At 70.1% G+C, this 57,671-nt stretch carries 44 protein-coding genes (1 of these 44 running past the window's edge); 26 read left to right on the forward strand and 18 right to left on the reverse strand.

The window, feature by feature from the left end; translation table 11 throughout:
* Positions 1-153: 153 nt before the first annotated feature.
* The 4 genes from HII36_RS11490 (at position 154) to HII36_RS11505 (ending at position 3,199) form a co-directional block, all read left to right on the forward strand.
* Positions 154-810 (forward strand): hypothetical protein, encoded by a 657-nt coding sequence (locus HII36_RS11490; protein WP_173523106.1) that lies wholly within the window; start codon positions 154-156, stop codon positions 808-810.
* On the forward strand, positions 762-974 hold the full coding sequence (locus HII36_RS11495; protein WP_173523107.1) for a hypothetical protein: 213 nt from the start codon (positions 762-764) through the stop codon (positions 972-974). Before HII36_RS11490 ends, HII36_RS11495 begins: the two co-directional genes overlap by 49 nt.
* Positions 975-1,428: 454 nt before the next feature.
* A complete protein-coding gene (locus HII36_RS11500; RefSeq protein ID WP_173523108.1) occupies positions 1,429-2,295 on the forward strand; it encodes a hypothetical protein in 867 nt (288 codons plus the stop codon).
* Between the two features lie 10 nt (positions 2,296-2,305).
* Positions 2,306-3,199 (forward strand): hypothetical protein, encoded by an 894-nt coding sequence (locus HII36_RS11505; RefSeq protein ID WP_173523109.1) that lies wholly within the window; start codon positions 2,306-2,308, stop codon positions 3,197-3,199.
* Positions 3,200-3,311: 112 nt separating this feature from the next.
* Here HII36_RS11505 and HII36_RS11510 read toward each other — a convergent pair whose 3' ends face one another.
* Positions 3,312-4,403 carry a helix-turn-helix transcriptional regulator gene (locus tag HII36_RS11510; RefSeq protein ID WP_173523110.1) on the reverse strand — a complete coding sequence of 364 codons (1,092 nt, stop codon included), beginning with the start codon at positions 4,401-4,403 and terminating at the stop codon, positions 3,312-3,314.
* A gap of 107 nt (positions 4,404-4,510) precedes the next feature.
* On the opposite strand from HII36_RS11510, the gene HII36_RS11515 reads away from it, so the two are divergent.
* The 6 genes from HII36_RS11515 (at position 4,511) to pafA (ending at position 11,266) form a co-directional block, all read left to right on the forward strand.
* Positions 4,511-4,948 (forward strand): VOC family protein, encoded by a 438-nt coding sequence (locus HII36_RS11515; RefSeq protein WP_173523111.1) that lies wholly within the window; start codon positions 4,511-4,513, stop codon positions 4,946-4,948.
* Positions 4,941-5,531, forward strand: a complete 591-nt coding sequence (locus tag HII36_RS11520; RefSeq protein ID WP_173523112.1) for a dihydrofolate reductase family protein — start codon at positions 4,941-4,943, stop codon at positions 5,529-5,531. The genes HII36_RS11515 and HII36_RS11520 overlap by 8 nt, the downstream gene beginning before the upstream one ends.
* 156 nt (positions 5,532-5,687) lie before the next feature.
* Entirely contained in the window at positions 5,688-6,146 is a 459-nt protein-coding gene (locus HII36_RS11525; RefSeq protein ID WP_173523113.1) for a hypothetical protein, read from the forward strand.
* Positions 6,147-6,356: 210 nt separating this feature from the next.
* On the forward strand, positions 6,357-7,574 hold the full coding sequence (locus HII36_RS11530) for a helix-turn-helix domain-containing protein (protein ID WP_217369403.1): 1,218 nt from the start codon (positions 6,357-6,359) through the stop codon (positions 7,572-7,574).
* Between the two features lie 285 nt (positions 7,575-7,859).
* Positions 7,860-9,734: a S8 family peptidase gene (locus HII36_RS11535; RefSeq protein WP_173523115.1), complete on the forward strand. Its 1,875-nt coding sequence runs from the start codon at positions 7,860-7,862 to the stop codon at positions 9,732-9,734.
* 173 nt (positions 9,735-9,907) lie between these two features.
* The gene (pafA, locus tag HII36_RS11540) at positions 9,908-11,266 is read left to right on the forward strand and encodes a Pup--protein ligase (RefSeq protein WP_173523116.1); all 1,359 of its coding nucleotides are present in this window, start codon (positions 9,908-9,910) and stop codon (positions 11,264-11,266) included.
* 22 nt (positions 11,267-11,288) lie between these two features.
* Here the strand turns inward: pafA and HII36_RS11545 are convergent, their stop codons facing one another.
* The 4 genes from HII36_RS11545 to HII36_RS11560 form a co-directional block, all read right to left on the reverse strand.
* Positions 11,289-11,702, reverse strand: coding sequence for a DUF6463 family protein (locus HII36_RS11545; protein ID WP_173523117.1), 414 nt, complete (start codon positions 11,700-11,702; stop codon positions 11,289-11,291).
* A gap of 50 nt (positions 11,703-11,752) precedes the next feature.
* Positions 11,753-13,684: a fumarylacetoacetate hydrolase family protein gene (locus HII36_RS11550; protein ID WP_173523118.1), complete on the reverse strand. Its 1,932-nt coding sequence runs from the start codon at positions 13,682-13,684 to the stop codon at positions 11,753-11,755.
* Positions 13,685-13,773: 89 nt separating this feature from the next.
* Positions 13,774-16,860, reverse strand: coding sequence for a non-ribosomal peptide synthetase (locus HII36_RS11555; RefSeq protein ID WP_173523119.1), 3,087 nt, complete (start codon positions 16,858-16,860; stop codon positions 13,774-13,776).
* Positions 16,857-23,387, reverse strand: a complete 6,531-nt coding sequence (locus HII36_RS11560; protein WP_173523120.1) for a non-ribosomal peptide synthetase — start codon at positions 23,385-23,387, stop codon at positions 16,857-16,859. The genes HII36_RS11555 and HII36_RS11560 overlap by 4 nt, the downstream gene beginning before the upstream one ends.
* 983 nt (positions 23,388-24,370) lie before the next feature.
* On the opposite strand from HII36_RS11560, the gene HII36_RS59180 reads away from it, so the two are divergent.
* Entirely contained in the window at positions 24,371-24,634 is a 264-nt protein-coding gene (locus HII36_RS59180; RefSeq protein WP_173523121.1) for a protein kinase domain-containing protein, read from the forward strand.
* 331 nt (positions 24,635-24,965) lie between these two features.
* Here the strand turns inward: HII36_RS59180 and HII36_RS11570 are convergent, their stop codons facing one another.
* A complete protein-coding gene (locus HII36_RS11570; RefSeq protein WP_173523122.1) occupies positions 24,966-25,292 on the reverse strand; it encodes a hypothetical protein in 327 nt (108 codons plus the stop codon).
* 1 nt (position 25,293) lies between these two features.
* On the opposite strand from HII36_RS11570, the gene HII36_RS11575 reads away from it, so the two are divergent.
* Positions 25,294-25,500: a hypothetical protein gene (locus HII36_RS11575; RefSeq protein WP_173523123.1), complete on the forward strand. Its 207-nt coding sequence runs from the start codon at positions 25,294-25,296 to the stop codon at positions 25,498-25,500.
* Here the strand turns inward: HII36_RS11575 and HII36_RS11580 are convergent.
* From HII36_RS11580 to HII36_RS11590, 3 genes are all read right to left on the reverse strand, one after another.
* Positions 25,497-26,375, reverse strand: coding sequence for a MerR family transcriptional regulator (locus HII36_RS11580; protein ID WP_173523124.1), 879 nt, complete (start codon positions 26,373-26,375; stop codon positions 25,497-25,499). The genes HII36_RS11575 and HII36_RS11580 overlap by 4 nt on opposite strands.
* Before the next feature lie 66 nt (positions 26,376-26,441).
* Positions 26,442-26,846, reverse strand: a complete 405-nt coding sequence (locus HII36_RS11585; protein ID WP_173523125.1) for a hypothetical protein — start codon at positions 26,844-26,846, stop codon at positions 26,442-26,444.
* A gap of 62 nt (positions 26,847-26,908) precedes the next feature.
* Positions 26,909-27,397 carry a DoxX family protein gene (locus HII36_RS11590; protein ID WP_173523126.1) on the reverse strand — a complete coding sequence of 163 codons (489 nt, stop codon included), beginning with the start codon at positions 27,395-27,397 and terminating at the stop codon, positions 26,909-26,911.
* Between the two features lie 93 nt (positions 27,398-27,490).
* On the opposite strand from HII36_RS11590, the gene HII36_RS11595 reads away from it, so the two are divergent.
* Positions 27,491-28,048, forward strand: coding sequence for a TetR/AcrR family transcriptional regulator (locus HII36_RS11595; RefSeq protein WP_173523127.1), 558 nt, complete (start codon positions 27,491-27,493; stop codon positions 28,046-28,048).
* 181 nt (positions 28,049-28,229) lie between these two features.
* On the opposite strand, the gene HII36_RS11600 is transcribed toward HII36_RS11595, so the two are convergent.
* Positions 28,230-28,622, reverse strand: coding sequence for a hypothetical protein (locus tag HII36_RS11600; RefSeq protein WP_173523128.1), 393 nt, complete (start codon positions 28,620-28,622; stop codon positions 28,230-28,232).
* 372 nt (positions 28,623-28,994) lie between these two features.
* Positions 28,995-29,393, reverse strand: coding sequence for a hypothetical protein (locus HII36_RS11605; protein ID WP_173523129.1), 399 nt, complete (start codon positions 29,391-29,393; stop codon positions 28,995-28,997).
* A gap of 420 nt (positions 29,394-29,813) precedes the next feature.
* Between HII36_RS11605 and HII36_RS11610 the strand changes: the two genes are divergently transcribed.
* From HII36_RS11610 to HII36_RS11625, 4 genes are all read left to right on the forward strand, one after another.
* The gene (locus tag HII36_RS11610; protein ID WP_173523130.1) at positions 29,814-30,737 is read left to right on the forward strand and encodes a hypothetical protein; all 924 of its coding nucleotides are present in this window, start codon (positions 29,814-29,816) and stop codon (positions 30,735-30,737) included.
* Positions 30,734-32,938 (forward strand): serine/threonine-protein kinase, encoded by a 2,205-nt coding sequence (locus HII36_RS55635; RefSeq protein ID WP_236003401.1) that lies wholly within the window; start codon positions 30,734-30,736, stop codon positions 32,936-32,938. Before HII36_RS11610 ends, HII36_RS55635 begins: the two co-directional genes overlap by 4 nt.
* An 816-nt stretch (positions 32,939-33,754) precedes the next feature.
* Positions 33,755-34,051, forward strand: a complete 297-nt coding sequence (locus HII36_RS11620) for a hypothetical protein (RefSeq protein WP_173523131.1) — start codon at positions 33,755-33,757, stop codon at positions 34,049-34,051.
* A 488-nt stretch (positions 34,052-34,539) separates the two neighbouring features.
* Entirely contained in the window at positions 34,540-35,106 is a 567-nt protein-coding gene (locus tag HII36_RS11625) for an SMI1/KNR4 family protein (protein WP_173523132.1), read from the forward strand.
* A gap of 676 nt (positions 35,107-35,782) precedes the next feature.
* On the opposite strand, the gene HII36_RS11630 is transcribed toward HII36_RS11625, so the two are convergent.
* The 4 genes from HII36_RS11630 to HII36_RS11645 form a co-directional block, all read right to left on the reverse strand.
* A complete protein-coding gene (locus HII36_RS11630; RefSeq protein ID WP_173523133.1) occupies positions 35,783-36,292 on the reverse strand; it encodes a hypothetical protein in 510 nt (169 codons plus the stop codon).
* A gap of 963 nt (positions 36,293-37,255) precedes the next feature.
* Positions 37,256-37,930, reverse strand: a complete 675-nt coding sequence (locus HII36_RS11635; RefSeq protein ID WP_173523134.1) for a DUF6461 domain-containing protein — start codon at positions 37,928-37,930, stop codon at positions 37,256-37,258.
* A 33-nt stretch (positions 37,931-37,963) separates the two neighbouring features.
* The gene (locus tag HII36_RS11640; RefSeq protein WP_173523135.1) at positions 37,964-39,631 is read right to left on the reverse strand and encodes an LLM class flavin-dependent oxidoreductase; all 1,668 of its coding nucleotides are present in this window, start codon (positions 39,629-39,631) and stop codon (positions 37,964-37,966) included.
* 661 nt (positions 39,632-40,292) lie between these two features.
* Positions 40,293-41,018, reverse strand: a complete 726-nt coding sequence (locus tag HII36_RS11645) for a hypothetical protein (RefSeq protein ID WP_173523136.1) — start codon at positions 41,016-41,018, stop codon at positions 40,293-40,295.
* Positions 41,019-41,161: 143 nt separating this feature from the next.
* Between HII36_RS11645 and HII36_RS11650 the strand changes: the two genes are divergently transcribed.
* Positions 41,162-44,020, forward strand: a complete 2,859-nt coding sequence (locus HII36_RS11650; RefSeq protein WP_328807681.1) for an AfsR/SARP family transcriptional regulator — start codon at positions 41,162-41,164, stop codon at positions 44,018-44,020.
* A gap of 34 nt (positions 44,021-44,054) precedes the next feature.
* Here the strand turns inward: HII36_RS11650 and HII36_RS11655 are convergent, their stop codons facing one another.
* A complete protein-coding gene (locus tag HII36_RS11655) occupies positions 44,055-44,537 on the reverse strand; it encodes a hypothetical protein (RefSeq protein ID WP_173523138.1) in 483 nt (160 codons plus the stop codon).
* A gap of 78 nt (positions 44,538-44,615) precedes the next feature.
* On the opposite strand from HII36_RS11655, the gene HII36_RS11660 reads away from it, so the two are divergent.
* The 5 genes from HII36_RS11660 (at position 44,616) to HII36_RS55645 (ending at position 52,387) form a co-directional block, all read left to right on the forward strand.
* A complete protein-coding gene (locus HII36_RS11660; RefSeq protein ID WP_173523139.1) occupies positions 44,616-45,107 on the forward strand; it encodes a pyridoxamine 5'-phosphate oxidase family protein in 492 nt (163 codons plus the stop codon).
* An 86-nt stretch (positions 45,108-45,193) separates the two neighbouring features.
* Positions 45,194-47,032, forward strand: coding sequence for an HSP90 family protein (locus tag HII36_RS11665; protein WP_173523140.1), 1,839 nt, complete (start codon positions 45,194-45,196; stop codon positions 47,030-47,032).
* Positions 47,029-49,656, forward strand: a complete 2,628-nt coding sequence (locus HII36_RS11670; protein WP_173523141.1) for a tetratricopeptide repeat protein — start codon at positions 47,029-47,031, stop codon at positions 49,654-49,656. Before HII36_RS11665 ends, HII36_RS11670 begins: the two co-directional genes overlap by 4 nt.
* A gap of 122 nt (positions 49,657-49,778) precedes the next feature.
* On the forward strand, positions 49,779-50,933 hold the full coding sequence (locus tag HII36_RS55640) for an AAA family ATPase (RefSeq protein ID WP_217369404.1): 1,155 nt from the start codon (positions 49,779-49,781) through the stop codon (positions 50,931-50,933).
* Positions 50,873-52,387 (forward strand): helix-turn-helix transcriptional regulator, encoded by a 1,515-nt coding sequence (locus tag HII36_RS55645; RefSeq protein WP_217369405.1) that lies wholly within the window; start codon positions 50,873-50,875, stop codon positions 52,385-52,387. Before HII36_RS55640 ends, HII36_RS55645 begins: the two co-directional genes overlap by 61 nt.
* 6 nt (positions 52,388-52,393) lie before the next feature.
* Here HII36_RS55645 and HII36_RS11680 read toward each other — a convergent pair whose 3' ends face one another.
* Complete coding sequence (locus HII36_RS11680; RefSeq protein WP_173523142.1) at positions 52,394-52,825, reverse strand: nuclear transport factor 2 family protein; 432 nt, start codon at positions 52,823-52,825, stop codon at positions 52,394-52,396.
* 374 nt (positions 52,826-53,199) lie between these two features.
* Between HII36_RS11680 and HII36_RS11685 the strand changes: the two genes are divergently transcribed.
* The 3 genes from HII36_RS11685 (at position 53,200) to HII36_RS11695 (ending at position 57,235) form a co-directional block, all read left to right on the forward strand.
* Complete coding sequence (locus HII36_RS11685; RefSeq protein WP_173523143.1) at positions 53,200-54,000, forward strand: hypothetical protein; 801 nt, start codon at positions 53,200-53,202, stop codon at positions 53,998-54,000.
* A gap of 1 nt (position 54,001) precedes the next feature.
* Positions 54,002-54,949, forward strand: coding sequence for a P-loop NTPase family protein (locus HII36_RS11690; protein WP_173523144.1), 948 nt, complete (start codon positions 54,002-54,004; stop codon positions 54,947-54,949).
* 72 nt (positions 54,950-55,021) lie between these two features.
* Positions 55,022-57,235 (forward strand): hypothetical protein, encoded by a 2,214-nt coding sequence (locus HII36_RS11695; protein WP_173523145.1) that lies wholly within the window; start codon positions 55,022-55,024, stop codon positions 57,233-57,235.
* Positions 57,236-57,254: 19 nt separating this feature from the next.
* Here the strand turns inward: HII36_RS11695 and HII36_RS11700 are convergent, their stop codons facing one another.
* Positions 57,255-57,671, reverse strand: partial view of a cation:proton antiporter gene (locus HII36_RS11700; RefSeq protein WP_173523146.1) — the end only. Its footprint extends 762 nt past the window's final position; the window shows 417 of its 1,179 coding nt (coding positions 763-1,179); its start codon lies off the right edge, out of view; its stop codon occupies positions 57,255-57,257.

A 57,671-nucleotide genomic window follows, 5' to 3' on the forward strand; every position in this document is an offset into this window, starting at 1 on the left:
ACTTGACCCGATCAGCACCTGGCTGCGGAGGGTGTAGGCACACGACCCTCTACGGCCCTGCATGCGTTCCTCCAGGTCAACCCTCGATTTCGGGCTCACGTGTGACTACCAACTGCGGAACCCGGGTGCCAGCGCCTCCTGACCATGCTGATCGTGGCCGGCCCCTACCCCGCGTGGAACAGCCGCTCGCGCCCATCGCCGCGCGGACTCCAGTTCTTGCGATCCCTGGACGAGTTGTCGTTCGGCCGAAGCGACCGGCGCACGCAGCCGCTCTTCGTGGACGAGTTCGAGCTGCGCCCGCGCAACGACGACGAGCAGGGCGGGGCGCCCGACTACGCCGTCCTGTGGGACGACCGTCTCTGGCTGATCGAACTGAAGACGGAGACGTCGAGCCATCGGCGGGGTCAGCTCGCCACGTACTACACGCTGGCCGGCCATCACCATCCCGGGCTGAGCCTGGACCTCACCTACCTGACCCCGCCGTTCACGTTCAAGCCGCCGTCCGACCGGGACGGCGTCAGGTTCGCGCACGTCGACTGGACCCAGGTCGTGCCACTGCTGCGCGAGGTCTGGGCGAGGGCACGAACGCGGAACAGCGGGCCGTCGCCACGCTCGTCCAAGCGCTGGAGAGCATCGGTTCGAACTGGTCCGCGTGGCGCGCCCAGCGAGCTGAAACCGTACGTGACGAGCCGCCGGCCATCGAGGACCTGGACGCCATGGCACTGGCCGAGGCGACGGCCCGCGACGGTCGGCAGCGAGCCGTGGACCATCCGGCGGCCGACCTGGAGCGGCTCCAGCGTCTTCGCCTGACCCTGCGCCAGGCCCTCCGCGCCACGCCGGAACGATCTCCGCTGCGGTACGTGCAGCCGTGGCTCTGGAACGCCGCGACCAGCGGCGGAACCGCCCTCACGGCCTCCGGCCGAGACACCGGCTACGAGCTACGCCTCTCCCGCTACCGCAAGCCCGTGCACTGAGCAGCCGAAGACGTGAGTCGCCATGACGGAAACGCCGCAGGATACGCGGGATTCTCACCCTCGGTGAGCCCCGAGCGCGGCGATCCTCCCCGATCCTGGCGGAACCGGCTCATGCCCGCTCGCACGCGCGCGACCGCAACGATCGGCCGGCCCCGCGATGGCCGACCAGCGAGAACCGCGCCACGCACGAAGCCGACCAGCGAGAACCGTGCCACGCACGAAGCCGACCAGCCGCAGCGGACACGCAGCCCGCGCCGGACGGTGCCGCCGCCGTCTCGTGCGCACGACAAAGATCTCGTGCGCACGACGAAGATCTGGTGTGCACGACGAAGATCTCGTGCGCTCGACAAAGAATCGCCATCGTTTGGCGATCGGTCCGTTTCGCGGGAGTAGGCCCTGACTCCGCGCGGTAGGACCTGGTCTTGATACCGGCGAGCTCTCGAAGGGAACGGCAATGAGGACCTTGCCGGCCACGATGACGGTGCTCGCGGCCGCCGCGGTCCTGACGGGCGGCTGCGGCGGCGAGCAGAACGGGTCCGAACCGGGCGGGGCGGGACAGGCCGGGCCAAGCGCTCCCGGCCAGGTGAAACCGGTCATTCTCCCGGAGGAGGCCCTCGTCTCGAGCGAGGACAGCGGCGACCTCCCCGAGGCCACGACTCAGGTGGCGCTGGACTGCCAGAAGATGTCGCAGACCCGCGATTTCGCGGGCACGGCGCGGGCGATGGAGGCGGTGGCGTCGTCCGCGGACAGTCCGCCCAGCGCGAAGGCGCTCGCGAAGGTCTGCCAGTCGGCGGCGAACGCCAATCAGAGCAAGTGGCAGGAGGCGTTCGAGGACGCCCAGGAGGCGGAGCAGCTGACCAAGCAGGGGGGATTCGCCAACGTCGTTTCTCCATCGACGCAGCGCAAGACCTTGCGGATGCTCAACCGTTCGAAAATGCACAGCGCCCTGGCCATCGGCGACGCGGAGGGCGCCCGGCAAGCGTACGCCGAGCTGGAACGGCTCGGCGGCGTTTCACAGCAGGACCTCTGGAGCTCGTGCTCGGTGGCGAGCGATCCGTCCGTGCTCCCGGAGTGCGCGACCGTCAAGCCCCCGGCCCCGGGGACGGCGACGCCGTCGGACGAGCAGCCCCCGCCGGACGACGAATCGTCACCGGACGAGCCGGGCGAGCCGACCGACCGGCCCGAGGAACCCACCGAGTCAGGCCCCGGCACGACCGACGGCCCGACCGACGACCAGACGGACCCCGGCGACCCCGCCGAGCCGACCGACGAGGGCGACTCCCCACCCGGCGACGACGGTCCGGCCCCGGCCGAGTCGTGAAGCCTCGTCCATGAGCACGTCCGCGGATGACGGCGGCGAGCCGGGCCAGGATTTCGCCCGCGTATGGGCCATCCTCGCCCACATCGTGACGCCGACCACCTTCGTCGCGGCGATCATGATGTACTTCGGCGCCGTCCGGGCCAACACCATGTACGGCCGGCTCGGCGTGGACCCGAGCCTGCTCGGCCTGACCCTGCAGGACTACGTGCTGCGCAGCGTCACCCTGACGATCGAACCGCTGATCCTGATCCTGGCGCTGGCGCTGCTCGCACCGCCGTTGCACGTGCGGCTGGTCCGAGCCGCGAGCAGGCACCGTACCGCCATGAAACGGGTGGTCACGGCGATGGCCGTGCTGGGGGTCGCCTGCGCGGCGGTCGGCATCGCGAGCTTGGCGGGCTGGCTGCGGCTGCCGGTCTACGTCATGCCCTTCTGCCTGGGGCTCGGCGTATTCGTGCTGGTCTACTGCGCCTCCCTGTACCAGAGGCTCAATCCCGGACGCACGATCTCCCCCACCTACCGGGTGGCCCAGCGTACGGGCTGCGTGGCGCTCCTGCTGATCCTGCTGCTGTGGGCGGTCACCCAGACCGCGCAGCGGCGCGGGATCGATGCGGCCAACCGGTACCGGCTGAACCCGGGCATGATGCCCAGCACCGTGGTCTACGCGGCGCGGCGCCTCTACCTTGAGGGACCGGGAATCACCGAGACCACGCTGCCCGACCCCGACGCGATGTTCCGCTACCGCTATGCCGGGCTGCGGCTGCTGATCCATTCCAACCAGCGCTACTTCCTCCTCCCCGCCTGCTGGGCGACCAACCCGTGGGCCCGCGCGATCGCCCTTCCCGCCGGCGAGGCGCTGCGGCTGGAGTTCTCCGTGCTCAGGCTGCCGCCGGAGTGCCCGGCCTGATTCGCCGAGTGCCCTTCTTGACGGGCACGTCGCAGCGGTAGCCGGGGATCGTCCCCCGGCGCTGTGGGTTCCGGCATCGGCACCGAGACGGAGGGACGGCCGATCAGCGCGCTCAATCGACCGCCGCCTCCGATGGGTTGGTCAGGGAGGTGGTGCGCTGGTCGAAGAACAGGCGGGCGACCAGGTCGCCCCTGGACCCGGTGCCGGACTTGGCGAAGATCGACTTCAGATGGTCCTGAACGGTGTACGTCGCCAGCTCCAGCCGGTTGGCGATCTGCCTGGTCGACAGCCCTTGCGCGACGAGTTCCGTGACCCGTCTCTCCCGCTGGGTGAGCCCGTACATGTCGGCCAGCAGCGGCGCCATCTCCGCCGGACGGGCCGCTTCGAGCAGCACCGCGACCGGCGCCGACGGCCCCTCGCCCAGCAGTGACCCGCGGACGATCAGCCAACGGCCCGTCCGGGTTCGCACCCGCGCCCGGGCCGGCCCGACCTCGGCGACCCGTTTCCCGGCGGCGATGGCACGCGCCTGGCCGGCGACGGAGCGGATCACCAGCGGCAGCCTGGTGCCGGCTCGGCCGCCGATACCGAGCTCGTCGATCCACTGCTCGGCCTCCCGGTTGGCGAGGTCGACGCCGTCGTCGGGGTCCAGGACGAGCATTCCGGTGTCGGGACGGCCGGCGCGGGCGTCGTCCAGCAGCAGGGCCCGGCGCAATCCGTCCGAGAGCAGTGCGGTCAGCGACGAGAGCAGCCGCACCTCCGACGACGAGAAGTACGGGCGGTCCGTCTCGCGGAACACGGTGAGCGCGCCCCACGTGCCGGTGCCGCTGGACAGGACGACCCGCAGCTCGTCGGCGTAGCCCCCGGGACGCCGTACCTCTCGCTGACGGCGGCTGAGGTCGAGGTCGCCGGCGGTCACGTGGCTCAGGCTCGCCGCCGCCGTGCCCGCGCGGGCCAGGTCGACCCACTTGGCGTAGTCAGGTTCGCGCAACTCGATCTCGACGAGCCGGCTGATCGAATCCGCGGGCAGCCCGTTCTCGACGTACTCGGCGGTCGGCAGCATGGTGGCCGGGTCCATGGTCATCAAGCAGGAGCCCTCGGACGGCACCACGGCGTTCAGGGCATCGCTCACCGCGCGCCAGTAGGCCTCAACCGGCATCCCGCGGTGAACCAGCCGCCCGATGTCGGCGCGGACCCTTTCACGCATCGCCTGGTCGTGGACCATGGTTCAGCGTAGCCGTACCCCCCAGAAATGTGGGATACCCGCGAGAACGCGGTCGCGGCAGGCTGGTCGCAGGGAAGGGAGGAGCCACGATGAGGACCTTGCACATAGGGCTGCGGGTGACCGACCGCGCGCGGTCGCTGGCGTTCTACGAGGCCATCGGGTACGAGGTCGTCGGGTGCGTGCCCGAGACGCCGATCGGGCATCTGACCATGCTCAAGCTGCCCGGCGACGAGTTCGTGACCGTCGAGCTCGTGCACGACGCCGAGCCGGTCGTCCGCGGCACCGACGTGAGCCATTTCGTCATCCAGGTCGAGTCGATGGCCGACACGCTGCGGCTGCTCGCCGCACGCGGGATTGAGCCCGTCGGCCCTGGTCAGGACAGTGCGGACGGCCTGAAGACGGCGTTCGTCGCCGACCCGGACGGCCGCAGGATCGAACTCGTCCAGTGGCCGCCCGGCCACGCCGACGGCATGACCGCGGCCGATTGGGCCGATTCGAGCGCGGGGAAGGACGACTCCGATGGGTGACGCGCCGATTCGTCTGTACATGGCCATGTCCGTCGACGGCTTCATCGCCGGTCCTGACGACCGTGCGGGCCAGGAGCTGGGACGCGGGGGCGGGCGGTTGTTCAACTGGCTCGACCAGCGGATGTCGTCCGGGGTCGACGGTCAGGTGTACCGCGAGGCGCTGGCCACCGGCGCCGTGATCTCGGGGCGGCGTACGTTCGAGCTGGCCGGCCGGTGGCAGGGCGATCACCACGACGGCGTGCCGATCCACGTGCTGACCCATCACGTCGAGGCGGACGACGTGCCGCCGGGCAGCGCGAAGTTCTACACCGACGTCGACGCGTGCGCCGCCGATGCCAAGGAGGCCGCGCAGGGCCGTGCGGTGCTGGTGCACGGCGCGGGCGCGGCGCGGGCGCTGCTGGCGGCCGGTCGGCTCGACGAGCTCGAACTGCACCTCGTCCCCGTGCTACTGGGCGGTGGACGCCGGCTGTTCGAGTCCACCGGGCTCGATCCCGTCGAGCTGGAGCTGGTACGCAGGCTCGACGGCAGCGACGCCACGCACCTGCGTTACCGGGTCGTCCGTGGAGGCGGAACACGGTCATGACCGCCATTTCGCGCGTTTCTTCTCGTCGTCTGTGTCTTTTGCCGCAGAAGACCGGCCGGAGCGCGTCATAACCTGCCGTCGACAGGCGAAAGCCCCCGGGCGGGTGAACGGACTGGGGCTCCGTAGCCGGATACGCAAGTCCGCCGCCACATCATCATGACGCCAAGGAAGATCACGACAGCAGCCGTTTCCGCGACCGTCCTCGCGAGCCTGCTCACTCCAGCCGCCGCCGCGGCGAGCACCTCCCCCGCACACGTGCCGAACGCCGGTGAAACCACGGCCGCCGCTCTCGCCTGCGGCCCGGGGCGGGTGTTCCTCGACGGGATCAGAGCCCTCGACGTCCTCGAAGAAGGCGAGCGGGACGAGGTGTACATCCTGAACGAGAAGGGCGTGAAGATCTGGCCGAGGACCGCGCCCTACGTGTCGATGGCCAAGGGGCAGCGGGTCGAGGTGGACAAGTGCGTCCGGGTCGGCGCCACGCTCCGGCTCTGGGACGACGACGGTCCACTCAATCCCGACGATTTCATGGGCCTCACCAAGATCCTCAGCGAGTCCACCTTCAACCACGTCTTCGACAACCGAGCCAGCAGGTACCGGCTCGGGGTCATCGCCTGACCTCCGGGCCCGTCGACGCCGGCCGGCCGCGGGCCGCCGCCGGCGTTGACGATCGTGATCCACTGTGACGGAATGCCTTGAACTGCCGCGCCAATGTCCATAACGTGCAAAACGAGGGCAGAATACTCAGCCTTCGAACACCGTCCGTCCGCTGCAGACACACCCCTAAAGCGAGTGACATTCGGGCAGGTGAGGTTGGCATGCGCATCAGTGGGCAGGCGCATCAGTGGGCAGGCGCTGCGCGCCGCGCGGGTGAAGGCGGGGATCTCGATGCGGGGCATGGCCCGCCGCACCAGGATCTCCTACAGCCATCTGTCCAACGTGGAACGCGGCGACCGGGCGGCCACCGCGCCGGTGGTGGAGGCGTACCGGCGCGCGCTGGCGGACAAGGGCCACGTCCTGGTCACGGGGGGCCAGGACGTGCGGTTCCGCGAGGTGTCGGACCTGCTGCGCGATTCCGGCAACGGTCTGCCGGGCGGCGCCGTTCCCGCGCTGACCGCCGCCGAGACCGTCCGCGCCGGGCTGCACGACGCGGTCGGCCGCCGCTCCCGCGCCGAGTGGTGGCAGCAGGCCATCGCCGACTACGGCGCCAGCCACTACCTCGCCCCACCCACGGAACTGCTGCGCGACCTGCTCGCCGACGCCGCCGTGCTCAAGAAGCACATCTCCGACGGCGCCGAAGCCGACCGGCGCGGGTTGCTGCGCTCCGCGGGGTATCTGGCCGGCGTCACCGCGTACGCGTGGTCGAATCTGGGCGAGCGCCGCCAGGCCCGCCGCTGGTGGCACACCGCCATCGACGCCGCCGACCAGTCCGAGGACCCGACCGCGCAGGTGTGGGTACGCGCATGGGCGGTGGCCAACGGCCCTTACATCGACCGGCGGCTGGGCGAGAGCCTCACCCTGGCCCGTGAACGGCTCGGCGAGCACCTCGCCCCGGCCAGTGCGTCCTGCGCGTTGCTGAGCGGACTCGCCCAGACCCAGGCCGATCTCGGCGACCCCGCGGCCGTGACGACGCTGCGGCAGCTGGCCGAGCTCACCGAGCGGGTGCCCACCGCGGTCGCCCACGATCGGGGGTCGTTGTTCGGCTGGCCGGAGGTCCGGCTGCGGTACACCGAGTCTCACGTGCACACCGCCTGCGGCGACACGTCCGCCGCCTACGCCGCCCAGGACCGCGCGCTGGGCATCTACCACACCGACATGCCCCGCGATCGGGCCAGGATCCTGCTGCACCGCGCGCGCTGCCTGGTCATCGACGGCGACATCGCCGGGGGCATCGCATGCGCCACCGGCGTGCTCGACAACATCGACGCCACCGTGCGCTTCGAGAGCGTGAACGTCACCGCCAAGGCGGTGCTCGCCGCCGTCCCGCCGCGCGCCCGCAAGCTGGCCGTGGTCACCGCTCTCCACGACAGGTTGCGGAGCACCTAGCCCCGGCGGCGCGCGCGACCGCCTGCCGGCCTGCCGGCCCGCCAGGAGAGCCACGCCGGTGGACGGCCGCGGCCGGCTGAGGGGTATTCAGCGTATTCATCGGGCCGACCAGCGAGAACGCGACCGGTGAGCATCGCGTCATGACGTCGACGCCCTTGACCGGGCACCTGGCCTGTCCGACTCTTCGTGCACCGGACGACATCCACCCCAGAACGGCCTCCGGCCGTGCCGCGCCAGTGTCGCTGATCCGCGACGGCTCGGCATGCACCCCCCGAGGAGAGACCCATGGCGTTGAAACGTCTGCTGCGCAGATCGGCGGCCATCGCGGCACTGGCCGTGGTGGCCACGACGGCCGGCTTCGGCCAGGCCGCTCAAGCCGCGCCCACCGACGAGATCCGGTACGCCGGAGACCCGGCAGCGGTCGCCGGTTCGTACATCGTGGTGCTCAAGGACGCGGTCGGCGCGAACTCCGTCAAGGCCACCGCCGGCGGCCTCGCCACCCGGTACGGCGGCCACGTCAAGCGGACCTACCAGCACGCGCTGCACGGGTTCGCCGCGGAGATGTCCCCGGCCGCGGCGGCCAGGCTCGCGGCCGACCCGGCCGTGGCGTACGTGGAGCAGAACCGCACGATCTCGCTGGCGGGAACCCAGGCGGCGCCCGCGTCGTGGGGCCTGGACCGGATCGACCAGCGGGCCCTGCCGCTGGACAACGCATACGCGCCGCAGAACACCGGTTCCGGGGTGAAGGCGTACATCATCGACACGGGTGTCCAGTTCAGTCACAGCGACTTCGGCGGCCGCGCGATCTCCGGCATCGACACCGTCGACGGTGACTTCAACGCCGCCGACTGCCACGGGCACGGCACGCACGTCGCCGGCACCACCGGCGGCACGGCGTACGGTGTGGCCAAGGGTGTCACCATCGTCGGCGTGCGGGTCATCGGCTGCAACGGGTCGGGCACGTACGCGGGCGTCATCGCCGGCGTCGACTGGGTCGCCGCCGACCACGCCGCCGGGGCCCGCGCCGTGGCGAACATGAGTCTCGCCGGGCCCGCCGACGAGGCGCTCGACGACGCCGTCGTCCGCGCGATCAACGACGGTGTCGTCTTCGCCGTCGCCGCCGCCAACAACAACACCGACGCCTGCTCCTACACCCCGGCCGGCGTCCCCGCGGCGATCACCGTCGGCGCGACCACGAACACCGACGCGCGTGCCTCGTACTCCAACTACGGCTACTGCGTGGACGTCTTCGCCCCGGGCAGCGGCATCACCTCGGCCTGGATCGGCTCGGACACCGCCACCTCCACCGTCAACGGCACCTCGATGGCGACCCCGCACGTGGCCGGCGCCGCCGCGCTCGTGCTGGCCGCCAACCCCGGCTTCACCCCGCAGCAGGTACGCGACAAGCTGGTCGTCAACACCGCCACCTACAACGCGATCACCGACCCGGGCCCGGGTTCACCGAACCGGCTGCTCTACGTCGGCCAGGTCCAGCCCCCGGCCCAGGACTTCGCCCTCGCCGTCGCACCCGGCTCCGGCAGCACCGGCATCGGCGGCTCGGTCTCGGCGACCGCGAGCACCACGACGACCGTCGGCGGCCCGGAACCGGTGACCCTGTCGGTCGCCGGACTTCCCGCCGGCGCCACCGCGAGCTTCAGCCCGGCGACGGTCACCTCCGGCGCGAGCTCGACGATGACCATCACCACCGCCGCCACGACCGCGCCGGGCACCTACCCGGTCACCGTCGTCGGCGCGGGCACCTTCCACGCGCAGAACGCGTCCTACACGCTGACCGTCAACGCCGCGCCCGGCTGCTCGCAGGCCAACGGGACCGACATGCCGATCCCCGAGAGCAGCAGGAAGTCCACGGAAAGCCCGATCACCATCTCCGGCTGCGCCGGGACCGTCGGGCCGAGCACGATCGAGGTGCACATCAAGCACACCTACATCAGCGACCTGTACGTCAGCCTGATCTCCCCCAAGGGCACCGAATACATGCTGCACAGCCGCCGCGGCGTGGACGCCCGCAACATCGACAAGGTCTACACGCTGGACCTGACCGGCCAGACCGCGAACGGCACCTGGAAGCTGCGCGCGCGGGACGCGGCGCCAGGCGAGGTCGGCTACATCGACAGCTGGACGCTCAACCTCGGCACCTGACCGAGGTGACCGTCCCCGGCTCACCGGCGGCGCCCGGCCGATCCCCGGCCGGGCGCCGTGGCGCGCTCGCCGCGGAACGAACCGGACGGCACGCGGCCTTCCCGGCCGGGCGAGGCGAGGCGAGGCGAAAGACCATCTCGCCGGAAACGTCGACGGGGGGAATAGTGTGAAGCATGGATCGACGCATCTTCGGCCTGGAGAACGAGTACGGCGTCACCTGCACCTTCCGGGGTCAGCGCAGGCTGTCGCCGGACGAGGTCGCGCGCTACCTGTTCCGGCGGGTCGTGTCCTGGGGCCGGTCGAGCAACGTGTTCCTGCCCAACGGCGCACGTCTGTATCTGGACGTGGGCAGCCATCCCGAGTACGCCACCCCCGAGTGCGACGACATCGTGGAGCTGGTCACCCACGACAAGGCCGGCGAGCGGATCCTGGAGGGGCTGGTCGCCGACGCCGAGAAACGGCTGCGCGAGGAGGGCATCGTCGGCGACATCTACCTGTTCAAGAACAACACCGACTCGGCCGGCAACTCCTACGGCTGTCACGAGAACTACTGCGTGGGCCGGCACGGCGAGTTCGGCCGGCTGGCGGACGTGCTGATCCCGTTCCTGGTCACCCGGCAGATCATCTGCGGCGCCGGGAAGGTGCTGCAGACCCCGCGGGGCGCGGTCTACTGCGTGTCGCAGCGGGCCGAGCACATCTGGGAGGGGGTGTCGTCGGCGACGACCCGGTCCCGTCCGATCATCAACACCCGTGACGAGCCGCACGGCGACGCCGAGCGGTTCCGCCGGCTGCACGTCATCGTCGGCGACTCGAACATGAGCGAGACCACGATGCTGCTCAAGGTCGGCGCCACCGACCTGGTGCTGCGCATGATCGAGTCGGGCACGGTGATGCGCGACCTGAGCCTGGAGAACCCGATCAGGGCGATCCGCGAGGTCTCGCACGACATGACCGGCCGGCGGCGGGTCCGGCTGGCCAACGGGCGTGAGGCGTCGTCGCTGGAGATCCAGCAGGAGTACCTGTCCAAGGCGAAGGACTTCGTGGACCGGCGGGGCGGCGGCGTGACCGCGCACCGGGTGCTGGAGCTGTGGGAGCGCACCCTGCGCGCGGTGGAGTCCGGCGACCTGGACTCGGTGTCCAGGGAGATCGACTGGGTGATCAAGTATCAGCTCATCGAGCGGTACCGGAAGAAGTACGACCTGCCGCTGTCCTCGCCCAGGGTGGCCCAGCTCGACCTGGCCTACCACGACGTGCACCGCAGGCGCGGCCTGTACTACCTGCTGCAGCGGCGTGGCGCGGTGGAACGGGTGGCGTCCGACCTGAAGATCTTCGAGGCCAAGTCGGTGCCGCCGCAGACCACCAGGGCGCGGCTGCGCGGCGAGTTCATCCGCAGGGCCCAGGAGAAGCGGCGCGACTTCACCGTCGACTGGGTGCACCTGAAGCTGAACGACCAGGCGCAGCGCACGGTGCTGTGCAAGGACCCGTTCCGCAGCGTCGACGAGAGGGTGGACAAACTGATCGCCGGCATGTGACCGAGCGGAGCCGGCTCGGGGGTCAGCGATCCTGTTTTCGCGCCGCCAGGACGATGAGCGCCCCCGAGACGGCCCCGGCGAAGAACGGGCTCGGCACGAGCAGCACGCCGCCAAGCACGCACCAGGCCGCGAGTGCCCAGCCGATCCCGGCGGGCACGGCCACCCCGCGCCCGGCGAGGTGCCAGATCAGGCAGCCCAGAAGGATCAGCGGTACGGCGAAGCTGCCGGGGCCGCCCCAGAAGGTGGCCTTGTTCCGCATGGACTCCACCGTCTGGACGACGCCCTGGTCCAGGAGCGGGACGGCGGCCCACATCCCCCGATCCAGCCAGCCGCCGATGTCCGCCCAGGCGATGAGCGCCAGCAGGGTCAGGTGTCCGGCGCCCAGGACGAGCATGATCCCGCTCGCCCAGCGCAGCAGCCGCTTCCTGGAGTTCATGGTGACTTCCCCTCCTCGTGTCCCACCCGCGCGGTTCGGGCCGGGCGGCCTCATGAGAGCGCCTTGGCGGCCATCATGGCCAGCAGCGTCAGCTGGTCGAGTTCGGGCGTGGCGGCGGGGTCGAGTTCGCGGTAGCGGCGGTGGACGTTGACCACGATCCGCTCGGCGTCCAGCCAGGTGGCGTACTCGTCCAGGTCCACGGCCTCGATCGCCTCGGCGAAGGACAGGCCACGGGCGTGCGCGGCGTCCGCCTGCTCGACCACGTGGGTGAGGTAGCCGCGTACCGCGCGGACCCCGTCGAGGTCGGTGACAGGGCCGTGCCCGGGGACGATGGTGCCGGCGCCGATGGCGATCATCTTGTCGCAGGCGGCGATCCAGTTGGCGATCGGGCCGCGCCACACGATCGGGGTGCAGCCGACGAACAGCAGGTCGCCCGCGAAGAGCACGCCCGCGTCCGGCACGTGCACGACGGAGTCGGCGGCGGTGTGGGCGGGGCCGAGGTCCAGCACGCGCACCTCGCGGCCGCCGATGTCCAGGGTGAGCTCCCGGTCGTAGGTCTGATCGGGCAGCCGCAGGCGGATGCCGCTGAAGTCGAAGGCGGCGAAGCGCTCGCGGAAGTAGGGGGTGGCCGGGCCGAGGTCCACGACCTGGGTGGCGGTCAGCATCTCGGGCGGCATCTCGTGGCGCATCTCCGCGCAGGTGGCCTCGGCGGCGACGATCCTGGTGCCCTCGCCCAGCAACTGGTTGCCGTGGGTGTGGTCGCCGTTGGCGTGGGTGACGACGGCGTGGGTGAGCGGATGCCGGTCGGTGATCGGGCGCATGGCGTCGAGCATCTCGGCGGTCAGCGGCAGGTCGAACAGGGTGTCGACCAGGAGGGACGCGCCGTCGCCGCTGATCAGTCCGGCGTTGCTCCAGCCGTACCCGCCGTCGGGCAGCAGCCAGGCCCACACGCCCGCGCCGACCTCGTGCAGCCCGCGCGTGTAGGGGAGCTTCGACGGCGCGCGGTTGACGCGCGGGCGCGCGGGCTTCTTGTCCGGGTTGTGGCGCGGTGCCAGCGGGTACGGCGCGGCGGACGCGCGGACGGTCTGGCGGATGCCGCCCAGCCCGTCCACGGTCAGTTCGACGACGTCGCCGTCACGCAACCAGCCGGGGAAGGCGGACGGGTCGGCGAGTGACAGGTGCTCGACGAGGCAGCAGCCGGGCACGGTGCCCGAGCCGAACACGTCACCGGGCACCAGGTCCACGCCGCGCGAGGCGTAGGAGATGACCTCGCCGAAGCTCCAGTCCATGTCGTCGGTGCCGCCCGAGCCGATGAGCCTGCCGTTGACCCTGGCCTCGGCCCGCAGCGCGAGCCTGCCGTCGCGGCGGTAGGGCTCCAGCTCGTCGGGGGTGACCAGGAACGGGCCGAGCGTGGTCGCGCCGTCCTTGCCCTTGGCCTGGCCGATCGCCAGCGGCGTCTCGCGCAGTTGCAGGTCGCGCGCCGACCAGTCGTTGTAGATGGTGTAGCCGATGATCTGCTCCTCGGCCTGCTCCGGCGTGAGGTCACGGCCGCCCGTTCCGATGACGGCGGCGATCTCCAGCTCGAAGTCGAACCAGGCGCTGCCGGGCGAGATCGTCACGTCGTCGTACGGGCCGGCGATCGTCGAGGGGCAGGCGAAGTAGAAGGCCGGGATCTCGTACCAGGTGTCAGGGAGCGTGCGCGGCTGACCGGTGGCCTGCCGGCAGTTGCGCATGTGGTCCAGGAAGCACAGACAGTCGCGGACCGACGGCGGGCGCGGGATCGGGGCCCGCAGCCTGGCCTCGGCCAGCAGGACCGTCCGCGCGTTCGAGGATAACGCCGCCTCGCCCGCCGCCCGGAGTTCGTCCGGGCCTCGGGCGATGAGGTCGATCAGGCTCACGCCCGGCTCGACGGGATGGATCCGGTCCGCCCCGATCACTCCGACGCGGTCTCCGGCGTCTGTCGCATAGGTCACCCAGCGCATGGCGCGCCCCCTTGCCGTCCGTTCTATGTTGGCCGACATAGGTTATATCGGCCAACATTCGCTATGACATCCGGCATCGGGGATTGCGGTCAGTCCTCCACCAGGGCGGCGGCCTCCTCGTCGGAGAGCTGGTCGATCTCGGCGGCCAGGCGTGCTTCCACGGCGGCGGCCAGGCGGCGCACCGTCCTGGTCTGGAAGAGGGTGTTGAGCGGCAGCTCGAGGTCCAGCTCGGAGCAGATCCTGGCGATCACCCGGGTGCCGAGCATGGAGTGCCCGCCCAGGTCGAAGAAGTCGGCGTCCACGCCGAACCCGTCGTGACCGAGCACTTCGCACCAGACCTCGTGCACCAGCTCCTCCGCGGCGGTCACCGGCGCGGAACCGGCGGCGGGGGCCTGCGCCTGGGCCGGCGCCGGCAGCGCGGCGCGGTCGAGCTTGCCGTTGGGCAGCCGGGGGAAGGAGTCGACGCCGACGTAGAGACTGGGCACCATCGTGGGCGGCAGCCGCTCCTCCAGGAACGCGCGCAGCTCCGCCGCCGGGACCTGCCCGTCCACGTAGGCCACCAGGGCCGTGCCGCCCGGGGCGTCGGCGCGGACCGCCGCCGCGGCGTGCCGGACACCCGGATGAGCCGTCAGCGCCGTCTCCACCTCGCCGAGTTCGATCCGGACGCCACGCACCTTCACCTGGTCGTCCACCCGGCCGACGAACTCCAGCAGGCCGTCCGCGCCGCGCCGCACCAGGTCGCCGGTGCGGTAGAGCCGGCCGCCCGTGCCGTACGGGTCGGGCACGAACGACGCCGCGGTCAGCGCCGCCCGCCGGTGGTAGCCGCGGGCCAGCCCGTCGCCGCCCAGGTAGAGCTCGCCCGTCACGCCGACCGGCACCGGCTCCATGACCTCGTCCAGGACGTACGCGGTGGTGTTGGCCACCGGGCCGCCGATCGGAACGGTCCGGTCCTGCGGCCGGAGGCGATGGGTGAGCGACCAGATGGTGGTCTCGGTGGGGCCGTACATGTTGTGCACCTGTCCGGCCGCCGCCCGCAGCCGTCCCGCCAGCCCGGCGGTGAGCGGCTCGCCGCCGCTGAACACGCGGGGCAGCCCCGGGGGCAGCCGGTCGACGAGCTCCGCCAGAACGGACGGCGGCGCCTGGACGGTCGTCACCCCCGCTCCGGCCTGCGGCGGGCCGCTGCCGGGCGGCGGTGAGACCACCGTCGCGCCCCCGGCCAGCAGCGGACCGAAGATCTCCAGAGCGGCGATGTCGAAGGAGAGCGGCGTGAGCAGCAGCATGCGCTCGGCGGCGTCGAAGGCGAGGCTCTCGACCAGGTTGACCACGCCCCGGTGCGGCACCATGACCCCCTTGGGCACGCCCGTGGAGCCGGAGGTGTAGATGACGTAGGCGAGGTGGTCGGGAGACACGCGCGGGAGCACGAGATCGTCCGGCGGGACCTGCGGGAACTCCGCGGTCACGAAGGCCGTCACCCCGGGCAGGCGTTCGGCCAGCTCGGCCGTGGTCAGCGCCAGCACGCTCCCGGAGTCCTCCAGCATGAAACGCAGCCGGGACTCCGGATAACGCGGGTCGAGCGGCACGTAACAGCCGCCTGCCTTCAGCACCGCGAGCAGCGCGATCACCAGCTCGCGGCCCGGCGGCAGGCACACGGCCACCGGCGACTCCGCGCCGACGCCCCGCTCGATCAGCGCCGACGCCAGGGCGGACGACCGCCGATCGAGCTCGCCGTAGCTCAATGCGCTCTCCCCATGCGGGACGATCACGGCGGGCGCGTCGGGCGTGGCCGCCGCCCGGGCGCTGACCAGCTCGTGCAAGGGCTGCTGCGGGTACGACGCGCGCGGCCCGTGCCAGGAGGCCAGCACGTGTTCGCGGCGAGCCACGGACATCAGCGGCAGGCGCGACAGCGGCAGCGCGGGATCGGCGGTGGCCGCGTCGAGCACCGACAGATACCCCTCGGTGAGCCTGACGATGGTGTCCCTGCCGAACAGGTCCGTGTTGTACTCCAGCCAGGCGCTCATCTCGCCGTCCGGGTTCTGCACCTCCAGGGTCAGATCGGTCTTGGCGGTGCCGGTGCCGAACAGGCCGCGGACGTCGTATGGCACCTGGTTGATGGCGACCTGGTACAGCGGCGTACGGGCCGGGTCGCGCGGCGGGCGCAGCTTCTCCACGATGAGGGCGAAGGGCACCTCCTGGTGGTCGAGCGCCTCGGCGGTGGCGGCCCGCATCCGGTCGAGCGCCCCGGCGAAGGACGGATCGCCGCCGAGGTCGGCACGCAGCGGCAACACGTTGACGAACATGCCGATGAGCGGGCTGAGCTCGGGCAGATCCCGCCCGGCGACCGGCGAGCCGATCACCACGTCGTTCTGGCCGCTCCAGCGGGCCAGCAGCGCGGCGAAGGCGGTGAGCAGCACCATGAACGGGGTCGCGCCCGCGCTCCTGGCCAGCGCGCGCACCCGTCCGGCCAGCTCGGCGGGCACGGTGAAGGCGTGGTTGGTCCCGGCGTAGCCGAGCTCGGCCGGGCGGGGCCGGTCGGTGGGCAACTCCAGCGGCACCGCTCCGGCCAGCCGGTCGGACCAGTAGGCCAGATCGCCGTCGAGCTCTCCGGCGTCGAGCCGGCCGCGTTGCCAGACGGCGTAGTCGGCGTACTGGATGGGCAGCTCCGCGAAGCGGGGCGCGCGGCCGGCCCGCACCGCGGCGTGCGCTTCGACCAGGTCCTCGGCCATGACCTCCGCCGACCACGCGTCGAAGATCGTGTGGTGGACGACGAGCACGAGCCGCCACCGGCCGCCGCCCAGCTCCACCAGCCTGACCCGCCAGAGCGGCGCACGGTCGAGCGTGAACGGCCGGGCCGCGTCGGCCGTGGCGAGCGCGGCCAGTTCCGCCTCCTGGGCGGGCCCGTCGAGCCCGGACAGGTCGGTGTGGGTCACATGCACCGGCACCTCGGGCGCGACGAGCTGCACGACCTTCCCTTCGCGCAGCTCGAAGCGGGTGCGCAGCGGCTCGTGCCGCTGGACCACCAGCCTGAGCGCCTCCTCCATCTGCTCGGGGCCGGCGACGTCCAGCCGCTCCAGGTTCGAGATGGCGCCGATGTTGTAGAGCGGCAGGTCGGGCAGCAACTCGGTGAGGAACCAGATGCGTTCCTGCGCGTGGGAGGCGGGAAACTCGTCCTCGGTCATGGCGTCTCCGTCAGGTGTCGGCGGATTTCCCGCGTGATCGGTTCCAGCGCGCTGACCTCTCCGATCGTGGCCAGCCAGTGCCACTGGTCCAGGGCGTGGTAGAGCCGGTAGAAGGCCAGGCGCGGCGCCCAGTCCGCGGGCAGCTCGCCGTACCCGGCCAGCAGCGCCCGGCGGCGCATTGAGTCGTCGCGGACGGCGAAGTAGTCGGTGCGCGCCAGGTCCATCAGCGGATCGCCGCCGAGCGCGTTCTCGACGTCGATGACCCCGGTCAGCCGCCAGCCTCCGGCCCGCTCGGCGACCATGACGTTGCGTTCGTGGTAGTCGTGGTGCAGCAGGACGGGGGTGTCGCAGCGGGCCAGCAGGTGGCGATCGGCGCGGAAACGCTCGGTCAGCGCCGCGTGCAGGTCCGGGTCGCCGCCGAACTCGGCGAACTGGGCGATCTTCAGTTCGAACTGGCCGCCGACGTAGGCGAGGTTCGTCGGTTCACCCGGCCCGTCCAGTGGGCCGAACCCGGGCAGTTCGACGCCGTGGATCGCGCGCAGCACCCGTCCCATGTCGTGGTAGAGCCGCTCGATCGTCGCCTCGTCCAGGTCGGCGGAGACCTGGGAGAGCGGCCGGCCGGGAACCTTGGTCATGATCAGATACGCCTGAGGCAGGTCGCGCTTGGAGTCGTCGGCGCGCACCACGGCGGGCACCGGGGCCCCGCTGCCGCTCAGCAACTCGTAGACGTGCCGCTCCTTGCGCATGCGTTCGGTGAACACCTTCGGGTACAGCTTGAAGATCAGCTCGCGGTCGCCGCCGCCGACCTCGTAGACGGCGCTGATCTCGCCGCCGGTGCGCAGCAGCACACGGTCGACGGGCTCGCCCAGCAGTTCGCCCGCCTTGGCCGCGCTCAACGGCATGGCCAGCGCCTTGGCGAAGGCGGGCGCGCTCCACGCCAGGCTGACCGTGTTGCCGGCGCGGGCCCGCAGCGCCTGCGCGCCGACGAGGTCGTCGGGCTCCGCCTCGGGCACCTGGTCGTCGAACCTGGCCAGCACCGGGATCCGCATCGACACCAGCACGTGGACGGCGATGCCGAGGCCCAGCAGGACGTACATGAACGCGAGTCCGCGTCCCTGGCCCACCCCGATCACCGCGCCGACGGTCCCGGCCAGCGCCCCGCCTGGCGCCAGGAGCGGTTCCAGCAGCCGTTCCCCGAGCGGCGCGACGACGGCCATGCCGATCGGCAGCGTCGACCAGGAGACCATCTGGTTGAACGCGGTGACCCGGCCGTGGAAGCGCTGCGGCACCTTCACGTGGATGATCGTCATGAAGACGCCGTTGACGACGGAGAGGCTGCCCCACAGGCCGAACGCGCCCAGACCCACCACCAGCGGCGACGCGTGCAGCCCGGTGATGACGGCGAACAGGCTCAGCAGCAGCGTGCACAGCATGACCGCGCGCATCCGCCGGTGCCTGGGGCCGCCCCACAGCGCGACGAGCACGCCGCCGCAGGTGGCGCCCAGGCCGCCGACGAAGGAGATCACCCCGGCCGTGTCCAGGTCGGCGAACGACAACACCAGCGGCGAGATGGACATCAGCACCGCGGCCAGCATGACGTTCAGCACCGCGAAGTAGAGCAGCGCGGCCCGCAGGTGCCGGTTGCCCAGCGACATCCGGAACCCGGCCGCGATCTCGGTCGCCATCGGCTCGCGCCGCTCCAGGCCCAGGGTCGCGGGGAAGCGGATCAGCGCGAGCGCGGCGAGCACGACGGCGAAGCTGGCCACGTCTATCACCAGGATGCCGTCCAGGCCGATCCCGGCCAGCAGGGCGACGGCCAGCAGTGGCGCGGCGAACTGGGAGGTGCCCACCAGCGTCTGCACCACGCCCGCCGCGTGGCCCAGATAGCGCTTGGGGACGAGCTGCGGCAGTGCCGAGACGTAGGCGATCCGCTGGAGCACCAGGGTGATCGACAGCGCCGCGGTGAGCGGGTAGAGATGCCACGAGGCCAGGCTGTCGGTCCACAACAGCAGCCCGAACAGCAGTTGCACCCCGCCGGCCAGGCTGTTGCCGACCGCCATCACCGCGCGCTTGCCCGACCGGTCGACGAGCGCGCCGATCAGCGGCGCGACCAGGACTCCCGGCATGATCCCCAGGGCGATCAGCAGGGTGAAGCTCAGCAGGGAGCCCGTGGTGGTGTAGACCCAGATGGGGATGGCGAAGTCGGTGACGGCGGTGCCGATCATGGAGGCGAGCTGGGCGGCGGAGACGCTCAGGAAGCGCCGCAGGCTGGGCGGCGGTGGTTCCTTCCGCCGCCTGACCGGCGGGTGTTCGTCGGTGTGGGACGAGGTGTCCTCGATCCACCAGCCCGCCGCCGGGCCCCGCGCGGAACGGCTCAGCGCCTCGGCCGCCCGGTACTCCAGGGCGAGGTGCGTGTTCGTCAGGATCTGGGCCAGGTCGTCGGCGCGGTACTTCAGGTAGTAGTGGCCCGCCTCGTCCAGGACGACCAGCGCGTTGGCCGGCGACAGGAAGCGCCATTCCTGGTAGCGCTCGCGGTAGTAGTCGGTGGCCGGGTCCTGGTCGCCGACCACCGAGATGACGGGGGCGCGCAGCGGCTCGCTCCGCTCGGCCAGCATGCGGGTGAAGCTCTCCTCCGCGATCAGCGTGTCGCGCCGCTGGTTGCGGACCATGAACCTGACCTGCTCCTCGTCCAGGCCGGAGATGTCGTTGCCCATCGACTTCATCCGGTTCTCGTAGACGCGGTCGCCGCGGAGCCTGTCGGTGCGCAGCAGCCTGCCCAGTGGCCCGGCGATGCGTCCCACCGGGCGGGCGAACGGGAAGATCGCCCCGAGGTAGACCGCCTCCAGCTCGCGGCCGCGCGCCTCCAGGCGCCTGGCGACGTCTGCGGTGACCGCGCCGCCGATGCCGCAGTGGCCGTACAGGGCGATCGGTCCTGGTATGCCGTCGAGGATTTCCGTGACGCACTGGTCGATGACGTCTTCGAGCGGCATGACCAGCTCGTCGGGACGTCCGGGATCGTGCCCGGGGAAGGCCATGGAGTACAGCGCGACCCCGTCGGGCAGCGCGTCGGCCAGCGGCTGGTAGACCAGGGCGCTGCCGCCGCCGTACGGGAAGCAGATCAGGGTGAGCGTGGGCGGGGCGGACGATCGGGTCAGCCGGTGCAGCAGCTCGCGCGGCCGGTCGTCCGCTGGGGCGGGCTCTTCGATGAGCGCCGCCAGCGTGCGGACGGTGGAGTGCTTGAACAGGTCCATGACGCCGACGGCGCGTCCCTCGACGGGCGCCAGGACGTTACGCAACCTGGCCACCGCCTGGATGGCCACCAGCGAGTGCCCGCCGAGCTCGAAGAAGTCGTCGTCCACCCGGAGGTCGGGCACGCCGAGCAACTCGGCCCAGATCTCGGCGACGGCGAGCTCGGCCGGGCTGCTCGGCGCCGCTCCCCGCCCGCCGCCCTCGCCTGGGCGCGGCGGCTCGGGCAGTGCGGCGCGGTCCACCTTGCCGTTGGGGCTGAGCGGCAGCGCCGGCAGGAAGACGTACGCGGTGGGGACCATGTGGTCGGGCAGGAGCGCCTTGAGCGCCGCGCGCAGGTCGGCGGCGCGGCCGTCGGGAGCGTCTTGCGCGTCTTGCGCGGTTTGCGCGTCTTGCGCGGTGCGGCCGTCGGGTGCCCCGGGAGCGTCTTGCGCGGTGCGGCCGTCGGGAGCGGCGCGAGCGTCTTGCGCGGCGGGGGTGTCGGTGACGACGTAGGCCGCGAGGCCGTCGCCGCCGGACACCACCAGCGCCTCGCGCACGCCGGGCTGTTCGCGGAGCACGGCCTCGATCTCCCCCAGCTCGACCCGCTGGCCCCGGATCTTGACCTGCCCGTCGATCCGGCCCAGGAACTCCACCGCGCCGTCACGACGCAGCCTGGCCAGGTCGCCGGTGCGGTAGAGACGTGAGCCCGCGCAGCCGTAGGGGTCCGGTACGAACCGCTCGGCGGTCAGCGCCGGCCTGGCGTGATAGCCGGGGGAGAGCTGAACCCCGCCGATGTGCAACTCCCCCGGCACCCCGAACGGCACCGGACGCAGCCGCGAATCGAGGACGTGGATGCTGGTGTTCTGCACCGGGTGCCCGATCGGCAGTCGGCTCTCGCCGGGGACGCACCGCCACGCGGTCACGTCCACGGCCGCCTCGGTCGGCCCGTACAGGTTGTGCAGCTCGGCCTGTGGCAGCCGCTCGAAGAAGCGGGCGGCCACGGCGGGCGGCAGTTCCTCCCCGCTGCAGATCACCCGGCGCAGCGACGTGCACGCCTCGACGCCGTCCTCCTCCAGGAAGGGGGCCAGCATGGACGGCACGAAGTGCATCGTGGTCACGCCGCTGCCGATGATGAGGTCGCGTAAGTAGGCGGTGTCGCGGTGGCCGCCCGGCGCGGCCAGCACCAGACGGGCGCCGGTGACGAGCGGCCAGAAGAACTCCCAGACCGACACGTCGAACCCGGCGGGGGTCTTCTGGATCACCGCGTCGGCGCCGGTCAGGCCGAATCTGCGCTGCATCCAGTCGAGCCGGTTGCCGATGGCGGCGTGGGTGTTGGGCGCTCCCTTGGGCCGGCCGGTCGAGCCGGAGGTGTAGATCATGTACGCCGGGTCGGCCGGACTCGCCGTGACAGGCGGGCCGGCCGGACTCGCCATGGCAGGCGAATCGGCTGGGCTCGCCGTGACAGGCGGCCTGGATGGCTCCGGCGGCCCGAGCGGTTCGCCTGGATCGAGGGTCACGATGCCGGTGTCGGGAAGCCGCTCGCGCACCTCGTGCTGGGCCAGCAGCACGACGGCCTGGGCGTCGCGGAGCATGAAGTCGAGCCGGTCTCGCGGATATTCGGGTTCGAGCGGCACATAGGCGGCCCCGGACTCGACCACGGCCAGCAGACTCACCACCAGCTCGACGGAGCGCTCGGCGCAGATCGCGACCCGGGTGCCCGGCCCCGCGCCGTGTTCGCGCAGGCGGTGCGCCAGCCGGTCGGCCCGGCGGGCCAGCTCCGCGTAGCTCAGCCTGTGCTCGCCGAGCTCCAGGGCGACGGCCTCCGGGGTGCGCGCCGCCTGGGCCTGGAACAGCTCGCCCAGCGTCCTGTCCGCCGGGTACGCCAGCCGCGGCCCGCGCGCGAGTGCCAGGATGCGGTCACGTTCGCCGGCGGTCAGCATCTCCAGGTCCGACACGCGCAGGTCGGGAGCCTCGACGGCGGCGCGCAGCAGGTTCGCGAAGTGCGCCCCCAGTTCGTCGACGGTCTCCCCGGTCAGCACGTCGCGGTTGAAGACGAACACGCCGTCGAGCCCGCCCCGCCGTTCGGTGAGGAAGAGCTCCAGCTCGAACGGGGCGGCCTCGACCGCCATCGGGAACGGCTCGACGTCCAGCCCGGACCAGGCGGCGTCGTCCTCGGCGTAGCTCTGCAAGGTCAGTGCCACCTGGAAGACCGGCGTGCGCGAGATGTCGCGGGTCGCCGCGAGATCACCGGCGAGCTGCTCGAACGGCAGCCGCTGGTGCTCAAATGCGGTCAGCGTGCTCCGCCGCACCCGGGCGAGCAGCTCGGCGAAGGTGGGATCGCCCGCCAGCTCGGCCCGCATCGGCAGCATGTTGACGAACGTGCCGATGAGCTGCTCCAGCTCGCTGCGCGGACGTCCGCTGACCGGGGTGCCGACGGCGAAGTCGTCCTGCCCGCTGTAGCGGCCCAGGAGCACCTGGTAGACGGCCAGGGCGACCATGTAGAGCGTCGCGTCGTGCGCCTTCGCCAGGTTCTTGGCCGCGGTCAGCAGGTCGGGGCCGATCTCGAAGGCGCGGGAATCGCCGTCGAAGGTGGGCGTGGCGCCGCGCCGCCCGTCCAGCGGCAGGTCGATGGGCGGCACGCCGGCCAGCCGCTCGCGCCAGTAGGTCAGGTCGGCCTCATCGGCCGGACGGGTGCGCTGCCACAGCGCGAAGTCGCCGTACTGCACGGGTGGCTCGGGCAGCCGCTCCCCCGCGTAGAGCGCGCGCAGCTCCCCGGCCAGGATCTCCAGCGACCAGCCGTCACAGGCGATGTGGTGCACCGTCACCAGCAGCACGTGGTCGTCGTCGGCCAGCCGTACGAGCAGGGCCCGCAGCGGCGGCTCGGTGGCGATGGAGAAGGGCCTGGCCAGTTCCGCGCGCACCAGCTCGCGGACGCCGGCCTCGTCCGCCGCGCTCCGCCTGCCCAGCTCGACACGGACGGGGTCGCTCACCTCGACCCGCGGCCGTCCTTCGGCGTCGGCGGGAAAGCGGGTACGCAGGACCTCGTGCCTGGCCACGACCGCGTCGAGGGCGAGCCGCAGCCGGTCCGCATCGAGCCGGCCGCGCAGGCGCAGCACGAGGGGGATGGTGTACGCGGCGGTCCCCGGAGCGAACTGCTCCATGAACCACAGCCCCTCCTGCGCGAACGAGAGCGGCACTTCGGCGTCGGGGGCGCGGCGCGGGATGCCGGCCGGCCTGGCGCCGGATCGTCGGCGCAGCCGTTGCTCCAGCAGTGCCCGCTTGGGGTCGGAAAGTGTCACGTCGCTCGGGGAAAGCCCTGGCGAGGAGGTCACACCTGCCTCTCTTTCTGGTGGGAACGGCGGACCAGGACATGTTGATGAACGCCAGATGTCGTACGGGTACGCGGGCGTGGTGATGGATGAACGTATTCATACACACTTTCAAGGTCACGTCGATGCCCCGAAACGGCGGCCAACCGAGACTGCTGCGGGCGCTGCCCGGTTCGCCGGGGGGTTGTCCCGAGATCGGCGACGGGGTCTAGCGTGAACGCGTACACGCCGTCTCCCCGAACGAGTTCGCACTGGACGCCTTGTCACCCGATACCGGAATGCGCCCGCCTGGCCCGGTGACCACGGCCGACACGTCCCAAACCGAGCCATATCGCCTGGCGGACAGGTTGGCCGTGGGCGACATGGGGGTGGGGTGGTGTACGCGGACGTGGCCAGCATGGGGATCGTGGGCGTGGGCGGCATGGGGATCGTGTACGCGGGCGTCAGCCCAGCTTGGCCGCGGCCTGTAGGAGCCGCTCCTGGTGACCTCGCCGAAGAAGCGGAGCACCCCGACGTCACGCGGGGAACCGCGCGGCGATGAAGCTCATCCACCCCCACCCTGGCGCAGGAGCCCGAGCTCAGGCGCAGGTCCATCCAGGAGATCATCGTCCTGCACATGGTGGGTGGCTGCGCCTGACCGGCGCGCTGCGCGCGATCGACGCACTCTGCACGATCGATCGCGCGCAGTACACGGTCGGTCGGCGCGCAGTACACCATCGATCGCATGCAGTGCACGGGCGGTAGGCACGCAGTGCACCGTCGGTCGCGTGCTGTGCACCACGAAGGTACTGCCGCCGACGCTGACGCCGAGGCGCCGTGGCTGACGACCGAATACGTGCCCGGCCCCACCTGGATCGGCGCGTCCGCGACGGCGGCCGCTGACCGGCGACGAGCTGTGCGGCCTGGCGGCGGTCCTGGCCAAAGCGCTGCCCACCGCCACGCCCGACGCCGGGGTGATCCACCACGACGTCAAGCCGTCAAACCTGATCAGCTCCCCTGCCCAGCCGCGCATGGCCGACTCCGGGATCTCGCGCCTGCCCGACCAGACCGCCACCACCAGGACCGGGAGCATGGTGGGCTCACCAGGCTGGCTGAGTCCCGAGGGGTACCGCAGCGAGGAGGCCGGCACGCCCTCCGACGTCCGCGCGTGTGGCCTGCCGGCCTGCACGCGGCGAGCGGCAGGCCCAAGGCGCTGGCGCTACGCGCGCGCGTGCTAACCCAGGACCCCGACATGTCGGAGGTGCCAGAGAATCTCCTCCCGGCGGTCGAACTCGCGGGCCAGTTATGCGAGGCCATCAACCCGAGCGGCGGCCGGACCGAGCTCGGCGAACGCCCCGAGTCCTGCCGGTCCGGCTTCTTCCCGGACTTCCCGGCAAGAACAGCGGCGCACGTGACACGACGACATGCAGGGTCACCAGCCCGAAATGGCGTTCCTGAGCCGCGTCCGCTCCGCGCGGCAGCGACGTCCAGTTCGTTCACTGGGTGGTCACGCGGGCACTCCCGCCGGACAGGGCCACGAAGCTGAACGGACAACTCGTGGGCAAGAGCTCAATCCTGAGCGCCGCAACGGAACACCAGACGGCGATCAACATTGTCGGATGTGACGAATCGGGGTTCCGGACAAATCATCAGCCACCCAAGCTGGGAGCCATCGGCCTGATGACCTGCGACGTCACCGGTCTGCACCGGTCTGCACCGCTCGAGGTCGAGGCATCTCCATCGATCCCACTCCGGGAGGAAATCCGCCGTGATCAGCAAGATGAAACTCGTCGTCGCCTTGGGGGCGGTAGCCGCCTTCACCGTCGCCCCGACCACGTCCGCCAGCGCCACTGCCGGTGTCGCCGCCTCCGCTAATGCGTCCCAGAGCGCCTGCAACGTGGAACACGAGAGGTGGTGGACCGACTCGGACGGCGAGTTCTGGGTGCGGCTGCGCAACTACTGCAGCTCTTCCAAGAGTGTCTGCGTGGACATCCCCTATTGGTTCGACGCCGGCCCCAAGAGCGTCCCGGGTGGCAGCACGATCGACTGGAACTACGGCCAGAAGAGCTGGAGCAGGCCGGGCGTCGGTATCTACTACTGCTAGTCGGCGTCGCTCAGCGTGCAGGCAGTAGCGGGCGCGGCCGGCGAACCCGGGGTCGCGCCCGCAGGTCGGGGATGATCACGCCAGGCAGTGAGGTCCGCCGCCCTTCTCGAAGAGCCTCCGGCCAGGACGGCCAAGACCTCGCCGACCACCAACAGCGGGACGGCCACGTCGTTCCGTGAGCCGCGGATGAAGGCGACTGCCCGTGGTGTCGTGCGGTGGTAGCTGCGCTGGTTCCCGGTGATGCAGCAGCCGCGGATGAGCCCCTGGCGCTCACGGAAGCGCAACGCCAACGGCCTCACAACGCTGGCACCGACCAGGACCTCCGGCCGGACCCGGTCGCCGAACGGCGTGCAGGTGGTGCGCGGCGATCTGACCGACCTGGACTTCCTACCGTCTGCGCTGAAGGGTGCCAACTCCACGTTCCCGCTGCGGCCATTCTGCACGGCGAACGAAGCGCCCCGACGAGACCGGCTCCGCGACGTAATCCACCAGCACTCACATGCCGCCTGACCTGTATGGATGCATCTCCCGGCGGACGCACTCACCCCGCTCATACAGACCCTCGCAGACGCCCCACCGAGGCCCTTGCCCGCACTACGACGTCCGAGACGCCGAGCGACAGCACGGGCGGCACCGGCGAGGTCCGTGTCGCGCCGGCCGATGCCGGGCGTGGCGTCATCGGCAAGCCCGCACCCGCCGGTAAAGCCGTGGCAGGTGGCGGCGGCTACGCCTCGAACGAATCCCCCATCGAGGAGCCCGCAGCCACCGCCAACCGCCTCGCCGGAACCGGTGTGGTCGTACTCGCGTTCAAGCCCGACCCACTCGACAAGCGTCGTCCCGGTATCGATTCTGATCGTCTGCTGGAGCGTATTCATGGTCTGCACCCAGATATGGAGGGGCGATCTGGTCAAGACTGTGCGGTTCGGGCGCCTTGGCGCCGCTCAAGCGACGCCGAAGAGCGCAACGGCCAGGGCCACCAGCGCGGCGGCGATGAGCAGCGCGCCTACGCGAGTGAGTGCCGTTCCGGCGGAGCTCTTGCCTTCCTTGCCGATTCCCAGATGGATGAAGAATCCGCTGGATTGGGCCAGTACGCCGACGAGCAGCATCCCGCCGAAGAGCCATTCCATGCCCTCGGAGAGTTCGGCGCGGGGCAGATAGAGCAGGTACACCAGCGACAGGATGAGCAGAACTCCGGCATGGGCGTGCCCGGCTCGGAAGAAGCGTTCGCGAAGTTCGCCGAGTTCTCCGGCGTCGGTGGTGATGAAGCGCAGCAGCGCGTGGCCGCCGAACTCCACCGTGACGATGGAGAGAATCGCGATGATCGGTAACAGTTGGGTTGCGCTCATGGTGATTCTCCGATGGGTCTAGGCGCGGATCGGATCTGGTGAATCGGGCCCGCGGCTCGGGCCTATGCGTGGACGAGCCGCTTCTGCAGCCCGGATTCCTTGCGCGCGCGGTATCGATCCACGAGCACCGTCGTGGTGGCCGCCAGGAAGACGAGCTGCATCAGTGTCCGTCCCGGAAGTTGATCCCACCACGGGAGCGCCTGCCCGGAAAGAGCCAGATGCACGTTGGCGGGGAACATCAGCACGAGCTGAAGGGTGAGCCCGCCCGCGGCCCACATGGCGGTGCGCGGAATGAGCAGTCCGACGGCTCCGGCGATCTCGGTGATGCCAGTGATGTCCACCAGCAGTGCCGGCTCGGGCAGCCACGGGGGCACCATCGCGATTAATTCCGCGCGCATGCTGACGAAGTGCACGGTCGCGGCCAGCAGGAACATGGCCGCCAGCCCAAACCGCAGCGCCATGGGGACGCTTCGCAGCGACGGCTGCTTCCAGATGATGCCCACGAGCAGGGTCACCGCGGTGACGACGACGAGAGTGATGAGCGGTTCCATGGCGTTGCCCTTTCTTTGCGAGATCTTGTCACTGTCAAGATTAGGCTCGGGGTGCAGAACTTGTCAATGACTAGTTTCTGGCATACTGAGTTCATGAAACGGAGCTACCACCACGGCGACCTGCGCAAGGCGGTCCTGGCCGCGGCTGTGGAGGTGATCGAGGAGTCCGGTCCCGGAGCGATCAACCTTCGCGATCTCGCCCGCCGCGTCGGCGTCTCCCATGCCGCCCCCGCCCACCATTTCGGCGACAAGGCCGGACTGCTGACCGCGCTCGCGACCGAGGGCTTCGACCTGCTCACCGGGGCCCTCCAGCAGGTGGAACCGTCCGATCTGCGGGAGGCCGGCGTCGCCTACGTCGCCTTCGCCGTCGAGCACCGCGCCCACTTCGCGGTGATGTTCCGCCTCGACCTGCTCCGGACGGACGATGCGGCGCTGCAAACCGCGCAGGCCAGCAGCGCGGCCGCCCTCGGCGCCGCCGTCGCCGGCGCGGCCGAACCCGGCGACGACCCCGTGATCCTCAGCACGGCGGCGTGGTCCTTGGTCCACGGCTTCGCCACCCTGTGGCTGCAGGGCGTGCTGCCTCCTGAACTTGGTAACGACGTGCACACTGCCGCACGGGCGATCGCCGGCATGCTCTCCGGAGTCCGCTGACTCTTGGTCATCACTTACCGGCTTGGACGGCGACGCTGTGAACGGCTGACTTCGGCTCGGTTTTTCGGCGCGCCGATCCCAGACGCTGCTCGACGGACAGGAGTGCGCTGTACGGGTCCCGCAGAACCGCCGCACCGACCTACGCACCTGGCATAAGCTCAGCGGCACCTGCGGGGCGGTATCAGCCCTCGTCCCGGCAGGCCGGCCACTCATCGCCGGGTGCGCAGCTTTGGTATGAGAAGGCGTCCACCGCGATCCGGCTCTGACCCGTCGTGCCCTTCCTGATCAACAGGTAGTACCGCTCAGGCACTGGCACCCGCCGGTTGACCGGCACCTGCCTGCGCTGATAGCAGTTGCCCCAGCTCGAAAGCGTCAGACACTCACCGTCGACATAGACGATCTCGACACGCGTGGTGGCGGGCTGGAATTCCTTGTCCACGACCACGGTCACGTTCGGGTCATCGTTCGTCGTGGTGGAGGTCTCCTCACCTGCCGGTGTCGCCTCACGCGGGCCCGTCGACGAGGCCACCGCGAGCACGCCGGCGACCAGCACGACAGCCAGAAGGGCGGCCACCCCCGCACCGATATGGGCAGGTGTGATGCGAGTCCGTCGCGGCGGCAGGAACAGCGCCGTCCCTGGCGGCGCCGCCTGCGGTCCAGGTCCTGTCGCAGGCGGTACCGGTCCAGGCATCGGGTACGGCGCTGGGCCGGGCGCGGAATCCGTCCTGGTCGGCGCGGTCGTCGCCGAGCCGGACGCGGCGGCCTCACCGTCGGGCTCCTCGACCCACCACGACCAGTACGGAGGCGCAGACGGCCACGAGGGGTCAGGCCCGCCCCAGCCCTCGGTGGGCTCCCAGCCGTCAGGGGTGGCGGGCCACCCCGGAGGCGCGGTGAACCTCCACCCAGGTCCAGGTCTTGGCGGAATCTTCATCGTGATCCTTGCAAGTCAGTCGGGTAGTTCACCGATGGACGGAATCGTGATCATCTGGCCGCCGAGCGCGTCCACGATCGCCTGGGCGGCCTCGGTGCACGCTTCGACGGGCCCGCAGTTGACAGCCCATCCCTCTCCGACGGCGAGGTGGTTGTCGGGCCCGTAGGTCCGAAAGCCCTTGATCTGAGCCACTGCATCGTCCTGGGTTCGGCGGCTGCCGAAAGTCATGACGGCCGGTTGATGTCCGAGTTCCTCCTGGCATGCGATGGCCTCGTCGCCGTCGAAGCGCAGGGCCGGCCGCGAAGCGGCGCAGCGGTAGTCGCCCTCGCCGAGCGCGGTGACCAGGGCGTCCACGGTGATCGGCGGCTCGATGACGAGCGGCGGTCGCCTTTCGCCGCCGACCAGGACCACCACGATGCCGGCGGCGAAGACGACTCCGGCGAGGGCGAAGATCAGGATGTGGAGCGGGGGAAGCGCAGTACGGGGAGTGGCACTGCGCGGGGCGCCTTCCGCGCTGATCCACCACGTCCAGTCAGCGGGCGGCGCGGGCCAGCCAGGCTCGGGTCCGGCCCAACCTTCGTGCGGGGCCCAGTTGTGCGGCGGGACCGGCCAGCCCGGAGGCGGGTTGAACGACCATCCGGCACCCGGACGTGGGGGGATCCGCAACGAGCACCTTGCCTGCCGAGACGCCGACGATCATCAATCGGCATTATGCAGACCGGAGCCCCTCAAGTCATCAATCGTTCCAAAAGTGCAATACGCCACCATTGCCCCTTAAACCACCACACGGCGATAATCCAGACTCGCTCATGATCAGTTCGAAAGTGGAATCAGGTGAACATCCCTCCCCGTCCCGGCCCTGACTGGCGGTTCTGCTCGCCGCCCGGCTGGCCTACGCCTCCGGACGGGTGGGTTCCCACGCCTGCTTGGGGCGGGCCCGAGGACGACTGGCCCGAAGCGCCGCCGTACTGGATCTGGTGGGTACGCGACGAGGAAGCCGCGGCGGTCCCTCACCAGGCCGCCACCGCGCTGCCTCCCACGGTGGTCGAACCTTCCGCGGCGACGACGGCGAACGAGCCTCCTGCTCGCCGCGGTCTGCTGTGGCCGCTGGTCGCGTTGGGAGTGGCGATCGCATTCCTGGCCGGAGCGGTCGTGTTCGTCACCGCCGACCGCGGCGATCCCGGCACACCCGCCGCCGCTGCGACGGAACAGGCGGCCGGCGCGGAGTCCCTCGCCCCGGCGTCCACGACTCCCCCGGGGGGTGCGGAGTCCGCGCCGTCGTCGCCGTCGGAGACCCTGAGCAGCCCGGCCGCCCGCGAACAGGCGCTCGCGATCGACGCCCTCCTGGACGAGAGCGAGCCCAGCCGGGGCGAGCTGGCCCGCGCCATCCGGACGATCCTGCGCTGCTCGAACGTCAACTCCGGGATCAAATCCATCGAGCGAGTCACCCGGCAGCGCGCGGAACAGGCGGCAGCGGCCGAGGAACTGAGTACGGACGCACTCCCGTCCGGGCAGCAACTGAAGTCCGCTCTGGTGGAGGCGCTGAGCGCTTCTCACCGGGCGGACAAGGCGTACCTGAAGTGGGCCAAGCGCTACAAGGCCCACGACTGCTCGGGCGCAACGGTCGGCGACGCGGACTACGACGCCGGCAACGCCGCCTCCGAAGAAGCCACCGCCGCCAAGATCGAGTTCGTCGGTCTCTGGAATCCCGTCGCCCGGCAGGAGGGCCTGGCCGAGCGCACGGAGGAAGAGATTTGAGCATTCCCGCTCGCCCAGGTGATGGCTGGTCCTTCAATCCGCCGCCGGGTTGGACCGTTCCCGAGGGCTGGGAACCGCCCGCCGACTGGGAAGGGCCGGATCCCGGCTGGCCGGCGGCCCCGCCGTACTGGCTCTGGTGGAAGGAAGCCGAGCTTCCCGTCCCACCATCGACTGACCTGACCGGGGCCGGCCCGTCCCCCTTGGAGCGCGGCGATCCACCCCGGATCGGTGAATATCGGCTCGCCGGGCGGCTCGGCTCGGGCGGCATGGGAATCGTGTACGCCGGTGTCGACCGGGCGGGCCGGCGAGTCGCTGTCAAAGTCGTCCATCCCGCCTTCGCCGGAGAGGCCGAGTTCCGTGCCCGGTTCGCCCGCGAGAGCGCTGTGCTCACGCGTGTTGCGGGCGCTTGCGTCGCGCGAGTGGTCGCCGCCGACACCAGGGCCGCGCGGCCCTGGCTGGCCACCGAGTATGTTCCCGGCCCCACGCTGGACGCCTACATCCGCCGGTACGGACCGCTGACCGGTGATGCGCTGTACGGCCTGGCGGCCGGCCTGGCCGAAGCGATCGTCGCCATCCACGACGCAGGCGTGGTGCACCGGGACCTCAAGCCCGCCAACGTGATCCTTTCCCCGCAGGGCCCACGGGTCGTGGACTTCGGGATCGCCCGCGCGTTGGACGAGACCGCCATGACCCGTACCGGCATGGTCGTCGGCTCACCTGGCTGGATCAGTCCCGAGGAGTACGGCGGCACCGAAGCCGGCCCCGCGGCTGACGTGCACAATTGGGCACTCCTGGTCGCCTACGCCGCCTCCGGCAAGCCCCCCTTCGGCGCCGGCCGTCCCGAGGTCCTGGCCGCCAGAGTCCTCGGCGCGGACGCGGACACTTCGGATCTACCCACTGATCTGCGGGCCCTGACCGATCGAGCGCTGGCCAAGGATCCCCAGCTCAGACCCGATGCTCACGCCTTGCTCCGCCTGACGACCGAATGCTGGGGCGCCTTCCAGGATGACCCGGCGCCCGGCGGCTTCGAGAATCCGGCGACGGAGGTCGTCACGCGACTGGAGCGGACATGGGCACCAGCCGGTCCAGCGGAAACGCCGTGGGAGGCGGCTCCGCGCGGCCGAACGTCCCGTATGTTGTGGGCCGCGTCCGCGACGATCGCGACCGTCGCGATCGCCGCGGTTGTCGCGTCCTCCCTCCCCTCTTCAGGAGGGCAGCCCACCGCCGCACCACCGCAAGAGACCGTCGTCATTCCGGCCACCCCCGCATCAGCCACGCCCTCCGCGTCCCCCTCCACATCCGCGGTCGTCCCTCCGCCGCTCACGATCGCGGCCCTCGACAAGAACCGACTCCTCGCCTTCGACGCCACCACCGGTGCGTTGATCCGCGAAATCACGCTCCCGGTCGAGAAGGTGACCGCGTTCGCGTTCGACACCGAGGACGCCACCCTGTACCTCCGAGCGGAGCAGTACAGCAGAAGTCGTCAGGCATACCTCGGCAGCCGCCTGTACCGGATGGGCGCCGATGGCACGGCCAGATTCGTGGCGAGGACGGGACGCGACGCGGAACTGGGTGGGTTCGCCGCCTCGAACGGGACGGTCGCCTACACGAGCAGCACGATCGAGATGTTCGAGCAGACGACGCTCCACATCGTCACCGCCCGGTCTGCCCGCCGCATCGAGCTGGGTGCCTACAACGTCACCGGCCTGTCCGTCACCTCCGACGGCCGGGTGGGCATCTCCGCCCGCGACGCGTCCGGAGTGTTCCGCGCCCGGGTGCTCCCACCGGACGCAAAGGGCTTCGAAGACAGCATCGAGATCATCTCCAGCGATTCCAACAGTTGTGAGTTGTCCGGCATCACCTGGGGCAACGACAAGTGGATCGCCATCGAGACGGGTTCCCTCGCACACGAGCGGCAATGCAGGGAGAACGCCCACATCGTCGACATCGACGAGGACCTGGCGAAGGTCAGCAAGATCGGGCCGGCCGTCTCGGTCGACGCGGACACCATGCCAGGCGACTACGCACTGCAGGTCGACCCGTACGGGCGGATCTACGGGCAGACGTCCATTGAGAACCGCCATTTCATCGTCGAGGACGGAAAGGTCAGGAACGTGAAGAAGTCCAGGTACCGGTGTGCGAAGTCGCAGAAGAATTGCCTGCGGACGAGCGGGCTATATTTCACGGCCACACCCTCATAACGCTCCCGACCATCATTCACGAATGCGACCGTACCTTCACGGTCCATCGTGATTGTCGTGAGCGTACTCGCAGACATTAACAGCTGGATGGTTGAAGGGTGGAGCTACAGCGAGTGAGCGGCTTCGGCCTGCTGAGCACAGGGATGGGGTAACCCGAGAGGATGACCTGCGGAGCTCGAGCAGGCGGCTAGAGGATGCTCAGGCCCTCAATGGTGAACACCTCGTCGAACATGGCGGTGGGCACGGTATCTCGATCGCGAAAAAATGGCACCGGGGCCAGGCGGTAGGGTCGTGGACCGCATGGACGGTACCGGTCTCGATTCAAGCCGGCGTCCTTTCCGCGAAGATGGTGTAGGGCCCCGCGCACGTCCGCCGGTTCCTCCAGCAAGCCAAGGCACATCGCTCGTTCGCGCGTTACCAGCCGATCATGCTCCGCGGACTGCGTGGATCATCTTCCTCTGGCCGGCCTACCTCGTCGGCCCGCCACCCATCCGGCTCCACGATCTGCGCCACGGAGCAACCTCGCTGATGCTCGCGAGCGGAGCGGAGATGAAGGTGGCGCAAGAAGCGCTCGGGCACATCTTCACCACCGACACTCACACCTCCGTCTACCCACAGGCGGTAACGGCCGCCTTGCCGCTCGGGAAAGCAGCCCAACCGCTCGATGAATTCGAGAAACGTCCGAGCTGGCACATTTGCAGGTAAGCCCTCTAGTCACAACGCACCCGCAGATTCGAATCTGCAATCGTGGATGAGAAGCAAAACTTTGGGGCCGTCCCGTATCATCGAGCGGCACAGGAGGTGATGAGGCCATTAATGATCGATGCCCAGGTACGCACGGAGAAGGGCGAAGTCGTGCTTCGTGGATCTCGCGGGCTGGACTGGATAGAGACCCTTCGGCACCTGGATGAGGACAAATTCCCATTCCTCGGCAGCCTGCTGCCGTTCGCGGACACGATGTTCAACTCACGACAGGCCACGAGACTCCGCAGGGAGGTCGCTCACCCGTCCGTCCGCGAGATCCTCGGGCACGAGTCGGCGACGGAGATCGAAAGACTCTGCCTGCACGTGGAGCAGGGTTCCCATCTCTATCTGTGGTTCCTGGGCGACTGACGTCTCTCGCCGGACGTAATGGAACACGAGATCACCGATACCGAGCCTGTCAGTGCTTCACCTCAAACGCCACCGCCAGACTCACAGATCCTTCGAATGGGTCCGTTCAAGATCGAAGGAGAAACGTGATGACCGCGAACATCAACAGGACGCCTGAGCAGCGGCTGACACCGCAGATCGAGGTAGGCGGCCCTTGGTGAAGACCATGGCCGAAGCGTTGATGTGATAGGCCCGCGATCGTCCGACTGATCGGCGCCGTACTGGCTGAGCAGACCGATGATTGGGTCGTTGCCTGTCGCTGCCTCGGCCTGGGCATCCTTGCCGGAGCTTACATCCGGTTGGTCCCCGGCGACGCACCGGCCCCGGACTCACTCCCACCGACGCACTCACCGCTTGACCTGCAGAAACAGGATCACGCGAGATCGGCTCATCCACTGCGTCCGGCGCGACCGCGCAGAAGCCACTCGTGACGAAATATCTTCTTCGCCATGAGCACCCAGTACGCATGGTCTGAACGCTTCCCTGAAAGGCCTACGGCGACCGAAGAGCTTGATCGCTTGGCGTTGAACAAGGAATGCGTTCTGCATCTCCCGGCTGCCGAGGCAGAGGTCCGTCGGCTTGAAGAGCGACTGGGCATGGAGCTGCCGGCGAGTTACCGGCAGTTTCTCCTGTTCGCCAACGGGTGGGGCAACGACGATGACTGCTGCCTGCTGCGTGTCGAGGAGATCGGCTGGCTTCGTGAGGTCGACCCCTCGGTCGCCGAGAGCTGGTCAGCGCCCAAGCCGGAGGATTCGTGGAGCGTGCCCGACGAGCTCTACTTCGTTTATGGGCGCGAGCAGGTCGCCGGCAACATGAGAGCGGAGTATGTGGACGACACCCTTCTGGCCGGGTACTGGGACGATGGGGCCGTTCTCCTCAACCCCCACGTCAAAACTCCTGAAGGCGAGTGGGAGGCCTGGTATCTCGCACCTTGGCTGGCCGGCGCCAGGCGTTACACGTCTTTCTGGGACCTGATTGTGGACCAGCTCAGAAGCAGCACCGATGGCGTGCGCTAGATGTACTTGGTCATGAACTTCTTGATACCTGAACGGGGGTGTGATCGGTCGGTCGCGTCCCCCCACGGGCAGCCGGGTCCGCCCGAGGATCCTGGTGGACGCCACTCGTGCGTAGTTGGCGCAGTTCCTCGGGTGGAGAAGTGAGTGTGCGGGATAAACGCCGCTGTGGCAGGGGTGCCGTAGGGAACTGCTACCGCGTGGAGGAGATCTTGAGCCTGGAGGTGCCGGATCTGAATCAGGCCGACAAGCGCGGCCGCGCGGTGGCCAGGGCGGCCAAGGGCGGGCGTCTGCCAGTGGATCCCCTGGCAGACGCGCACCGTCCGGTTGCTTGCTCGCCTCCTACCCGGCCGCATCGTCAGCCTGGCGTTTCTGGACGGCCACGTCGTCGTCCCGGTGCTTCTGGCCCGACCGTAAGCCATCAGCCCGAACCTCGTCCTGGAGTTGAGTGGCGCGGCTCCCCCACCCTGGACGGGGAGCAGCCTTGCCGCCCGTCGGCCGTCAGCAGCGCGCCATCGGGCGACCGCTTTGGTGTTCGGGGTCGCCCGATGGTCGGCGTCAGCAGCGGAGCCTCAGGCGCGACCGGCTCGGCTGTGAGCGCCGGATGCCGAGCGGCTCACGTCGGCGAGCCATCGAAGGTCATGACCGCAAGCACTCGCTTCATCCCGACGGCTCGGGCTCAGGCCCACGGCGATTCGCCGAGATAGTTGCGGTCGTTGACCCATGCCTCCGAATGCACCTTGGCGTGCACGGAGAGGGTCCGTCCGAAGCACACCGACCAGGAGTGGGGCCCGACACCCGAGGAGGAGCAGATCCAGTCGCCCATGACGACGTCCGCGGTACTCAGGTCCACATAAACCCTCGCGCTGAAGAGGCTGGATCGGTTGTTGCGGACGATCACAGCCCCTTGCGCGGCGGTCCCACCCGGCGACCTGATCGCGCAGACCTGCGCGATCACGTCGCTGGCGATCTTCTTGGAGCCGGCGCAGCGCCACGTGCTGGAGCTGGCGGTGATCGGGTTGGTGTTGCCGTACGGGCGCCAGCTGCCATCTCCGATGTCGGAGGCGCCGGCGGTTGCCGCGACCGTGGTCAGCGCGGTGGCGCCGGCGGGTGCCGCTCCCGCGACCAGGGGCAGTGCGGTGGCAGCGGCCAGAGCAAGGGCAGTCGCGAACCTTCTGGTGACGGTCATGGATTCGGTTCCTCCGTGATTTCGGTCGGATGTCACGACAGGCCGCAGAACCAGTGGACGACGTGATCTGCGCACCTGCGGACCTTTCGACACGGGTCGGAAAGAGATTTGGAACGGGATCCCGGGGGTGAAGCCTGCCGGCTCGTTCGTCGAGCATGTGGGCGGGCAGGTTAGTGGCGCTTTCATGGCGCTTTAGGGGCAGTTCAGGGTTGGTGGCGGCTCAGGGTTGGTGGCGGCTCAAGGCGCTGGCGGTTCAGGCGCATGAGCTCGATCTGGAGTGTGTCGCGCCGGCGCGGGTGTGTACCGGCGGTTGTCGGAGCGGTCACTTCGGGCTCGATGCCGACCGACCGGACAGGCGGAGCCCGGCCCGGGGGACCTGAGCGGGGTCGACGGCGTCGGTGCCGGTGGCGGTGCCGGTGCCGATAAGCGGCGGACCGCTAGTCCGGGGACTCTGCTGCGGTCATGAACCGCTGGCTGCGCGGCGACCGCCATCTGGACGCGGCACCTGTCCGGGCTGGGCTCCTTCACGCTTGGACCCGGCGCGAGGGCCTGCCAGCCGCCAGCCCGGCCCGCCGTCTGGAGCGACGCATCCCGCCTGCCCGCCTGCCCGCCTGCCCGCCTGCCCGCCTGCCCGCCTCTGCGATCGTGCCATCCCCGCCGTCCGGCTAGCGCAGGTCTTCAGCGACTATCGTCACCTGCTGCGCAAGCGGCTCCGTGGTGATCTTCTACGAGGCAGGAGCCCGGGCCGAAGGGGTACTGTCCCTCAGGGGCGAAGAGTTCGATCCTGAGTTCCGCCGCGCCCGCGTCACATTTCGGTGCGGCGTCCTCCAAATACGTGCGTTGGTTTCTCGCCGCTGGCCGTCGACCTCGAGATCGGCGCCCGTCGGCCCTCTGTAACCCACGCGCCACGATTCGGTCATGCCCGCTCGCCCCGCGTTCTGAGGGCCGCAGCCTCATGAGCGGTCAGTTCTTACGTGGTGTGACCGCGCAGAGATAGGTCGATTCCTCCAGCAGTCCCGCTGTCAGCTTGAGCCCGGTCAGGTTCTCGGCCAGTGCGAAGACGGCTCCGATCTGTGTTGCGGTGTCGTCGAGGAAGAAAATCGTGCACGATCGGACGCCGCATGCCAGATCCAATCCCGCCCGTCGCATGGCCTCTAATGCTCCGTCCGGGTCACTGCCATGGCGATCGGCTGCGAAGGGCGGTTCGAACCCCAGTCGTATTTCGCCGTCCTCGGCCCAGTAGAAGCGCTGGACCGCGTTGACGTTGCTGAAGTGGGACACCAGCCGCGTGCCGGCGGACAACGGCTTGATGATCTTCGGACGGGATCCCATGAAGCCGTTGGGCTCGACGATGAGACACCAGCCGCCGACGTCCGTGGCTCCGAAGAAGTGGCCGGGCCAGCCGCCGTAGGGGCCGGGACCGGCGTAAGCAGCGTTGTCCAGGTCGTCGAAGCTCATGCCGGAAGGAACGTCGTCGAACCAGTCGCTGAATCGCGCCACAACGTCTTCGGTACGTGCATCGAGTCGCGTCACGACGTCTTCAGGAGCCAGGCCCTTGACCAGCGTGATGCAGTACGCCTCCCACAAGCTTGGAAACCGGTCGTAGAACCAGCGGTAGTCGGCTGCTGTTGCGATCACGTCCTCATGCTGCCAGCGGTGACCGGCAAACGATCAACGCGAGGCGACTGGCTCCAATACGGTCCTAGTGCCTCTTCCCGCAGTTCCCTTGGCTCTGCGGCTGGACGTCCTCCGGATCGCGAAGGAGCGGCTGGTGCTGAGCCTAAGCGGATTTCGCCGAACCCGCCAATGATGATCTTGCACATTGCCTGCCTCGGCGCGTTCTGGATCTAGGGAGGTTCCGTGTCGCCCTGCCTGCTCTCGCGCCGATGGATGAGCATTATGGTGCAAAGGACGCACCTGCGCCCCTGGCAGGCGCGATGAGCAGCAGTAGCCGCAGCTCGCCTCGCGGCACCGGCTGTCGAAGGCTCCCGGGGAGATGAGATTGCGGCCCTCCCGATGGCTGCGAGCGCCGACGGGTGTTGAGCCTGCCCTGCGGCCGGATGGGGGTAGGAGCGGGTCGTGATCGTAGAGCGATACCGCACTGGCTGGGTTGGGTGCGGCGGCTTCGCCGTCTCGGATCTGCCAGGTACGGGCTCTGCGGCCTCCTCCGGGCGACGGCCTCGTTATCGAGGTCCGCGCACCGGACGGCCAGCCGGGCGAGGCGACGGCGGTGGAGGCGACGGTGGTGGAGGGCCCAGCGTGATGGCGGGCCCAGGGTGGTGACCGACCGGCGCGTGGGCTTGGATCGGACCGTGGCCGAGGTGTCTGGGGGTGATGTAGCGCGAGCTGATGGCGTCCGGACGTCGGTCGGTTTGTTTCGGGGAGTGCGTCCCGGGCGATCTGCTGGAGCTGTCCAGCCAGTTGGTCAGGTGGGAACAGCCAGAGGCCGAGCGAGTCCGCACCGGCCGCCAGCAGTTCCTGGAGCCGTTCGCGCACGTGGCCAGGGCGGCCGGCGACGGCGAATTCGTCGATCCAGGCGTCCTCGACAACGAGCGGTTCGTTCTCTCCCAGCTTCGCGGTCCGGTCGCGGATCTCAGCGCCGTGCCGGGAGTGCTCGATCAGTGCCGTGTGTGCTTCGGCCTTGAGGAAGAAGCCGACGGCCTCGCGTACCGCGTCGCGGGCCGCCCGCTCGTCGTCGTCCACCGCGGCCAGCACGAACGCCGTGATCGGCGGCGTCGGCCTGCCCGCCGCGCTCACCTGTTCCCGCGCCCAGCTCACGTACGTAGGGCCGGCCAGGACCGACAGCAGGATCCCGTCCGCGATGGCACCGGCGGCGCGGAGCGCACGCGCGTTGACCGCTCCAATCCACAGCTCCGGCGGCTGCTCGGGAGGAAACTCCAGCCGGATGCCGGAGAACTGGTGCGTGCTCGTCCGGCGATCGACGGTGGCGCCGCTCAGGAGTTCGCGCAGGACGTCGAAGGTCTCGGTGACCGCGGTCAGCGGGCGTTCAGGCAGCAGTCCCATCTGACGGAGCCAGTGCGTATTGCCCAGCCCGACGGCGGCCCGGGTACGTCCTGGGTACATCCGGGCCAGACCGGACAGCTCCATGGCCAGCACCGCCGGGTGCCGGGTCATCACGCTGGCCAGCCCGAGGCCGGCGGGGACGGTACGGGTGGCGGCCAGCAGCTGGGTCAGCCCGGACAGGCCGCCCGTGAAGAAGCAGTCCTCCGAGAACCACAGCTCACCGAAGCCGAGCCGTTCGGCCAGCGCAGCGCCCTGGGTCAGTTCCTCCGGCGGGGTCAAGCTGCCGAACACGATCCCGATGTCGCTCGTGTCCATCGTGCGTCCCTCCTGGGCACCTGTTGGAGTTGGGAAGGTCTCCAACCGGTCGCGGTTCGAGCGCCTCCACAAATGGACGGAATGTCCACTTACACTCCAGCGCAACCGGACGCCTTGTCCAGTTATTCCGACCCAGGAGGCCCAGATCCTGATATTTCAGCGGCACGCATCGATCATTGAGGTGTTGTCGCTGCTCAGCATCCTGACGGCTCATCTGGCCGCGTCGTACCGCCGCCGCCCCATGCGGGCGAGCACGCCAACGACCCATCACAAACCCTCACCGCGGCGGCTCAAAGGCGTAGGTTCCACTGACACAGACGATGGCGCAGGAGCCGGATTCCCGGTATCGCGACCACTTTCGTGCCGCTGTCGCAGGTGCGGCACAGCCCGGCCGAGGCTGGCCGGTGTCTCGGCGGCCGACTGATAGGCGCCCCCGCGAACTCACTCCGCACACCGGCGGATGCCGCAGGCCCGTCACCGTCACGGTCCGGCCCACGCTCGCACCGGCCTCGACCACAGACCGCATCTCTGCCCGCCTCCCCCACCGAACCCTGCTCGCGCTGGAGTTACGCCAACCGCAGCAGGAGTGCTCCCACCTGCCGGTCTCTCCGAGGCAGGCAGTGATCGGGTCGGTCGGGTGGCGGGCTGCACACGTCCCCAGCTACGCGGCCAACGCCGTCCCAACGCAGTCGTCGTCGTATGCGGCGGCGATCGGGGCCCAGACCCGCAGCTCGTCCTGGTAATAGCCGAGCTTTCCGTATGGGATGAGGTGGGCGCCTCCGGTTTCGGTCACCGCGCCGCGCGCCCGCCAGCCACAGCAGGAACGTTCCCCCGCGCGGACGCGGTTCGTCGCGCGGAACTCCGCGTCACCGTTCGCCTCGGCGCGCCCCGCCCTACCCGTCGAGGCGCTGGTTCGCGTTTCCGCCATCCCCTCCATCCGCGCCGTCACCACGGCCGTGCCGGCGAGCGACCCCGGGCCGAGCACGGCGGCTCCCGCCACGCCCGTGACGGCCACCTTCCCGGTGGAGCTGTCGGCCGGTTTGTCCCCGTCCGCGCCCCGGTTGCAGACGGACCGGTTCGAAACGCTCTCCAGGGCCCTGACCTCGGCCCGGGTCCAGGTGCGGTACTCGTCCAGCGTGAACTCCCCGTAGTAGGCAACACCGGCTAAGTATTCGTAAGTAGTCACATTGGGCTCCGATCCCGAGCCGGCCGCCTGGTCGTCCCAGACGGCCTCGGTCGCCGCGTGGTCGCCCGGACTTCGCCGTCCGGGCCGGGCGGCGCGCCGCTGGCGCGGTCCTTGGGCGAGTACGTCACCGGGATGTCCGTCGGGCACCCGAATGATGATCCGGTCGAGCCGCGTACGCATCCAGAACGTGAGGTCGGTCACCTCACGGATCTGCCGATAGTGCCGGTGACGTCGCCTTTCAGCAGCTCCATGATCACCTCCAGCAGGACGGGTCGTACGGCGAGTCTGTTCCGCCGCCCTTGCAAGATCCTGATCGAGAGTTGAATTGCGAGTAAGGTTCAGCCGTGGCACCCAACCCCACGTTTCGATTGCTGGGCACTGTCGGTCTGTGGCGCGAGGGAAGGCACCTCGGTCCGGTCACCGGGCAGCAACGCGCCGTGCTCGCACTCCTGCTGCTCGATCGCGGCCATTCCGTGGCCGTGGACCGCATGATCACCGCCCTCTGGGGGACCGCGCCGCCACGTACGGCGCGGAACTCCGTCCAGGTGCAGATCTCGCGGCTGCGCCGCTTCCTGTCGCCCCTGATCCACGCGCCCGTCCGGGCGGTGGGTCACGGCTACCGCCTGGACGTCCCGCCGGAGGAGGTCGACCTCTTCCGCTTCCGCGCGCTGGTCCAACGGGCCCGGCGGAGCGACGCGCAGGCCTCGCGGCGGCTGCTGGCGCAGGCGCTGGAGGAGTGGCAGGGCCAGGCGCTCGCGGACGTGGTCGGCGACTGGCTCGCGGACGTCGTGGCCCCCAACCTGGAGAACGAGCGCCGTGACGTGATCGAGGAGCTGGCCAGGCTGGAGATCCACGCGGGCCTGCCGGCGGAAGCGGTGACCAGGCTGGCTCCGCTGCACGCCGCCGACCCGCTGCGCGAGGACACCGCCGCCCTGCTTCTCACCGCTCTGCACAGATCGGGCAGGCGCGCCGAGGCTCTGGACCTGTTCCAGCGCGTACGCCGACGTCTCATCGACGAGCTCGGCATCGAGCCTGGAGCACCCCTCACCCGAGCGCATGAGGACACACTGCGCGACGCGCCGAGCGACGCGCGAAGTCAGGACCCGACCGGCGCGCCTCAAGAGCAGCGCGACAACGGCGTCTCGACGCCGCCGTTCGGCGTGAAGGCGCCTCGGCAGCTCCCCCCTGACAACGTTTACTTCTGCGGACGCGAGGCGGAACTCCGCGTGCTCGACGCCATGGTCCGCGAGGGCGCGGACAGTTCCGCCACCGCACCCGCGGTAGGCGTGATCACCGGCATCGGCGGCGTCGGAAAGACCGCGCTCGTCGTGCACTGGGCGCACCAGATGCAGGATCACTTCCCCGACGGGCAGCTCTACATCAACCTGCGCGGGTTCGGCCCCTCCGGGACCCCGCTGGCGGCCGAGCACGCGCTGCAGACGTTCCTCGTGGCGCTGGGTGTGTCGCAGGCCCGCATCCCGGCCACGCAGGAGGCACAGCTCGGGCTGTTCCGCAGCCTGCTGGCCGGACGCCGGTTCCTGGTGCTGCTGGACAACGCCCGCGACGCGGACCAGGTCCGGTTACTCCTGCCCAGTTCCCCCAGTTGCCTGGTCCTGGTGACGAGCCGGCACGAGCTCACCTCGCTCGTGGCGATGGAGGGCGCGCGACCGCTCAGCCTCGCCCCCCTCGACCACACGGGGTCGCGCAGGTTCATCGCCTTCCGGCTCGGCGACGACCGGATCGACCGGGAGCCGAAGGCCGTCGACCGGATCGTGCAGCGATGCGGCGGCCTGCCGCTGGCGCTGGCGACCCTCAGCGCCCGGGCGGTCATGCGGCCGCGGTTCGCCCTCGCCGATCTCTTCCCTCGCCGGTGGGAGACGGAGACGGGCCTCGACCCCTTCGCCGTCGAGGACGCGGCGACGAACCTCCGGGCCGTGTTCTCCTGGTCTCACCAGGCCCTCGACGAGCCGGCCGCGGACCTCTTCCGGCTGCTCGGCCTGCACCCGAGCCCGGAGTTCTCGACCGCGGCCGCCGCCAGCCTCCGCGGATGCTCGATCAGCGAGGCGGGCCGGCTGCTGTCCCATCTGGCCGAGGCGAACCTCATCACCGAGGTCTCGTTGGATCACCACGTCTTCCACGACCTGGTCTGGGCCTACGCGAACGAGCTCGCCCAGCGGGACGTGACCGCGGAGCGGCGCTCGGCGGCGCTGGGCCGCATGCTCGCCCACTACCTGCACACGGCAGGCCGCGCCGATCTGCAGATCAACCGGAACCACCAGATGCCCTACAGTCTCGGTGTCGCCCCCGATGACGTCTCCGTCTCCGACATCGACGGCACCGCCCACGCGTTGGACTGGTTCCGGCGGGAGTACCTGACCATGACCGCCGCCGTCGGCGTGGCGGCCGAGCACGGGTTCGACACGTTCACCTGGCAACTGACGCGCGTCCTGCGCACCTTCCTGTACCGCAACGGTCACTTCGAGGAGCAGGCCGAGCTGCACCGGCTGGCGCTGCGCTCGGCAACCGTGCTCAAGAACGCTTCCGCCCAGGCGTACTGCCTGTTCGGGCTGGGCCAGGCGCTCTGCCGCCTCCACCGCTTCGACGAGGCCGGCGAGGAGCTGCGCGCGGCCCAGGATCTCTACGCCGGCCTGGACGACCACATCGGCCAGGCCGCTGTGACCACCCACCTGGGGGTTCTCCACGGGCAACGGGGGGATCTCGAGTCGGCGCTGGAGCTCTGCGAGCTGTCCCTGGAACACTCCCGCGCGGCCGGGCACCGGCCCGGGGAGGCGATGGCGCTGAACAACGTGGGCTGGTTCCGCGCTCTGCTGGGTGACTACGAGGGAGCCAGGCTCTACTGCGAGGAGGCGCTCGAGATACTGAGAAGCGTCGGGGACATCGTCGGGGAGAGCGCCACGCTCGACAGCCTCGGTTACATCCATCGAAGCCTGAAGCAGTACGAGAAGGCCATCGCCTGCTACGAACAGACGCTGCTGCTGCGCCGAGGCCAGGAGCCGGTGTACGAGGCGGAGACGCTTCCCCAGCTCGCCGAGGCCCAGCTCGGCGCCGGCCTGCGCGAACAGGCCATCCAGACCCTGCGCCGCGCCCTGAGCATGCTGAGCGAGTACGGGCCGCGTGACGCGGAGGCGGTCCGAGCCAGGCTGGCCGAGCTGGAGGAGCAGGCGGACCCTGAGTCAGGCTGACAGACAGGGAGCGCGCTGCATGGGAGTGACGGGTTCAGCGCAGCCGGTCGAAGGTGCCCTTGGGAGCACCGTCGAAAGCGGCGCCGTCATCCTGCCGGCGGGCCAGGACTTGCGCGATCTCCTGCGGCGTGGCGGAGGAGTATTCGGGCCAGCGGTGCCAATGGTCGTGCGGGTAGCCGAGCAGCATGTTCAGTACGTTGACGACGGCGTTGTTCTGCTCGCCGGGATCGTCGGTGTGCGGCCACGTCCGCGCGATCCTGGAGATTTCTTCGCGGGTGAAGCCCATGAGAGTGTGAAACTCACAGTCGTCGAAGAACGGCCCGTCAACCGCCGCGTCCAGGCATTCCTTGATGACCTGCAGATCCCGATCGCTCATGCACTCGATGATCTCCCACTTCGGCGCCCTCCGGCGCGGCACGCGGCAGAAGGACGCGGCCCTCGACAGAACGGTCGGCGGGATGCTCGTCATCCATGTGAAGGCCGGAAAGAAGAACGGAGCCAGCAGGATGGCCGTCACGGACATCACCATGCGTGCCGCCGTGGCGCATCGGGAAGGCAGGGGGCGTGGCAGCGGTGCGGGTCGTAGTATGCGGTGATGGTCGCCTGGAAGGATTTCGCCGGGCAGTGCCCGAGAATCGCCCAGCTGTTCGCCCGCCGCCACGCCGCGACGGGCCACCTGTGCCTGCTGGCCACGCTCCGCTCCGACGGCTACCCCCGCATCAGCCCCATCGAGCCCGGCATCTTCGAGGGACGGCTGCTCCTCGTCGGCATGCCCGGCACCACCAAGTTCCGCGACCTGGCTCGCGATCCGCGCTTCTGCCTGCACACCGCGACCGTCGACCCGTACGCCGGAGAAGGCGACGCCAAGCTGTGGGGCGTCGTCAGCGACGTGCGGGACGTGGAGCTGCACCGGCGCTTCGCCGACCACCTGTTCCAGGAGTCCGGGTTCGACCTGCGGGGGCAGGACTTCGACCCGTTCTTCGTCGCCGACCTGACCGGCGCCTCCTCGGTGGAGCTGATCGACGACCGGCTCACGATCACCAGCTGGAAGCCAGGCGAGGGCGAACGCGTGGTGCGCAAGACCTGACCTCGGAACGTTCCTGGCCGGCCGTCGCGTTCTGCGGCCGGAGATTGACCAGGTCAATGTCATAACTTGACGCTACGATCTCCCGCATGCCGGACAATCAGCCCAAAAATGAGCACTCTTTTCAGGTTGACCTGCGCGGACTTGTCGATCTCCTGTCGCACCACCTTTACTCCAGCCCGCGCGTCTATCTGAGAGAGCTCCTGCAGAACGCGGTCGACGCGGTGACCGCGCGGCAGCGCGTGGACCCGAAGGCGCCCACCGCCATCCGGATCACCTTGGACGAGGCGGGGCTGCGGATCGACGACCCGGGCATCGGCTTGACGGAGGCGGACGTCCATCGCTTCCTGGCCACCATCGGCCGGTCCTCCAAGCGCGACGACCTGGAAGGGGCCCGGCGCGAGTTCCTCGGCCAGTTCGGCATCGGCCTCCTCGCCTGCTTCACCGTCGCCGAGCGGATCCAGGTGATCAGCCGGTCGGCCGCCGTCCCGGACGCGCCGGCCGTCGAGTGGCTGGCCACCTCCGACGGAACGTACTCGGTCCGGCGGCTCGCGCCGGATGAGCGGGCCGATCCGGGAACGACCGTCCGCCTGACGCCACGCGCGGGGGCCGAGCGGTGGTTCGCCCCGGACGTGGTCACCGGCCTCGCCCGCGACTTCGGCTCGCTGCTGCCGTACGAGGTGACGATCGACACGGGCGGGCGCACGATCCGCACCACGGACAGCCCGCCGGTGTGGGACCGCGACTTCGCTTCCGCGGCCGCACGCCGGGCCGCGCTGATCGAGTACGGCGAGCGGGTGCTCGGCTTCACCGCGCTCGACGTCGTCGAACTCGACGTGGAGCTGGCCGGCATCAGGGGCGCCGCCTACGTGCTGCCGCAGGCGGCGAATCCGGCCGACAGCGGCCGCCACCGCGTCTACCTGAAGGGCATGCTGCTCAACGACGCGACCACCGGCCTGCTCCCGGAATGGGCGTTCTTCGTCCGCTGCGTGATCGACACGGACACGCTGCGCCCGACCGCGTCGCGTGAAGGTCTGTACGAGGACGAGACGCTGGTCGCGGTCCGCGAGGCGCTGGGGGTCCGGCTGCGTGACTGGCTCACCGGGCTGGCCGCGCAGGAGCCGCAGCGCCTGACCGCGTTCCTCGCCGTGCACAGCCTCGGGGTGAAGGCGATGGCCAGGCATGACGCCGAGCTGTTCCGGATCATGCTGCCGTATCTCACGTTGGAGACGACCGACGGCCAGGTCACGCTGGCCGAGGTCGCCGGCAGGCACCCGGTGATCCGGATCACGTCCACGGTCGAGGAGTTCCGGCAGATCGCGCCGATCGCGTCCGCCCACGGCGTGGGGGTCGTCAACGGGGGTTACACCTACGACAGCGAGCTGGTCGCGCTGCTGCCCGAGGCGGTGCCGGGGGTGGTGGTCGAGGAGCTCGGCTCGGACGTGGTCACCGCCGCCCTCGACCCGGTGGACAGCACGGACGAGCTGGCCATGGCCGGTTTCATGACGACGGCACGCGCCACGCTCGACCCGCTGGGCTGCGACGTGATCCTTCGCGCGTTCTTCCCCGCGTCGGTGTCCGCGCTGCATCTGGACTCCCGCGAGGCGCGCAACGAGCGGACCCGCGCGGAGATCGCCGCCGACGCGGACGACCTCTGGAGCGAGATCCTGGGCTCGCTCAAGTCCTCCGAGCCGCGCGCGCGACTCGTGCTCAACCACCGCAGCCCGGTGGTCCGCAGGCTCGCCACGATCGGCGATCGCGCGCTGCTCGTCACCGCCGTCGAGTCGCTGTACGGCCAGGCGCTGCTGATGACGCACCGGCCCCTGCGGTCGGTCGACACCGCGCTGCTCAACCGAGCCTTCGACGAGCTGCTCGGCTGGGCCGCCCAGAACGTGACCGAATCCACCGGAGAGGACGGCAAGGCATGAACGTCGCCGAGATCCGCGCTGCCCTGCGTCAGACCTACGCGTTGCCGCGCGGTCGCCAGAAGGCCGAACGTCTGGAGCTGCTCACCACCGCGGCCAAGGCCACCGACGACCGGTCGCTGGAAGCCGAAGTGCTGCTCACCCTCATCCAGGCCTACGAGTACGGCGCCGAAGGTGACCGCATGCCGATCGCGTTCGGACGGCTCCTGCGGATCTACGACGACTTCCCGGCCGAGGTGGGCGCGTTCAGCCATGACATCCACTGGCAGCTCAAGTGGATGAGCTTCCACCTCATCGGCAACCCGGCCGTGCCGCTGGCGACCATCCACCGTTGGCTCGACGAGCTGCAGAACCGCTACCGGCAGCGCGGATACAGCCCGCGCCCGATCCTCAGCCTGCGCTCGCTGCTGGCGCAGAACCTGGGCGACGAAGAAGCGGCCGCGGCGGCGATGGAGGCGTCGATCTCCGCTCCGCGCGACGAGATGTCCGACTGTGACGCCTGCGAGCGCAACGGCTGGGGCACCTGGCGGGCCAGGGCGGGTGACGACGCGGGGGCGCTGGAGCACTGGGCGCCGCTGATCGACGGCGAGCGGTCATGCATGGAGGAGCCGCACCGGGCCCTGGCCAGGGCGCTGCTCCCCCTGCTGCGCTCCGGACGGACCGAGGACGCGCGCAGCGCCTTCCTCAGGGGCTACTCGCTGGTCCGCCACAACGAGAACCTGCGCGAGCCGGTCGGCTACCACATCGAGTTCTGCGCGCTGACCGGCAACGAGGCGCGTGGCCTGGAGATCCTGAACGAGCACGCGTCCTGGCTCATGGAGCAGCACGGGGACGTCTCGCCCCGGGTCGGCTTCGTGAGCGGTGTCGTCGTGCTGCTGCGCCGTCTGACCACGCTGGGCCACGGCGGCATCAGGATCGGCGACCTGACTCTTGAGACGATTCTCGCCAGGCTCGAACAGGAGCTCAGCGAGCTGTGCGCCCGCTACGACACGCGTAACGGCAGCAGCGTGTTCAGCGAGCGCGTCGCCGAGCGCCTCGCCCGGGAGCCGTTGACGGACCGGCTGCCGCTCGGCGTCCCGGCGACGCTGCCGGCGCCGACCGACAGTGTGGCGCCGATCCAGGTGAAGGGCACCGGTTCCGGGCTCGACGAGCTGGTCGCGGAGGCGCGCCGCCTGTCCGAGATCCGCCATCCCCACGCCGACAGGGCGTGGGAACGCGTCGCGGCCGCCGGGCAGCCGCTGCCCGAGCTCGTGGCCGCGGAGGTCGCGTACGCCAAGGCGCTCTCCGTCCTGGACTCGGACCCCGGCGCCGCCCACGACGCGCTGCTGGCCGTCGCCGAGAGCTTCGACCGGCTCGCCGACACCGCCAAGAATCTGGCGGCACTCGCCGCCGCGGCCCTGGCGCGCTCCGAGGCCGGGGATCGGGCCGGAGGCGAGGCGATGGCGGCGAGCGTCACGGAGCGGGCGGAAAGCGCGTACGCGGCGGGAAGGCTCACCCCTGGCGAATACCTGACCGTGCGGAGAACCGCCCCCTTCATGGCGATGGCGGCGCTGCAACAGCTGGAGAACCCGGACGAGGCCGACCTCAAGGCCACCCACGCGCTGCTGGAGGCCGAACTCGCCCTGGCGGAGGAGCTCGCGGTGACCGAGCGCGCGGCCATGTACCACGACCTGCTGGCCCGGATCTCGTTCCCGCTCGGCGACGCGGACGGCGCGCGCGCCCATCTGCGGGCCGCCATGACCGGCTATCTCGAAGCCGAGCAGCCGTGGCGCGCCGCGCATCCCACCACGCTGCTCGGCGAGATCGCCCTCGGGAGCGACGATCCGAAGGCGGCGGAGGAGTTCGCGTCGAAGGCGATCGCGTACGGCGCCGATCTCGTCCCGCGCGAGCAGACCGCCCAGCTGAGCTCCCTGCTCGTCGAGGCCGTCTCGAGACAGCCCGGCAGGGAACGCGACCTGGTCGGCGCGGCGCTGACCGCGGCCGCCCGCTGGGACGGCCTGTCCGAACCCGACACCCTGCACAACACGTTCACGGCGGCGCGCGCCTACCACCATCTCGAAAGGCACCGCGAAGCGGCGGCGCTGTTCGAGGACGTGATCTCGAAGGTGGAGATCCCTTACGACGCGCCGGTCATCGCGATGACCCGGGGACAGTACGGCATCTCTCTACGCGAGCTGGGCCGCTACCGCGACGCCGCCGAGCAGTTCCTCAGAGGCGCGGAGCTGGTCCAGCATGACTCGGACCAGCGAGCCATGCATGCCGACCTGGCCTGGTCCGCCGCCGAAGCACTGCAGTACTCCGGGCAGAACGCGGAGGCGCTGCCCGCCTATCAGCGGGCGGCCGCGCTCTGGGCCGAGCTCGGCCGGCTCACCCCGCGCGTCCGCTGTCTTCGGTCGGTGGCCTGGTTGCTGCACTCCGCGGACGAGCCCGACTCCGAGGAGCGCCAGGACGCGGAACGGCCCGGCGTCGCCGAGATGCGTGCCGTCCTCGCCGAACTGGAAGGGCTGGCCGAGCACAGCCCGTCCGACGAGGTGCCGGCCGAGCTCGCGGAGACGCGCAAGCAGCTCGAGCAGATGCTCACGGGCGACTTCGACGACGACTACAACTACTACGACGACGAGGACTAGCGCGCCGGTCGGCGAGACCGCGGCGATTATCATCTTGATCACGAGAAAGGCACAGCGGCCGGCACCCGATGGGCGCCGGCGTGACCACGCCGCTGGCCGGCGGCTGAACGGGGCGGATGGGCATGCCGACGTTATCTGATCCGGGGCCGCCGCTGCTGAACCGACAGCGGGAACGCGCCGTGTTCGACGACCTGCTGGCGGATCTGCGGGCCGGGCGCGGGCGGTCGCTGGTGCTGCGCGGCGAGGCGGGGGTGGGCAAGTCGGCGCTGCTGGCGCACGTGGTGCGGGCGGCGGCCGATCTGCGCGTCCTGCGCGCGGCGGGGGTGGAGTCGGAGATGGAGCTGGCGTTCGCCGGCCTGCATCTGCTCCTCGTGCCGCTGCTGGACCGGCTCGACGGGCTGCCCGTTCCGCAGCGTCACGCGCTGGAAGCCGCGTTCGGGCTGCGGGCGGGAGGCGCGCCGGATCGGTTCCTGGTGGGTCTGGCGGTGCTGACCCTGCTGGCCGAGGCGGCGGAGGAACGCGCGCTGTTGTGCGTGGTCGATGACGCGCAGTGGCTGGACCAGTCGTCGGCGCAGGTGCTGGCGTTCGTGGCGCGGCGGCTGCTGGCCGAGCCGGTGGGGCTGATCTTCGCCGCGCGCGAGCCTGGCGCCCAGCTCCACGGGCTGGCGGAGCTGGAGGTGACCGGCCTGCCCGCCCCGGAGGCCCTGACGCTGTTGCGCTCTGTGGTCCGGTTCCAGCTGGACGAACGGGTCACGGACCGCATCCTCGCCGAGACGAACGGCAATCCGCTGGCGCTGCTGGAGTTGCCGCGCGGGCTGAGCCCCAGGCAGCTGGCGGGCGGGTTCGGCCTGGTGGAGGCGCATACCGTCCCCGCGCGGATCGAGCAGGGCTTCCGGCAGCGGCTGGCGGGGCTGCCGGCCGAGACGCGGTCCCTGATGCTGGTCGCGGCGGCCGAGCCGACCGGCAACCCGGTACTGATCTGGCGGGCGGCCGGGCGGCTCGGGATCCCCGCCTCCGCCGCGAAACCCGCTCAGACCGACGGGCTGCTCGACACGGGAGCGGCGGTGCGGTTCCGGCATCCGCTCGTCCGGTCCGCGGTGTACTCGGCGGCGTCGCAGCAGGAGCGGCGGGCGACGCATCGGGCGCTGGCCGAGTCGACCAACCGCGACCGGGACCCCGATCCGAACGGGCCCTGGCCGCGGCGCAGGCGAACGTCATGGCCGGCGCGTTCGACGCGGCGTCCGAGCTGCTCGCCGTCGCTGCGGCCGGGCCGCTGAACGAGCTTCAGCAGGCTCGCGTCGATCTGACGCACGGGCAGATCGCCTTCGTCACCAGCATGAGCGGCGACGCTCCGCCGATCCTGGCGAGGGTGGCCAAGCGGCTGGAGCCGCTGGACCCCGTGCTCGCGCGGCAGACGTACCTGGAAGCCTGGTACGCCGCGCTGTTCGCCGGACGGTTCGCGGGCACCGACGACCTGCGCGAGATCTCCCGGGCCGCCCGAGCCGTTTCGTCGCACTCGGACGCGTCCCGGCCGCCGGACCTGCTGCTGGAGGCGCTGGCGGTCCTGGTCACCGAGGGACGCGCCGCGGCAGCGCCCCTGCTGAGACGGTCGGCCTGGGTCTTCGCCGAAGGCGAGATCTCCCCGGCGGAGCGCCTGCGCTGGAGCCCGATGGCGGCCGTCGCCGCGTCGGCGCTGTGGGACGAGAAGTGCTGGTACACGATGCAGTCCCGCGAGCTCCGGTTCTGCCGTGAGGCCGGCATGCTCGGCCCGCTGGGCATCTGGGTGAACGCGATGGCCGTCCTGGAGACCTGGCGCGGTGATCTCACGGAGGCCGCTTCGCTGGTCGCGGAGGCTGAGGCGATCGCGACGGCGACGGGGAGCCGCGGCTTCGTCTCCGGGGTCGTGATGCTCGCCGCGTTCCGAGGGTCGGAGGCCGAGGCCGCCCCGCTGATCGAGCGCGCGATCGAGGAGTCCCGGGCGTCCGGCCAGGGCGTGGGGGAACAGCTCGCGCAGTGGGTGAAGGCCGTGCTCAACAACGGGCTCGGCCGGTACGAAGAGGCCCTGGTCGCGGCGCAGGCCGCCCAAGCCGCCCCGGGGGCGCCGGAGATGCACGTCTCCATGTGGGCGCTTTCCGAGTTGATCGAGGCGGCCGGCAGAACCGGACGCACCCGGCAGGCCGCGCAGGCGCTCGACCGGCTGGCCGAGGCGACCTCCATCGGCGACGGCGGCTGGGGGCCGGGTCTCTACGTGCGGTCCCAGGCGCTGCTCAGCGATGGTGCGGAGGCGGAAAGCCGGTATCGCGAAGCGGTGGACCTGCTGGGCCGTACCGGCATTCGCACCGAACTCGCTCGCGCGCACCTGCTCTACGGTGAGTGGCTGCGCCGCGAAGGCCGGCGGACCGACGCCCGGACGCAGCTGCGCATCGCGTACGAGATGTGCGACGCGATCGGCATGCGGGCGTTCGCCGATCGGGCCTACAACGAGCTGCTGGCCACCGGCGAGACCACCCGCAAGCGCACCGCCGACGAGTCGGTCTGGCTCACCCCGCAGGAGGGCCAGATCGCCAGGATGGCCCGGACGGGCCTGTCGAACCCGGAGATCGCCGCCCAGTTGTTCCTCAGCCCGCGCACCGTCGAGTACCACCTGCGGAAGGTGTTCACCAAGCTCGGCATCACCTCTCGCCATCAGCTTCAGCAGGCGCTGCCCGTCAACGGCCATGACCGGCGGTGAGCCCGATCATCGATCCGCCGCGGTGGCGCCGCCGGAGAACGCCCGGGCCACGGTGAGGCTGTCCTCGTAGATGTGGTAGCGGGTGATCAGTCCGCCGGCGACCGTGAGGTGCAGGGCGAACGGGGAGGTGTATGACAGGCCGGTGGCGGCGACGGTCTGCACGATGTCGCCGAGCACGACGGCGTCGTCGCCGTCGACCAGGATCCGCGTGACCGTGGTGCCGTTGAGCTCGGGCACGTGGTGCGACCCGAGCATGCGGAAGTGTTCGGCCACGTCACCCCGGCTCGAACGGGGCCGGATCCACGGCACCGACGGGTGCCCTTCGGCGGGCCAGTTGAAGCGCCAGTCACTCTCCTCGGCGAACGACTCGGCGATCCGCTCGACGTCACCCGCGCCGATCCGGCGCAACAACTCCTGCACGGTGTCGTAAGTCGTCATGATTCGTCCCCAGAGTCCGGTTCAGCGGTGCGGGCACGTGTCAGTCTTCCCGGGTCGCCGCGGCTTGGCGATTACCTGTGAGATAAGGCGGGCCGGCCGCAGACCCGCCGGATCAGGGGCCGGACGACGGCGGGCCGCTCGCCCCTCCGCCCGCGGCGAGGTAATCCCGGAGAGCCGGGGTTCATCCATCCACTCACATGTTGCGAAGAATGACTAGCGCCGCATAAAGGATGGTTTATGGCTATTGTCGATGACATCCTGCGTTGGGGGGACATATCGCGAACGCGCATCTCCGATGCACAGAAGTGGCACTATCTTGCGTAAAGGAAATGACCGAAGGTGGAGGTATGTGGAGGACGCCAAGGGCCACGCTCATGATCCTCTCATATGTCGGTTTAGTACCGACCGTACTCCTATTTTCGGTCCTGGCCGAAGAAAGCCGAGCGGCGACCCCGGACGACACCATGACGGTGTTCTGCCTATCGCCGGACCATCGGCCGGAACTCCTCGCCGCGGCGGGATCACTCGGCCTGGCCTCTCCGTCGCCTTCACTCCCCCCGGGCCACTTATGGGTCGGCGGCAAAGCCGTTGATCTGGAGACGTGGCGAGCCCAGCACAGAGCGGACTTCGACCGTACCTGCCGGGCGCTCCTCGCCTCCGAGCCCCAGGTCAAGGTGACGGAGTCGAAACCGTTCTGGGTCAGGATGGGAGAGATCCTGGTGCCCGCCGCGTTCGGGGCGCTGCTCACCTTCATCGCGACGGGATGGCGCGCCTCCATCGATCGCGGGGCCCGCGACGCGGACGCCCTGCGCACCGCGGTGGCCGACTTCCGCGGGGCGATCGAGACCTACGCGTCGGAATGGGCCCGCGGCAACAGCCCGGACGCGGTGACCGTACGGCTGCGCCGGACCGATCTCCTCCGCCAGATCGGCCGGGTGATCTCCTTCCATTCGTCGTGGCATCAGGCGAAGAGGCTCAGGGATCGGGTGAAGGGCGACGAACTCGCGGAAGGCGACGCGAACTTCTGGAGCGGCGACTCGGCGGCCCGCCAGGCGAAGGCGGCCGCGTTACGCGGAAAGCTCGACACCTTCGACGCGGACGTGGAGACCGTCGCGACCGCGCTGAGCCGCCCGATCCGCTCCGGACTTCCCGGTTCCGGCATCCGGAGGCGCTGACATGACATCTCCGCTGGAGAACAATCCGTTCGGCTTCCATTCGGTCGGGCGCGGCTATTCGGAAGCCGATCATCCGCTGTGCCCTTGGCTGTGGCAGGTGCCCGACCAGGAGCTGTACGTCGACGTGGACAGCAGCGAGGCCGAGTTCAACCGGTTCGTCGAGGTGTTCGGCGACGATCGGGTGCCGCCGAACAGAGGTCACCTGATCACGGTCGTCGGTGACAGCGGCTGCGGGAAGACCTCGCTGGCGCACCGGTGCGCCTCCTGGCTGCTGCGTGACCAGGGCCTGCCGAGCAAGGGCAGGACCGGGATCATCGTCGACCTGCACGGCGAGGACGTCGCAGGCGCGCCGGAGGAGAGCTTCCGGCTGATCTACCGCATGCTCGTGATCCGGCTGGGCGTCGCCGCCAATCTCGCGCAGTACCGGGAGGAGCTGCACGGCTATTCCGACGATCCGCGGCTGGGCTACAGCCGGCTCGGTGAGCTGCTGGCCGATCGTCCGGTGGCGGTCGTCATCCTGCCCCCGACGACGGTGACGGGCGAGATCCACATGTACTACAAGATCGCCCAGAATCGGGAGAACATCATTTTCTTCGCCGAGAGCGGCAGCGGCGAGGTGCAACGGGAATGGGACGCCGTGGTCCCGGTGAGCGCGGTGCACACTTCACTGAAACTCGGCCTGTTGAACAATGGCGACGCCTGGAAATTCGTACAAGCGCGGATGGACCGGAGCAAGTCCTCGCAAATACCGCTGGCGATTACCGAGGAGGAGCTGGATGGTATGCTCCAGAAAATAGACTCACTAAGAAATATGAGAGCGCTTCAAATTCTATTTTTCGAACTCTATCGAGAAGCCGTCCGGAGCAAGCTCGAAGTCATCACCTACGATTACATCGAAAAATTTTACATGCGCAATTCAGCGCTCAACTTGAAGGATCTGCGTAGATGAAGAAGGGTGAACGGAATGAGTGGCGACAACAGTGACAACCCGCCCTCCGGGCGCCCCTATCCATTCCCACGCGTGGCCATCGACCGGCTCTCCCCCTACCGGGCCTGGACCGGCAGCCGGCTCACGCCCGCCACGGTCGAGACCCCGGGCGTGCGCAGCGCGCTGGACTACGTGGACGCCTACCTCGCCGGACGGCCCGACCAGTCGACGTCCGACTCGTGGAAAGGGATGCTGATCGTCGGCCGGCTCGGCATCGGCAAGACCCATCTCGCCCAGGCGATAGCGCATCGAATCGTTTTCGACGAGACGTCCAAGATTCGCCCTCTCATTCTCGACAGCCCGGCGGGTGACTTCGCGACGATTTACCGCACCACGCTCATCGGCCAGCTCGACAGGTTCGACCTCTACAATCGACTCAAGGACTACTACGCCCTTATCCTGGCCGACGACCTCGAACGGTCCAAGGCCACCGTCGAACTCGCCGAAGGGCTGCGCCAGGGCGTATACGACCCGCGAAAGGTGATCGAGCACTTCGGCCTCGTGGAAAGCGCGCTTCGCGACCAGCTCCGCAGGCATCTGCTGCGCGTGACGGAGATCGCCAACTTCAGCAAGGCGTTCACACTCGCGCTCATCCCCGAACACGAACAGAGCGTCTGGGAATGGCTGCAGGGCCGGCCGGCCGCGGAATCACTTCAGCGCTACGGCATCACCACGCTGATCGACGGCGAGTCCTCGGCGTTCGACGCGCTCAACGTGCTGGCCTTCGTGTACGGCCGGGTCGGGTACAAGTTCGTGTTCATCATCGACGAGTTCGACAAGCTGCTGGCCGGCTCCGACGACCGGCGGACCCAGCTGGTCAAACAGTCGGTCGAGCGGATGCTCAACGTCTTCATCGACAGCAACGGCCTGGTCGTCATGTGCGCCATGCCCGAGATCCAGCAGAGCCTCCCGGCCAGCACCAGAGAGCGCCTGCGCACGTACCGGCTGGCCCCCTTCACCTCCGCCGAGCTGGGCCAGTACGTGCGGAGCGCCCTCGACACCGAGGCGCATCGCTTCCCCGCCGAGCCCATCGCCTACATCGCGGGGCTGACCGGCGGGATACCGCGTCAGGCGATCAGCCTGTGCGGGCAGGTCTGGCGGCATGCCGAACGGAACCAGCTCCCGGTCAGCAACGACCTCGTCCGCAGCGTCGTGCGCGATCAGTACGAACGCTCCAGTTTCCAGGACGTGCGCGCCTCCATCCGGCAGACCGTCCAGGCGGCCGGCCTGTCCTGCAAGGCCGACCACCGGGTCGAGGGCGTCATCGTCGACTTCTGGATACCGCTGTGGGAGGACGGACCGGGGGTCGCGGTGATGATCGTCGGCTCCGTGCTGCAGCAGGAGGACCTGGAAGAGCTACGGCGGCGGCTCGCGGACGGGCCACGCGTGGAGGTCATCCTGGTCGTCAACGGTTTCCTCTCGGCGGCGCTGCGGGAGGAGGCCGCGTCGCAACTCGGCCGCCAGCCTCTCGTCTACGAGGAGGAGCCGTTCAACGAGATGCTGCGCGGCCAGGTGACCGCCACGCTGCACCGCATCGAGAACACCACGCAGGAAGACCGCATGACCACCCTGCACCGCCACGTGGACCGGCTGGCGCTCCAGCAGGCCTACGCCCAGAGCTTCATGGAGCAGATGAGCGGGCGGATCGACCGTTTCGGCGGGGAGGCGAACCGGCGGCTGGCCGCCATCGAACGCGGGATCGTCGAGGTCCGGACCCCGTTGCCGCACGGCGCGTCCCAGCGGCTCACCACCGGCGGCACGCTGCCCGAGGAACTCCAATGGCACTTCGACCGCGCACTCACCGCGGTGCAGGCGCTGGGCGGGCTCAACGACCTGTTCAAGGAGGCCTTCGCCGGCGTGTCCCCCGGGCTGCCGCGGCGCAGGCTGGCCTCGCGCGCGCTGTTCGAGGCGGCCGGAGTCGCCGTGGTGTTCCAGCGGCTGATCGAGTCGTTCCGTGAGGCGGTCGCGGAATGGCTGCGTACCGCGCGACGGGACGGCGAGCCCCAGCCGCTGCCACGCGAGCAGGAGGAACGCCTGCGCTTGATCTGCCGCGCCTACACCACCACCGCCGAGGTCCTCCCGCTGTTCCAGCTCGAAAGCCTGGCACTGACCGCGGCGCCCTACGCGACCGACACCAGCGCCACCGAGCAGACCAGCAGGTCGATCCGCCGTGGCGAGGCCGCTCAGGCCCTGGACAATCTGGGCGACCGGGTGCTGGGAGCGGCGCTGGCCGCGGCCCGGCCCTGAACGGCCGTGACCCCTCCGATCACCGGCGGGCTCTGCGCTGGGGGGCGGGGAGCCGGTCGGGAGCGGACGGTACGGAAGCGGACGGGACGACGGGAGGCGGTGGGCCTGGCTCCAGCCGGCGTGCCCACCAGCCGTTCGAGACGATGTGCAGCAGATTCACCACGAGGATGGCCGGCGCGACGATGCCCACCACGCCGGGGAAGGCGGGTTCGAGCGTCAGCGACAGGACGATGGCCGTGATCCCGTTCTGCTGGCCGAGCATGAGATAGCCGCGGTCGGTACTCGGCAGCCGGCGGGTGAGCGCGTACCCCACGAAGACCTGCGATCCGAACGTCGCGAGCCCGAGCACCACGCCGAGCAGCGGGTCGATGCCGGGCGTCAGCAGCATGCCCAGGGCGAAGCCGGCCAGCGTCAGAGCGCCGCCGCTGACCCGATC

Source organism: Nonomuraea antri, from assembly GCF_013283785.1.
Classification (GTDB): Bacteria; Actinomycetota; Actinomycetes; order Streptosporangiales; family Streptosporangiaceae; genus Nonomuraea; species Nonomuraea antri.

Excerpts from the sequence above, each read along its gene's own strand:
- HII36_RS11585 (WP_173523125.1), bottom strand. The coding sequence starts at position 26,846 with ATGAGCGCAACCCAACTGTTACCGATCATCGCGATTCTCTCCATCGTC.
- HII36_RS55645 (WP_217369405.1), top strand. The coding sequence starts at position 50,873 with ATGGCCGGCGCGTTCGACGCGGCGTCCGAGCTGCTCGCCGTCGCTGCG.
- HII36_RS11520 (WP_173523112.1), top strand. The coding sequence starts at position 4,941 with ATGGGTGACGCGCCGATTCGTCTGTACATGGCCATGTCCGTCGACGGC.
- HII36_RS11500 (WP_173523108.1), top strand. The coding sequence starts at position 1,429 with ATGAGGACCTTGCCGGCCACGATGACGGTGCTCGCGGCCGCCGCGGTC.
- HII36_RS11660 (WP_173523139.1), top strand. The coding sequence starts at position 44,616 with ATGGTCGCCTGGAAGGATTTCGCCGGGCAGTGCCCGAGAATCGCCCAG.
- HII36_RS11535 (WP_173523115.1), top strand. The coding sequence starts at position 7,860 with ATGGCGTTGAAACGTCTGCTGCGCAGATCGGCGGCCATCGCGGCACTG.
- HII36_RS11640 (WP_173523135.1), bottom strand. The coding sequence starts at position 39,631 with ATGGACACGAGCGACATCGGGATCGTGTTCGGCAGCTTGACCCCGCCG.
- HII36_RS11505 (WP_173523109.1), top strand. The coding sequence starts at position 2,306 with ATGAGCACGTCCGCGGATGACGGCGGCGAGCCGGGCCAGGATTTCGCC.
- HII36_RS11625 (WP_173523132.1), top strand. The coding sequence starts at position 34,540 with ATGAGCACCCAGTACGCATGGTCTGAACGCTTCCCTGAAAGGCCTACG.
- HII36_RS11670 (WP_173523141.1), top strand. The coding sequence starts at position 47,029 with ATGAACGTCGCCGAGATCCGCGCTGCCCTGCGTCAGACCTACGCGTTG.
- HII36_RS11555 (WP_173523119.1), bottom strand. The coding sequence starts at position 16,860 with ATGACCGAGGACGAGTTTCCCGCCTCCCACGCGCAGGAACGCATCTGG.
- HII36_RS11685 (WP_173523143.1), top strand. The coding sequence starts at position 53,200 with ATGATCCTCTCATATGTCGGTTTAGTACCGACCGTACTCCTATTTTCG.
- HII36_RS11665 (WP_173523140.1), top strand. The coding sequence starts at position 45,194 with ATGCCGGACAATCAGCCCAAAAATGAGCACTCTTTTCAGGTTGACCTG.
- HII36_RS11510 (WP_173523110.1), bottom strand. The coding sequence starts at position 4,403 with ATGCGTGAAAGGGTCCGCGCCGACATCGGGCGGCTGGTTCACCGCGGG.
- HII36_RS11630 (WP_173523133.1), bottom strand. The coding sequence starts at position 36,292 with ATGACCGTCACCAGAAGGTTCGCGACTGCCCTTGCTCTGGCCGCTGCC.
- HII36_RS11690 (WP_173523144.1), top strand. The coding sequence starts at position 54,002 with ATGACATCTCCGCTGGAGAACAATCCGTTCGGCTTCCATTCGGTCGGG.
- HII36_RS11580 (WP_173523124.1), bottom strand. The coding sequence starts at position 26,375 with ATGAATACGCTCCAGCAGACGATCAGAATCGATACCGGGACGACGCTT.
- HII36_RS11680 (WP_173523142.1), bottom strand. The coding sequence starts at position 52,825 with ATGACGACTTACGACACCGTGCAGGAGTTGTTGCGCCGGATCGGCGCG.
- HII36_RS55640 (WP_217369404.1), top strand. The coding sequence starts at position 49,779 with ATGCCGACGTTATCTGATCCGGGGCCGCCGCTGCTGAACCGACAGCGG.
- HII36_RS11545 (WP_173523117.1), bottom strand. The coding sequence starts at position 11,702 with ATGAACTCCAGGAAGCGGCTGCTGCGCTGGGCGAGCGGGATCATGCTC.
- HII36_RS11620 (WP_173523131.1), top strand. The coding sequence starts at position 33,755 with ATGATCGATGCCCAGGTACGCACGGAGAAGGGCGAAGTCGTGCTTCGT.
- HII36_RS11590 (WP_173523126.1), bottom strand. The coding sequence starts at position 27,397 with ATGGAACCGCTCATCACTCTCGTCGTCGTCACCGCGGTGACCCTGCTC.
- HII36_RS11515 (WP_173523111.1), top strand. The coding sequence starts at position 4,511 with ATGAGGACCTTGCACATAGGGCTGCGGGTGACCGACCGCGCGCGGTCG.
- HII36_RS11525 (WP_173523113.1), top strand. The coding sequence starts at position 5,688 with ATGACGCCAAGGAAGATCACGACAGCAGCCGTTTCCGCGACCGTCCTC.
- HII36_RS11595 (WP_173523127.1), top strand. The coding sequence starts at position 27,491 with ATGAAACGGAGCTACCACCACGGCGACCTGCGCAAGGCGGTCCTGGCC.
- pafA (WP_173523116.1), top strand. The coding sequence starts at position 9,908 with ATGGATCGACGCATCTTCGGCCTGGAGAACGAGTACGGCGTCACCTGC.
- HII36_RS11550 (WP_173523118.1), bottom strand. The coding sequence starts at position 13,684 with ATGCGCTGGGTGACCTATGCGACAGACGCCGGAGACCGCGTCGGAGTG.